Genomic DNA, 55,860 nt, shown 5'->3' with positions numbered 1-55,860 from the left:
GCCAAGGCGCACGACGACGTGATGCGCATCGGGTGAACGCAAATGCGCCTGATGGCTGGGCCGCAGGCGCTGACGCAACGCCAGCCGATCGGGATGATCGGTGGCAAATACCGCAAAAAACTGGCCCATGACTCACTCTGCCTCCATGACGAATTCGTAGCACGCCCGCTTGAATGGCACCTGCATGCCCAGGTCGGCGGACAAATCATCGTGGCTGACCCGGTCCTCATAGATGACCTGCAACGAATGTTTGACGCCGAACACCGCATCGGAATCCAGATACGGATCATCGTGATTGAACAGGTGAGTTACCAGCTTGCGATAACCCGGCGCGTCGATCATGAAATGCAGGTGCGCGGGCCGCCATGGGTGCCGGTTAGCGGCATCGAGCATGCGCCCGACCGGGCCATCGGTGGGGATCGGGTAGCACACCGGGACAATGGTGCGGATCGCGAAATAACCGTTGGCGTCGGTACGATAGCGCCCTCGCAGATTGCCGAACGGCTGCTCGGTGTCCTGCCCGGAATACATGCCGTTTTCGGCGGTTTGCCAGACGTCCAGCACCGCATCGGCCAGAGGCTTGCCCTGAGTATCGACGACGCGCCCACGAACCAGCGCGGCTTCGCCGGGGGTGAACGCCATGTTTTCACCGAACTCGCGCTCGGGCATGCCTTCGATGTAGAACGGCCCGAACACCGTAGTGTCGGTGGCGCTGGCACTGTGTCGATGGTTGATCGCATCGACCAGCATCGACACCCCGAGGGTGTCCGACAACAAAATGAATTCCTGACGCACCAGGCCATCGCATTTGTGCCCGGTCTCGGTCAGGAAACGAATGCCCTCAAACCACTCCTGCTCGGTCAGCTCGACTTCACTGACGAATGCGTGCAGATGGCGCACCAGGCTTTGCATGATCTGTTTGTAACGCGCGTTGGGCGCGTCGTTGAAGCTGTCCACCGCCTTCTCGGAGATCCGCGATTCGATGGCTTTGTCTTGATCGGTCATTGTTGTTATTCCGATAGGTAAGTACATCGCGTCGCAGCGCCAGCGCCAGCGACGCTCATTTGAGCCGATCAGGCCGGTGGCAACCCTTTCCAGGCGCGGGTCAGCAAGGCCTCGATCGGCGCTTGTTCGAACGGACGCGGGTTGTAGTAAGGGCTGGCACAGGCGATCTGCGCGGCTTCGGCCGGGCCGCTTTCGGGCATGCCGATGTCCGCCAGCGCCAGGGGGATGCCCAGCTTCTGGTTCAGTGCGTACAACAATGCACCCACCTCGCTGGCCTCGCTACCGCCCAAGGCACGGGCGGCACGTTGCAGGGGTCCCGCCGCCGCTTCACGGTTGTAGTGCGCGGCATGCGGCAGAACGATGGCGTGGGCCTGGGCGTGGGGCAGATTGAAGGTCCCGCCCAGCGTGTGGCACAGCTTGTGGTGCAAGGCCATGCCTACCGATCCCAGGCAAATGCCCGCCAGCCAGGCGCCATACAGCGCCTGGCCGCGCGCCTCGGGGTCATCCGGATTGTTCACCACGCCCGGTAGCGATTGCGCCAGGGAACGAATCGATTCTTCGGCCATGAAACCGATGATCGGGTTGGCGTCCTGGGCGTACAGCGCTTCGACCGCGTGGGCCATGGCGTTCATGCCCGAGCAGGCCGAGATCTGCGACGGCAGGGTCAGAGTCAGTTGCGGGTCGTAGATCACAGTCTTGGGCAGGACTTTCGGATCACGGCCGGTTTTCTTCAGGCGGTTTTCGGTCAAGCCATAGATCGGGGTCATTTCCGAGCCGGCGTAAGTGGTCGGCACCGCCACGATCGGCAGCCCCGAATCCATGGCAATCGCCTTGCCCAGGCCGATGGTCGAACCACCGCCGATGGCCACGCAGCAATCGGCATCCAGGCGAGCGGCTTCGACCCGCGCCGCCTGTGCCACTTCCAGCGGCACATGCATCACCGCGTGCGGGTAAACGCCCGCCGCGCGATCGCCGAGCAGCGCCGCGACCTGTTCGCCCAGATCCTGCTGTTCCGGTGTGGTCAGGATCAGCGCCCGCCGCGCGCCCAGGCGTTCGATCTCTTCAGCCAGCGCCGAGAGCTTGCCCCAGCCGAACACCACACGGGTCGGCAGGCTTTGGTAAATGAAAGGATTCATGGCAGGCCTCAGCGCTTGAAGTGGGGAGCGATCTTGGCGTCGACGTTGACCCAGACCGAGCGGGCCTCGGTGTAGTCGTGAATCGCTTCGAAGCCCATCTCACGGCCATAACCGGACTGCCCGACACCACCAAACGGACTGCCGGGGCTGACGCGTTTGTAGCAGTTGATCCAGCACATGCCGGCGTGGATGGCATTGGCCATTTTATGCGCCCGCGCCAGGTTCTGCGTCCACAGGCCGCTGCCCAGGCCGTATTCGGTATTGTTGGCGATGGCCAGCGCTTCCTCGTCGGAGCTGAAACGCACCACGGTGACGAACGGGCCGAACACTTCTTCCTGGCAGACCCGGTCTTGCGGCTTGGCTTCGACCACCGTCGGTTCGACATAAAAACCGTTGGCCAATGCTTTGTCGTCCGGCGCCTTGCCGCCAGCCAGCACCTTGCCGCCCTGCTCGATGGCGATATCGATGTAGCTCAGTACACGGTCGCGGTGCAGTGCCGACGTCAGCGGGCCCATTTCGGTTTCCGGGTCCATCGGGTCGCCCAGGCGAATCGACTTGGCCAGAGCGATGAAACGCTCCAGGAACTGATCGGCGATGTCTTTGTGCAGGATCAGTCGCGAGCCGGCGATGCAGGCCTGCCCCTGATTGTGGAAGATCGCCCACGCCGCGCCATTGACCGCCGCTTCGATATTGGCATCTTCGAACACGATGTTCGCGCCCTTGCCGCCCAGCTCCAGCTGGATGCGCTTGAGGTTGCTCTTCGATGCTTCGACGATCCGGCGCCCGGTGGCGGTGGAGCCGGTGAAGGCAATCTTGCCCACATCGAGGTGTTCGGCCAGCGCCTGTCCTGCGGTATGGCCGTAACCCGGCACCACGTTGACCACGCCTTTGGGGAAACCGACTTCGGTCATCAGCTCGACGATGCGCAAGGTCGACAGCGGGGTGATTTCCGAAGGCTTGATGACAATGGTGTTGCCCGCTGCCAGCGCCGGGCCCATTTTCCAGCTGGTGAACATCAGCGGAAAGTTCCAGGGCACGATCTGCGCTACCACGCCGATCGGCTTGCGTTGCACGTAGTTGAGGAACCCGGCGTCCACCGGAATCACCGAACCTTCGATCTTGTCGGCCATGCCGCCGAAATAGCGGAAGCAGGCGGCGGTGCGTGGCACGTCGAGGCCACGGGAATCGCGGATCGGGTGACCGGTGTTGAGGGATTCGAGCTGCGCCAGTTCTTCGCTGCACTCTTCGATCCGGTCCGCCAGCTTGAGCAACAGACGCCCGCGCTCGGCGGCACCCAGCGCCGACCAGGCCGGAAATGCGCGTTTGGCGGCGGCCACGGCGAGGTCGACGTCGGCCGCTTCGGCGGCGGCAATGCGGGTGATCAACGAACCGTCATGGGGCGAGACGACGTCGATGGTGCCACCGGCGACGGCGTCAACGAAACGGCCATCGATATAGAGCTGATTTTGCATGATATTTTCCTCGCACCGCGCCCGGGGGCGCAGTGTCTGACGTCTTCATTCTTGATCACATGGCCCGGTCTGCGCCGGGCCAGACACCCATTACTAGAACTCGATCGGGTAAGGCTTGAGTTCACCGCTTTCGTACAGGTGCGGCAGGTTCGGCGTGGCGTTTTCCCAGACCATCAGCATCGAGCGTTTGGTGGAGTAGCCCTGGTGACGGATATCCGCAGGCATGGCGCAGACGTCGCCGGCGCGCATGGTGATGCGGGCGCGCGGGTTGCCGTCGTCCTTGTCACCCACGTCCCAGACGATTTCGTCGGACATCTGGATGAACCACTCGACCCGGTCATTGCCGTGGAACACCGGCAGGATGAATTCTTCGGTGGTCGGGCAGAACAGGCTGGCCTTGCACACCGAGGTCACCGACGGGTTCCAGGTGACGTCGGAGCGCGACAGGTACTTGAACAGGCTGAAGGCGTGCAGTTCGCCTTCGAAGCCTTCGGCGGCATGAACTTCCGGCTCGTCCTGGGACACGTCGGCAAACTGGCGATTGACCGGCAGATCGTTACGCAGCGGCGAGTCGTCTTGCAGGCCAGGCATGCGCTTGGTGGCGATGCGGAAGCGCTCGATGCATTCGAGGTTTTCGCCATTTTTGCGACCGAACGCCGAGCCGGTTTCTTCCGGTGCCGCGAACGGGTCGAAGGTGGCGTTGGTCCAGTCGCGCAGGATGGCCTTGAAGGTGGCCATGATCAGCGGTGTTTCGAAGTTTTCGGTGTAGTTGACACCGGCCGCCTTGAGCGTGCCGTTAAAGGTGCCGGCGTACAGGTCGACCTTGCCGTAGTAGTTGCGGGTACCGATGACGTGGTCGAAGTTGACCCAGCCGTAGAAAAAGCCCCAGGCCACGTCGCGCATCAAGGCTCGCAGGAAAATGTCGGCGGGAATCAGGTGCGAGCGGGTTTCGCCCTTGGCAGGCCAGGTGATGCGGGCAAAGTACTCGTCGCGCGACAGTTCGAAGGCGCCGAGCTGGAAGGAGCGATAGCCGGTGACGGCATGGGGTGGACTGGCTTTCACATCATCGTCAGCGAAAGCGGCAGAGTCGACAGCGGATTCAAGCATGGCCATGGCGGAGTTCCTTTTGTTCTTGTGAAAGCGGCTGTGAGGGACGGGGGCGGATTACTTGAGACAAATCTCTGCCCACTTCTCGACGGACAGCGGACCCTTGATGGTCTGTTGCAGGATCACGCCCGGACGGCTGGCTTCGAAGCGATACGCGCTGCCTGCGGGCAACAGGCACTGGTGGCCGCGCTTGAGCAGTACGTAGCCCATCGGTTTGCCGACCGGCAGCTCGCCGGCCAGATGCGTGCCCTCGCCGTGTTTGGAGGGCGCGTCGAGCTTGAGGAACTCCACACGGACCTCACCGTCCATGACGATGGCGAACTCATCGTGCGCAGCGGTAAACCATGGCGACTGGCCTTCGGCGCGCAGAGTCTCGACGACGTAGCCGAGGTTCAGGCCGACCACGACTTTTTCGTAGGGTTTGGAGTTCTGAGCGACTTCAAAGATGTTCGAAAATGCATAGTGACGGGCCTCGCCACTGATGATCTCCACCGTGCCTTTGCGGAAGTTATCCAGCGAGGCGAAGACCGTATTGACTGCAGCGTTACTCATGATTTCACCTTTTTTGTTGTAATGCGGTGAGATCACGGTACGTCGCGTTGATGAGGGGAACAATTAGGCGCCGGCCGACAATTGTGTTTGCGAAACGCGAACGATCAACAGCACAGACACCTGTGGGAGCAAAGCTTGCTCCCACAGGTTGCTCCCACAGGTTTGATCATTGTTTGACGGGGTTTTGCGCTTTGCCGAGTTTATCGACCAATCCGAATGCCGCATCGATCTCCTCTCGGAATGCCTGTATCAACGGTTCTCTCGACCGGCCGTTTTTGACGATCAAGGAAAACTCGGCCGTGGAGCCGATGTAATTGCCAGACAGGATCAATATGAGTTCGGCTTCCATGCTGTCGATGGTCGCCGAGTAGCGCGTGAAACCATGACGCATGCCCTCGGAGTTCGACCAGTAACCGCGCTTGATCAATGCGTACTCCGTGACATCCTCGATCGAGCAGTCCTTGAGTGCAAAAAGCGGGTGGCGATCACTGCAATACAGCCAGTGCTGTTCGATATGGAGCGGGATGGCGACTCCGTGCTGCTCGACGTGGCGGCGCTGGGAAGAGTGCTACCCCGGCTCCACCGGGCCCGATAACGCCCACCTGACGTTCGACACTCTGGAGTCGGCCATCGTCGCCGCGAAATGCGCCCAGGGCATCGCACTGGTCGACGCCGTGCTCACCCGCTCCTGGACTGGCTGGAACAGGGAGTGACCGAACACAACTCCCTGGAGGGGTGAACTCGCTCGCGAATGCGTTCACTGATGATCAACTGTGGGAGCGAGCCTGCTCGCGAAGGCGGCGTGTCAGGCGATAGTGTTGTTGCGTGTGCCGCCCCCTTCGCGAGCAGGCTCGCTCCCACAGGGGGAATTGCGGCCGATTGAACAACTGCTGAATATTGAATGTCACTGATAAATGGTGACTCTCACAGGCGATGTTCAATACCGGAGGATGTTCCATGATCAGATCGCAGGCGGTGGATGCCCCCGTGCAAAGGCTATCGTTCGAGCGCAATGGCTGGGTGCCTAACAACCCTCGCTTACCGGTGCTCGTTTACATCAAGGCGATTGCCGCTGATCGGATCGACCCGGCGGCGACATTCGAAAAAACCTTCAGCGCCAATGGCTGGCCGCCGCAATGGCGATACGGCGTCTACGACTATCACCACTACCACACCCAGGGCCATGAAGTGCTGGGCGTCGCCAGCGGTTACGCACGCCTGATGCTGGGCGGTCCACGGGGTCGGGTCCTGGAAGTCAGCGCCGGCGACGTCTTGCTGCTGCCCGCCGGCACCGGTCACTGCAATGTCGAGTCCAGCGAAGACTTTCTGGTCGTCGGTGCCTACCCGCCCGGCCAGCATGCCGATATCTGTCGCGAGGCGCCGACACCACAACAATTGGAAAGCATTCATAACTTGCCGTTTCCCCAACAGGACCCGGTGCAGGGTTTACAGGGTGCGCTACAGCGTTATTGGGTTTGAATACGGCATCAGTCCGTCAGTGTGCGTAACTCATCCCGAACCCGTCTGACCCGATCGTAGCGGGCACTGCTGGTGCCAGATGGGCGATACGCAGGCCCACCGTGACCTGGTCGGGAAAGGTGACCGAGGAAAAAAGGTGCAACTGGACTCGACGATCAAACCGATGACCGGACTGCTGTCGATCTCCAGCGTGCCCGTCAGGTCAGTCAACGATAAGGTCCGCGCCAGGACTTCAATCCACTGTGGGAGCGAGCCTGCTCGCGAAGAGCTTGCGAACAACGCGTTCATCCAGACAGCACGCGCGCTCATGTGCAACAACGACTAATCTGAGTAAACGCAGCTTGCCGCAGGGGAACCGGGATGACCCGTACCACCGCACGCCAATGCTGGTCATGGGGCCTGCTGTCCCTGCTCGCCATCGGCCTTTCGCTGACAGCGGCCTGCGCAGGCAAATCGGCTTCGGCTCGCTATACAGCCTCGAACATCGGCTCCAACTGCTACGCAAAAGCGCTGCCCACCGTCGGCGAGGGGGGCCTCGCCTGGGGCGACACGTTGAGCATGGCGCGTAAAAAGTCCCTGAATGGGGTTGTACGCCGGAATCCCAGAAATTTCCGTCAGCCCAGCTCCAGTCCCGCCACGAGCGCATCCAGGTCGATGAACTTGCCGTCAGTCTGGAAGGTGTAATGCCCGTTCAGCAGGATGTGCCGCCAGGCCGCTGGCGACATCTGCGTGATCAACGCCAGCGCCTTGGCATTGCCAGCTGCCTCGTACTTCGTCAGCAGCAGGGACAGGATCGCCGAGTTGTAGAAGATGATCGCGTTGCCGATCAGCCTGGCGCACTGGTTGCTGATCTCGATTTCGATGTCGGTGCGGCCGGTCAATTCCTTCTTCCCACCGACTTGGGCGATGGTCGAGCGTAGCTGGTGATAGGACTCAATGCGGTTCTGCGAGCGGTGAACATTACGCTCCAGTTGCGGGTCGCGCAGGTAGCGCAGTGTGTAGATACTGCGGATGAGCTTGTCGAACTCGAAGATTGCGCGCCGCGTCGGGTTCGGCGCCGTATAGGTGCACAGCTTGCGGATCAGCGTGCCCTGCGTCATTTCCTTCAGGCCCAGTGTGGCGACGATTCGGTCGATGTTCGCCTTCTCACCGACGATGAGTTGCCGGTCGATCTGGCCAGCCGGCCGGATCAGGCATTTCTCGTACAATGCCAGATCATCGGCGCAATACAGCTCCTGCAACTGGTCGTCGAGGTCGGTGAAGCGCGGCTCGAAACGAAGTCCGAACCAGTGCAGGATGGCGAAGTTGGCCTTGTTGATGCTGTGCATGTCGCCGGTGATCGCGCTCGGCACGATGTCCGACGTGTTGCGGTACCAGATGTCGAACACGTGGTGAGCCTCGTACTCGTGTGCGCCTATCAGGTAGCCGTTCAACGGCACGTGATTGCACAGCAGCGTGTAGGCGACGACGCCCTTGCCGCGGCCGAAATATTTGCGCGAGTAGCGCGCCTTCACAGTTGGTCGCTCGACGCCGAATTTCTGCCCATCAACGGCACCGTACAACGAATCGAGGTCGAACGAGTAATGCGGGAAGATCGGCAGTGCGGCGATGGCGTTGCTGATGCAATCGTTGGCCACATGTAGCGTCGCCTGGCGCAGGTACTGCTGGTAGGTACTCTCCAGGACGTGGTACGGGATGTCGCTGGTACGTGCCATAACCTGGTTGCCGTGGTTCATGGCTTGGGCAATGATCACCGCCATCAGACTGTCGGCGTCGGCTACCTTCTTCGCATAGCGTGGCTGCAATGGTGTCAGCGCCGACAGGAACTGGCACTGGCCGTTGACGAAGCGAAACACGTCGGCGACATCGCAGTATGGCAGTTGCTCGTAGAGAGCTTGCTCGCGCGCCTTCTGGTTCTCCCCCTTGGGCTTGCGCCAGGTCAGTCTCTGCGTGTCCTTGTCGTATTCCAGGTGCGTCAGCTTGCCCTGTTTCAGCTCGCGATTGAACGCCACCCATTGCGCACGCAACTCGGCCGCCAGTGCATCGAGCTGGGCACTGACCGGCTGCCGCAGGAAGGGGATGTCCATCTGCGCGAGCACGGCGGCTTTCTCGTCCATCGAAACCAACTCGTCGGACAAATGCCGGTGCTGCAAGCTGTCGTCAATGTAGAGCTCGCCCGCCTGGAAGCGTTTCCTGACCTGACGGTAAAGCCAGAATTCGTAACGATCGGCATGCAGGCCTGTCGGCGTGCCTTCGGCATCGAACATCAGCAGGTACGGACGCAAGCGTTTCGGCAGCGTTGCCGCCGGACATTCGTCGAGTGGCCGTTGTGATAGGCGCTGCTGCTTGGCGAACACGCTCTTGGCCCAAGTCAGCGCCGCGAGCCATGGGTTATCGGGGGCCGTGCCGGCGAAGTCGAGCGCGACGTACAGCGGCCGTAGATGGCGTCGAATGCGTTCGGCCAGGCCGTCCACCGCCTGCCAGTGCAGCGCCAGTTTGTTCAGTGGCTTGACGCTCATGCGCTGCGCCGTGTTTTGCAGCAATTCCCTGGACATGATTTTGTAGGCGCGTTGGCGCACCTCGCCGAACGGCGTCGGATCGGCCACGCTGTCGTCCACGTACAGCGACAGCAGGCGGCCAACCTGCGGCGTTTCCTGATGGCGTCGCAGCTGTTCGGCGACAAAGGACTGTTTCGCACCCGTGCGGCTCTCGTCCTCAAGTTTTTTCATGTGGAAGGCCATCGCGTCGACCAGGTTGTCGGTGAGCTGCCGGTAACGTACCCAGGCATAGCACAGCAGGTAGAGCCGGGTCTGCTCCGCCTTCAGGTGGCGCAGGTCATGGACGGTATAGAAGTTCGCCAGGCTCGCGTAGTACAGCAGGTTCTGCTGCGAGATGCCGAGCTTGGGCAGCAGCGCCTTGGCGATCCCGTGCAAGGACTTCAGCGTGGCGCGCTTCTCGCGCTCCCCTGCCATCTGACGCCAGCCGAAATCTTTAGCGTCCTGCTTGAGCGCTGCCAGTTGAGACAGGGTGTCGTCACGCACCAGGAGCTGGCCCAGCGCAGCTTTGGCCGATTCGTCCAACACTTCTGCCAGCAAGCCGCCCAAGCGCCTGCGTTCGGTGGACAGCAAGCGGCGGCCAAACGCATGGGCATCCCGCAACCGAAGGTGTCGGGCATGATGCGCGGCGACTTCACCAATCTATCCGAACGCAAGCTGATGGATTGTCTGAATCGCCTCGGCTACGACATCGAAATCAAGGTACGGCCAGCAGCCGAGCCGATCGGGCATCTAACGCTCGCAACCGCTTAATCGGAGCTCTCCTGATGGCAGCCCGCATCACCGACGACGAATGGGACGAACTGACTCCCGAGAATTTCGATACCACGGCACTGCTGCGTGCAGTCGATGCCGTGGACGTGCTGCGCGGCGATTTGAATGACAGCGCAGACGGCGCACCTCCGCAACTGCGCACCGACCTGTTGAAGCTGCATCAACTGGCAATGGCCGCGTTCAACGAGGGATCACGCAGCCGAGTGGCTGAGCTATTTGATCTCGCCGTGGATCTTCAGGATCAGGTTGATCATCTGATGACCTCGCTGGAACAAGTGCAAGAAACCCTGTCCCGGTTGACGGCGCTCTACCCAGAAAGCCTGTCCTGAATGTTCTTGGAGACAACCACATCATGAGCCGCAGCCGCCGCAAAACGCCCATCGTTGGGCACACGACCTGCCGTAGCGAGCGCGAGGACAAGAAACTCTGGCATCAGCGCTGGCGAACCCACGAGCGCACCGCGCTGGCCAGCGCGTCGCCGGAAGCTCTATGCGCCCATCTGCCTCTACTGGAAAACCAGGTCAGCAACGTCTGGTCGATGGGTAAGGATGGCCGCTCCTACTGGCCCATCAAGCGCCAGGCCGCCACGGCGGATCGCATTGCCAACCACAAGGGACGCAATCCGCAAGAGCGCGCCTCCCTGAAAAAGCGTCTGCTGCGCAAGTGGATGAGCAAATGAACCTGTCCACCATCGAGGCGCTGGCTATCGCTTGGGCGCGAATCGCTGAAGAAGCAGAACTCCCAGCCGGCTACGAGGGCACGGCGACGCCAGAGGCGCATCGGGCCTGCGAGGTGATCCAGGAGCGGATTCGAGAGCACGTCGTCGCCACCAATGACATGCGGCTGTTCGGCCTGCTGCACCTGCTTGGGCAGGCGTCGCTGCGCATGGAGCAAGCGCTGTGGCCGGAAGAATATGCGCGGATGACCCGCGAGGTCGAGGAAGCTCTCCGAGAGGCCGACGACCCCAACGCCAAGTCGTACACCCACGAAGAAGTCATGCGGGCGATGCAGGAACTCATCGACCAAGCGCGAGACAAGCCATGTTGATCGGCTGACGGAAATTTCTGGGTTTCCGGCTTACAACCCCAACAAGGCACGCTCTACAAGTGGGTGGCGGTCCTCACCGGCTCAAAGAACGCGTTGAAAGGGGTTGGCTTCTTTCTCGGCGGTGCGTTGCTGGCATTGATGGGCTTCACTGGTGCAGTGCTGGCGATGGCCGCCGTACTGGCCCTGATCTGGATAGCCAGCCTGTTCCTGCTGAAGAAAGACCTGGGCAAGGCCAAAGCCAAGCCCAAGTTTCGCGACATCCTCTCCAAGAGCCGGGCGATCAACATCCTCTCCGCGGCCAGGTTGTTCCTTTTCGGTGCCCGTGATGTGTGGTTCGTGGTGGCCTTGCCGGTCTACCTGAGCACCGTTTTTGGCTGGGACTTCTGGCTGGTGGGCGGCTTCTTGGCATCCTGGGTGATCGGCTACGGCATCGTGCAGTCGTTCGCCCCGAACATCACCGGGAAAAAACGTGGTCATGTCCCCGATGGGCGAGCTGCTTTTGTTTGGGCGTCACTGCTGGCTGGCTTACCTGCGGCTATTGCCCTTGGTCTTTCGGCGGGGTTGTCGCCTCAGGTTGTGCTGCTGGGTGGGCTGATGCTGTTCGGCGTTCTGTTCGCTGTGAACTCGTCGCTGCACAGCTACTTGATCGTCAGCTACGCCAAGGAGGATGGCGTGTCGCTGGATGTGGGCTTCTACTACATGTCCAACGCGCTGGGGCGACTGATCGGTACGTTACTCTCGGGCTGGGTATTCCAGGCTTATGGTCTGGAGGCCTGCCTGTGGGTTTCCAGTGCGTTTGTGCTGGCCGCTGCGCTGATTTCCATCGCCTTGCCCAGGCACCTCGATGCGGCTCCGCAGGCCTGATCAAGCGGCTCAGAGCGGAGGCCCTCAGGCCTCCGCCGTTGCCAAAAACTGTTCGATCTCGGTTGCGGTGCTACGTGCCGTACGGGTCACCCCGATCAGGGTTGCTGAAGCCGATCCCGTCCATTCGCCATAGCCCACCAGCCAGAGCCTGGGTTCGTGGACGGCGCGAGTCCCCTCAACCTCGACTCGCCCCTCATCGTTGATCAGCCCCAGGTTGGTCAGGTGGCCCAGCGCGGGTTTGAAGCCGGTGCACCAGATCACTGCATCGACCATGGTCTCCGTGCCATCGGGCCAAACCACACCATTACGGGTGAAGCGTGTGAAGGGGCGAACTGCGTGCAAGACGCCACGTTCACGCGCTTCGACCACGGGCGGTACCATCACCACATCGCCCAGCCCGCCCACTGGTTGTTCGATGACGCGACCTTCCTGCAGGGCTTTCCAGCGGTCGGTCGCTCGCTCGAACAACACACGACCATCGACATCATCGGGCAGAAACAGCGGCTCGGTGGGCGTCACCCAGGTGGCGTCGGCCACTTTGGAGACCTCTGCCAGGATCTGTGCCCCGGAGTTTCCACCGCCTACCACCAGCACCCGTTTGCCTGCGAACGGCTGGGCCTCGACATAGTGGGCCGAATGCAACTGCTGGCCGCGGAACAACTCGGTACCCGTATAGTTGGGGATATGGGGATTGCTCCAGGTACCAGTAGCACTGACCACTGCCTTGGCATCCCAATGCCCTTGCTCGGCATGGACGCGCAGCGCGCCATTGATGCGTTCGACCGAGGTGACTCGCACTGGTCGCTCGACCGGGAACTGGTAACGCGCCTCATAGCGTGTCAGGTAGTCGATGACGTGATCACGCTTCGGGTAACCCTCTTGAACTGGCGGCATCATCCAGCCGGCAATCGAACTCCAAGTCGCCGGCGAGAACAGTCGCAAGGAGTCCCAGCCATGACGCCAAGCCCCGCCAGGGCCATCCTCGGCATCGAGCATCACAAACGACAACCCCGTACGCCGCAGAAAGTACGCGGTGGCCAACGCGGCTTGGCCGCCGCCGATGATGACTACATCCCACTTATTTTCAGGGCGAGCTTCCACTGAGGGACTCCAAACAGACCGATTGCGCAGTGTAATAGTCCGAGTCAGCCAGAACGCTGATCTATCTCAGGTAATTACCTGCTCAATTGCCTTCGCGATCTGGCAACTCATTGACTCTATGTTCTGGAACCAGATCGACCAACGGAGCGATCATCATCTGAGCAGTGCGAATCCAGGAACTCAACGTCTCGAGATCTAATAGCACTGATTCGGCTACCTCCCAGACGGAGGACTCCTCGGTCGTAACTGGCGGTAGAGTGCCTTCGATCAACGCCTGGGCCATCGTATGCAGCTTCAGCAAGTCGTCGCGTAGAGCAATCATCCCACCCATCTCAGTCAGGCTAGTGTCCAGTCGATCAACCAGTCCGAGTAGCTGTGATGTGTCGAAGCTGTTGCGCAACTTGTCCAATGCGGCGGCGTCCACCTCTCCGCACGGCGTAACGCGAAAGGATGCGGGAGGAATGTTGATCATGTGGCTCTCTCGGTATCGGCCTGGCGGGTCGTGCCAACCCGCAACGAACCGGCGGCTTGTTGAAACACCGAATCCTTGATCCAGGGCTCCGGTGGCCGATTGAGCTTGAGGTTGAACTCGCCGAAGCGTTTGACGTTGCTGGTCAGGTAGGGACTGAGGAACGATACGTCCTCATCGGTGAACTGCCAGCCCTCGCGCGCCAGTTTCTGCAGGATACGCATCATGTCCACAGTGTTCTGCAGGATCACCGACGAGGCCACCATGTCGTTGTAGCGCAGTCGCTTCTGTTGCTCGTCCGGATCGTTCTCAGCAATCACATCGCCGCCGAAGGACAACCACTTGGAGAATCCGTTGTAGGACTCGATCTTGTTGGTGTTTGCCGTGACTTCCTGGCGCAGCTCGCGGCTACCGATCCAGTTGAGCAGGAATATCGTGCGGATCACGCTGCCGAGCGCCTGTGCCGCGTGGTAGAGCTTGTTGCGCCTGCTGTAGGAACCGAGTTTTCGCAGCAGCATAGGCGAGGAAATTTTGCCGGCCTGGATTGATAGCGCGACCTGCATCAGATCCTGCCAGTGAGTTTCGATCAGGTGCCAGTCGGCAGTGTCGGTGAACAGGCGGTTGATGTGCTTGTATGATACGCCGCGATCCGGCCGGCACATCACCAGGTCGCGCCAGTTGCGGATACGCGGCATCAGGTTGATGCCCAGCAGATGGGTGAAGGCAAACACCGTGGCCGATTGCCCTTGGGTGTCCGAGTACACCGTATCGGGTTCGACGCTGAGGTCTATTTTGAGTAGCCCCTCGATCACATAGATCGCCTCCCAGATACCCGGCGGGATGAAGTGCTGGAACACGGCGATGTAGTTGTTGGCCACATGCCGGTAGGCCACAGCCCCCATTTTGCGGTAGCGGAAGTGGTAGCCGGCCAGCAGATTGTCGTCATAGAAGTCGAACTGCGTACCGTCCGCGGCCACCGCCTTGCCATCGCCCCAGAGCTTGGGCAGGTCAAGCTGTAGGTAGAGTTCCACCAACTCGCGGTTGGCCTTGTCCAGCTTCTCCAGCGAGAGGTGACGGCGATTCGTGTAGGACAGCATGTGTGGCGTTACATTACCGGCCAGATGCCGCGCGGCCTGGTTAGGGCCTAGGTTGCAGCCCATGGCGAAGATCGTCATCAGGTAGCGCTCGGCAGGCTCTTTGAGCTTCGGCTCGTTACCGGACATCGGCCCGAAATGCCGAGTGAACTGAATCCAATGCTCGATGTTGGCCATGATGTCGAGCACATGCCTGGCCGGCATGCGTTGCATGAGCGCAGTCTGTAGCGAGATAGCTGAAGGCGGGATATCGCGAGCAGTCACTCGGCGGAGCACCGGCTCGCCGGCTTCGTTGATCGATACGTCCCCTCTGCATGATGGGAATTTCTCGTCTAGTTGCTCCGCTGTTTCCTCCAGCTGGGCCTTGAGAGAGGCAACAAACTCCTTCGCTGTACCAGGTAGCCCCATTTTTTCGCAGTAGGCCGGTAGTCGCTGGAGACATTCTTCCCAGGGCAGTAACTGCTTGCGATAGTCGGCGAAGGATTCCGACCCTTGTACGCACATGTCGCCGGATCGCAGCTCACTGGCCAGGTAGGAGAAGACGCAAACCTCTAGGTAGCGCCGGTTGGTCGGTGGCCCCTCACTGGCAGGACGACGAACGACCTTGACCCAGCGCTCCGACGCAAACGACAAATCGACGAACTCGTCGATCCATTCGCGGTGTAGATTCTCGTTGTCCTGGATCAGTTGAAGTGCCTGAGTCAGCGATCGATCCTGAGTCGTGGGCTCTAGTTGGAGGAGATGGCTGAGACGGAACAACAGCGAGCGATGAGATCTGAAGTGCTTCCAGATCAGTGGCAGGTAGTTATTACCGCCGGTAGCTTGGACTTCGGCGCAAGTCTCACGCAACCGATCTAGGTTGCCATCGGGGGAGAGGTACTCCCGGATCAGGCTGCCAGCTTCCTGGTCATCCGGTTCTTGAACCAGAATCTGCACCACGCCGTCCAGGGTCGCCGCCAACTGCTCCAGCTTCTGGCGTTGCCTAGCCTGGATTTGCTCCAACTCCTCCTTGGCGCGTTTATGAATCGTCGAAATCCGTCGGATGAACATCTCGGCCAGGTGATCTCGTGTCCGCACACGCATGCGGTAAATCAAAGCCAGCATCAGCGTGTAGCGTTTCGGTAACGAGCAGTCCTTCAGCTCGGAGACGTCCGATGCTGCTGCCTGGGCAGCGAAGTGGCGGATCTTAGTATCGACGATGCCCTCAAATATAGCGTCGAGATTCCCGAAGCTTTCCAGCCAGGCCAAGTGATCAATCAGTACTTCCAAGTGCTTGCGGGAGGGCTTCTTGGGCGCCTGTTTCAGCGTATTGAAATCGCTTTGGCGCCGACCGAAGTCGGTTTCGAGCAGCTCCCTCAGCTTGTAGATCACCTCGATTGGGGCGCGAGTTACGACTAGGTTGAAGGTAACTTCCTGGGCACTCGCCAAGGCGGTTTCTGCGAGGTTGTTGAGCGTCGAATAAGCCGGAAGCTCATAGCCACGCTGAATTAGCTCATCAAGCATGGCATTGATGAGATCAACTCGCTGCTCAAGAACTACAGCGCAGTCACGTGCGATCTGCTCAGTGACCGCTAGCCCGTCGCTGCTGTAGAAAGGGGTTACCTGCAGGTACTGCCGTACCGCTGCTTGGTGCCGGTAAAGGGTGCGGGGATTGCTATAGCGCGGAGCTATTCGTGTGCCGTAACGGAGGCATTGCCGGACATGACTGATGAGTTCCTGAGGAAGCTCCTCGAACGGAACGAAATAATGCAGCTGCTGAAACACCTTTAACTGGATTGCCAGCCCAATCGAGAGCGCTGGACTCTTAGCGGTGTTGTTGACCCATTCGATCTCTGAATCAGACAGGGAATAGCTTCGATGAAGCTCCTTGGCTGGTAGCTGACTGGGCAAGACCGGATAGGCTGTTCTTTCCACCGATGCCATTGAGCACACCCCACAAGCAAGGCAAAAGCATCAGCATAGACGTCTAGCCAGACGGTGGTTGGTCAGTAAGTCATAAGATCCAGAATGACCTTTTAAATCATTGGCTTACAGAGCGAATGTCCTAATTTTTGCCTTATCTCGGCATAACCCCAAGGGAAGCCTCGATCTGAGAGGTTTTCTTGGAATCGATCCTGGGATCAATCCAGGGTACGACCAGGTCGAGTATGAGGTCGAAATGGAGTCGTCGGCGGATTCGGCGGCGCTGAAAGCATTGCACGCGCAGGTGCAGCGAACATCGCCGAATTACCACAACTTCGCGAGAGCCATTGATCTCAAGGCCAAGCTGACCATTCTCCAATGATCGAGTCAGTGTTTCCCGTGGTTGGCTGACGGGAGGCCAAACCAGATGCGCTATGACGGAAGGTTCAACCTTCCGTCATCACGTTCTCTGGAATACGCAGTGTCAATTTGAGGTATAGCTCAATATGACACATGGCTGCAAATCGCTAATTTTCCAACTATAAAGAGCTATGCTCTCAAGAAGCGGTTGCGCTAACCGATACAGTATAAATTGGGCCCCAAGTATTATTTTATTTGCACAAAGGTAATGATTATGTTTTTCAATAAAAACAAACAACTGCTGGACACAGAAAATAAGCTCTCAGAACTACAGCGGCAGCTTGATTCAATAAGTCGAAATGTCGCGGAAATCAGATTCAGGCCAGACGGGAGCGTAATCTATGCGAGCAATATCTTTCTAGAGATGCTTGGTTACAAACTCGAAGAAATAGCAGGGCAGCACCACAGAATTTTCTGCGAAAAGAATTATGCTAACACAGCTGATTATTCGCGCTTCTGGCAGAAATTGGCTGACGGCCATCCTCAATCAGGTTTATTTAGGCGGCTGCGCAAAGACGGTAACTTAGTATTGATTGAGGCTACTTATATTCCAGTTCAAAATCAAGATGGAAAAGTTATTGAAATCATTAAGATTGGCTCAGATGTCACTCAGAGAGAAAACGAGTTACTCTCACTAAGAGCCGTCCATGCAGCCATCTCCCGCTCGATGGCGGAGATCGAGTTCACACCTAACGGTGACATCCTGCATGCAAATGAGAATTTCCTCCGTGCTATGGGTTATCGCCTCAGCGATATCAAGGGTCGACACCACCGAATGTTCTGTTTCGATAATTTTTATCAAGAAAATCCAAATTTTTGGCAGAGTTTAAAGGGAGGAACTTTTTTAAGCGGGCAATTTGAGCGCAAGACCGCATCGGGAGAGACCATCTATCTTGAGGCCACCTACAACCCCGTCGTTGATGAAGCCGGCCAGGTTGTGAAAGTGTTAAAATTTGCCACCGACGTCAGCTCGCAGAAGCATAAGGCTGATGAAATCCGTCAGGCCGCAGAGCTTTCCTTCACCACCGCCGAGGAGACATCTCAAATTTCCGTGCGGGGCATGGAGTCCCTTGCTAGTTCAATTGAACTATCTCAGGGTACACTTAATTTAATAAACGGTGCGGTTATTTCGATTACACAGCTAAATGCTCAGGCTAAAGATATCGAGAAAATTGTTACCACCATCCAAGGCGTGGCAGAACAAACTAACTTACTAGCACTTAACGCCGCAATTGAAGCTGCCCGAGCGGGTGAAATGGGCCGAGGCTTTGCTGTAGTAGCCGACGAGGTTCGTCAGTTGGCAGCTCGAACTAGCAGTGCCACCGTGGAAATCCAGAATGTGGTAACTGCTAACGGAAAGCTTACTCAGCAACTGAATATAGATATGAACAGCATCGCTAGAAGCGCCGAAGAAAACAACGATCAGATCGCAACTGTAACAACTATTATGCGTGAAATCAGTCACGGTGCAGACCATGTTGCCCGTACCGTATCGACGTTGTTCAAAGACAATAGCTAGTGTCCAGTTTTAGGCAAAATCAGGATCGGAACTTCGAGCCGCAGCGCTACAGAGCCAGAAGCCCAAACTTGGTGACGGCCATCGTGCTATGGAACACGATGTATCTGGAGTGCATCACTTGGGGCTGGTCGAGGCTGGCAAGTCGGTGGGCGGCGAGCTGCTGCAATACCTATTGCCGCTGGGCTGGGAGCACATCAACCTGACTGGCGATTACGTCTGGCGGCAGAGCCGCAGGCTGGAGATCGGGAAGTTCAGGCCGCTACGATTGCCCGGAAAACCTTAGCGTACGATTTTTTCCGAATTCTGCGGGCACCCCTCATCGAATTACGCCTTGTATGGCCAAATAAGTGAAAGGGTGATGACCCTGATCGAATCCATGGTGCCGGCGTCGGAGGTCTACAGCATCGACGAGGCGTTCGTGGACCTCACCGGCGTACCGGGCGACCTCGATGCGCTGGGCCGCGCGATCCGCCACAAGGTCTATCGCTGCACGGGCATTCCCATTGGCGTAGGCATCGCCCGAACCAAGACCCTGGCCAAGCTGGCCAACCACACGGCAAAGCGTCTCCAGACCCATACCGGCGGCGTGGTGGACCTGTGCGACCCGTTCAAACGCGATTGGGTACTGCGCAATACGGCCGTCAAGGAGGTGTGGGGAGTCGGCCGGCGACTCAACACGCACCTGGAAGCCATGGGCATCAAGACGGCCATGGACCTGGCCAAAGCCGATGCACGCACCCTGCGCATGAAATTCAGCGTGCTGCTGGAGAAGACCGCGCGCGAGCTGGCCGGCACCCCGTGCCTGGAGCTGGAAGACCCTGCACCGCCCAAGCAGGAGATTTGCTGTAGTCGCATGTTCGGCAAGCGGTTGACCGAGATACAGCCGATCAAGGAGGCGGTGGCCACCTACGTCCAGCGCGCGGCCGAGAAGCTGCGCGCGCAGCACTCGTTGTGCAAGAAAGTGCGCGTCAGTGTGCGTACCGGGATGTTCAACCCGGACGAGGCTAAGTATGCCAACGGCATCATGGTCGAGCTGCCCTACCCTACCAATGACGTGCGCATGCTCACCAAGGCCGTCATGCAGGCGGTTGACCATATCTATCGGCCGGGCTTCAAGTACAGCAAGGCCGAGGTGCTGCTGATGGATTTGCGGCAGCCCGGTGAATACACCGACGACCTGTTTGCCGAGGTGCAGCCGACGGTCAGCAACAAGCTGATGGGCGTCCTGGACGAAATCAATGGCCGATGGGGCAGGGGCACCCTGCGCACGGCCAGCGTTCCGGTAAACCCTGAATGGGGCATGCGTCGCGAGCTGATAAGCCAGAGTTATACGACCCGCCTGGACCAGCTTTGGACTGTGAAATCTAACTAGTGCCTAGGCTCTGTACGTAAAGTATTGTCGCAAGCACCGCATAGCGCAGGCCAATGAGACCATCGCCGCAAAACTTGTTGCGAGCTTGTCGAAGCGCGTCACGATGCGACGGTTCTCCTTCAGCCAGCCAAACATGCGTTCGATGATGTTGCGCTGCCGATATTTGGGGCGATCAAAAAGTCGAGGCAATCCTGGCTTGGTTTTGCGCTTCATGCTTCGCAACGGAATGACTGGCTGCATGCGATAACGATCACAATACTGGCGCAGCGCTTCAGCGTCGTAACCCTTGTCAGCCAGCAACCAGCGGCAACGCTTGCGTGGGCGACCGCGCAGGCTGGGTATGCAAGCCTGATCGAGTAGCGGTTGGGCATAGGCTATATCGCTGGCTTGTCCGCCTGACAACAGGAAACGCAGAGGCACACCATTGGCGTCGCACAGCATGTGAATCTTGGTCGTCAGGCCACCCCGGCTGCGCCCGAGCGCGTGGTCTTGCGGTTCTTCAAATCCCCTTTTTTCCCGGCACCTGATGAGGCCCGGGTTGCTCGTACGGCAGTGGAGTCGATCATCCATGTTTCCAAGTCAATCAAACCCTGCTCATTCAATCGGATATGAAGACGCTTGAGCATCTGATCAAAAGCTCCGCAATCACGCCATCCCCGGAACCGTTGATAGATCGTTGACCAAGGGCCGAATCGTTCGGGCATGTCTCGCCAGGCTGCGCCAGAGCAAAGCACCCAGAGAATACCGTTTAGCATCAGGCGATCATCGGCCCGAGGGCGCCCGGTGCGCTGATTTTTGGTGAAGATATCTGCAACCAGATCCCAGGCTGCGTCGGGAAGTTCATACCGCTTTGCCATCTTGGCCTCCTGGCTTTAATGGCGGTGTATTTTACAGAAAATCGTATTTCTTGGGTTTACGTACAGAGCCTAGCACAGTGGTTTCGCCGGAAGAAAGCCACAAGGTATTGAAGATCATATCAGCGTCGGCTAGTAAGATCGAAGCATACTCAAGCTTTGGAACCAGTTTCTCGCTCAATCGAGTGAATTCACGTTTGGAGTACTCGGTTCCGATTGGCGTGGAGAACTCCGTCAATTGGAAGAAAACGCATGGGGGAACAATCCCACAATTGCTGAGCTACAGCTACAGTTGCGCCATAGTGCCAGAGTTGGGTGCCCAGTGATCATGGAAATTCCCGAATGAGCAAATATCAGACGTAGACGCTGGTCATCATTGGGTTGGCCATCGGTGTTTGGCTTGGCCTTCACTACCCGCCGTTATGAGTAGGTTCGCGCACACGAAACTGAGCGGTTCTTTATCAATACCTCACCTTGTAGGTAGGCGAATCCTCAGGCCGATTCTGCCGGCGATCATAGATCCGTGTGGTACTGATGTTGGCATGGCCCAGCCAGGCCTGGACCTTGGCGATGTCCGCCTCATGCTCCAGAGCATTGGTGGCCGCTGTTGCGCGCAGCCCATGCACGCCCAGGCCGTCCACCTTGATGCCGGCTTTTTTCGCATGCGCTTCAACCAGCTTATAGATGCCGTCCGCCGTGATGCCGCCTCGATCAATGGGGCCGCGCAGCGGTAGAAACAGTGGCCCTTTCGGCGCGACCAGGTCGTGCCCGGAGCACTCCAGGTAGGCATGGATGCGGTCCGCCGCTACGGGGTGTAAAGGTAGATACCGCACTTTGCCCCCTTTGCCGTGGATCAGCAAATGCTTGATACCGCGGCGTTCCAGGATATCGCTCACCGTCAGCTGCGCCGCTTCCTCCCGGCGCAGCCCGTGGTACAGCAATACCGCGAGCAGTGCGCGGTCACGTAGCCCTTTCAAGGTGCCCATGTCCGGCGCATCGAGCAGCGCCTTGGCCTGGTGATCGCCCAGCGCTGGGGTCTTGCCTTCGTTGGTTTCGATCCGGGGCCGCTTGACCCCATGCACCGGGTTGCCGCCGGCGACGGCGTTGCATTCCAGCAGGTGGTCGAAGAGGCTGGCCAGCGCGGCGAGTTTGCGACGGATCGTGGCCCCGGCCAGGCCACACTGTTCCAGCTGGGCACGCCAGGCCAGCACATGCGCACGGTTCACCACGCGAAACTCCTCTGCAGTGGTGAGCCCTATAAAGGAAGAGAAATCCGCCAGGTCGTTCTGGTACGCACGGCGCGTGCGCGGGTTATCAATGTTGGCAAACCATTCGACCGCAGCGGGTACCGTGGCCAGGTGTTGAAACTCCGCCGCCGTCAACCGGCGTTCAACCGCCTCTTGGTGCGTTACTAGCTCGCTCATCTCCCCTACCCTCTCCAAACGACCTTAACGTCATGCTAGCCGAAAACTCTTGATAACGTATTTTATCAATAGTTTTGGTCCACGCTCATCCTTGCTATGGTTTACATCAAAATCCGCTACATTTAATTACGATTAATCACTACGATTAAGGTTTACTCACTATCAGGAGGAACGCATTATGACCGCTACTGCGAAAACCCGTTCAGTCACCGCCCACGTCCCAATCGAGCTCGCGGAGCGGATCGATGAAATCGCCGAACGTCTGGAGCGCTCGAAAAACTGGATCGTGAAACAAGCGTTGTTCGCGTGGCTAGACCAAGAAGAAGAACGCAGCCGACTCACCCGTGAAGCGCTGCTTGATGTCGATGCGGGTCGCGTCATTGATCACCAGGCGGTGCAGGCCTGGGCCGCGAGCCTGGATACTGAAACGCCGTTACCGGTACCGCGTTGATGCAGTTGCAGTGGACCAGCAAAGCGGTATCGGACCTCGCTCGGCTATACGACTTTCTTGCCCTAGTGAATCGCCCAGTGGCCGCGCGCACCGTGCAGCAGCTTACCGCTGCGCCGCTCACGCTTCTGACAAACCCACGGATTGGTGAGCGCCTGGATGAGTTCGAGCCGCGCGACGTGCGCCGGCTGTTGGTAGCTCATTATGAGATTCGGTATGAGATAGCAGGTGACACTATTTTCCTTTTACGGCTGTGGCACAGTCGTGAAGATCGCTAATGATAATGATCATTTACCTGAATTTTTCGGGGAGAGATTATGCAAGGTGGTATTAGGTCTTCATGACACCCTGCTGATGCCCATACGGCTACACAGACGTTTATATAGGCTACCACCATAGCAAGGCTCGAGGTTCTGCTGCTGGATCTGCGCCACTTGGGGAGTACACCGGTGACCTGTTTGCACAGACGCAAACGGAGAAGTGCGGGTCGCGGGCGTGCGATGGAGTCGACCATCCAGGTGTCGGGTCAATAAGCTCATGATTCAATCGAACGTGCAATCAATCAGTACTCGGTCAGACGTCTACCTTCGGCTGGCACACCCGGCCATCCCGAACTACCATAGAATCAGTTGAAGGATCCGCGCACTGCGCACTGGTTGTCATGGTTTATAGCCCGGTCCAGCGTTGGGCTTTTTTTCGCTTACTTTCCGCCTCCGTAGCATGTCTACCGTGCGTCCATTATGCCCCGGGCTCGCTTGGCACCCCTGCCCTCCAGGTCTAAACTGAACTTGGCTGAGGGATCAGCACCAGTGTGGAGCAATACGATTAGCCCGGCAATGTGTCGGGCTTTTTGTTTCTGGTCTGTCCTCCTAACGCCTAGCTTTGGGCGATTCCAGAAAGCGCTTCGAACGTAGATTCGGAAACATGCAGCCCGCAACTTAGTGGGCTTTTTGTGCGGCAAATAGTCTCCTTGGTCTGTGCCAAGCGGTGCCTGCGGTATTACTTTTCATACAGTACCTAGCATTGGCGCTTAACAGTACTACTGGCAAAGCGGGAACTCTCTTACCGCCAGCTGAATGCTGCTAGCCAGAGAGGCCCTGTCCCCTCCAGGCTGACGCCAAGCGCGCCAAGGCTTTCCCTATGTCAGGCTGCATAAGAACCCGTCATAAGTTAATACTCCCATGTGAGGTCTCACTAGTCTGTCGGATCTTGTTCGTCAGCCGCATAACCGTGCCGTCTTTGACCTGCACCACCTCATCAGCGATCTCAATCAGGTGAGGCCGGTGAGAAACAGCAATGATGGTGATGTCAGGCGTGAGGGCTTTCAAGGATGCGCAGATGTCCCTTTCCGCTTCAGAGTCGAGAGCACTGGTAGCTTCATCAAGGATGAGCAGTTGAGGACAATGGGCCAATGCGCGAGCGATCACGATGCGCTGGCGCTGACCGCCAGAGAGCAAGCCGCCGCGCTCGCCTACAACCGAGAGCATGCCACCCTGGAGTTTTTCAACGAACTCCCAGGCCCCGGCTTGGCGCAAGGCTCGCTCGGCGTCGGCCGCCGTTAAAGCGGGCTCACCCAAGGTAACATTGGCCAGAATACTGTCATGCAGCAATAGGGTTTCTTGCGTCACGTAACCGATCATTCGCCGCCAGCGGCGCCGGTCGAGGTTGGCCAACGGCACACCATCCACGCTTATTTGCCCTCCCTGGGGGCTGAGCAGTGCGCAAAGCAGATCGAGAATGGTGGTCTTGCCAGCACCGGAAGGACCAATCAACGTAGTCATGGTGCCAACTTCGAAAGCAAAAGAAACGCCATCGAGCACTGTGCGTCCGTCGTACGAAAATGACACTTTGTTAAAGCCGATACGCTGAATCAAGGTCGGCTGCACACTGCCGCCCCTGGGCTCAGCCTCAGCGCTGGCCTTCTCGACGGCTTCGTGCAGCGCCCAGAATGCGCTTTCTTGAGCTGCCATTCGGTGGTAACGCTGCTGGGCCTTATGCATCAAGCCGAGCACCCGTACTACCATGAAGATCAGTACCATCACCGAAGACAACGGCAGCGCCCAGACTACCAGCCCTGCGTACAGACCCGCTGCTGCGAGGATAGCCAATAGCGGTTCCTGCAGCGCTCGCAGCGTTTCACGACTGGTCACTTCCTTTTCCATCGCAGCGTTAAGTTCCGTGGCCTGATGACGCAGCAAGGAATCGGCAATATCCTCTCGGGCCATCGCCTTCAACGGTTTGACCGACCCAAGGGTATCGCTCAGGCTGACCAGCAAATCTCGCATAAGGCTAGTCTGACTTTTGCCCGCTCGGCGAGAGGTCTTCACCAGACCACGCAGGGCAAGGAGTATCGCCAGGCCTACCAAGAGGCCTACCAGCGCCGCTTGCCAGGACACGATCAGCGCAATTATTCCATAGGCGGCCGCCTGAATAGATAGCGCGACCATGTTGGCCGCGTGTTCGTAGGCTGTTGAAGCGCGGTAGGCCTCGGTGGCCACTGCATTGGCCAAAGCGCCACCGGGCTGGCGCAGGTAGTATTCCCAGCGACTGCCGAGGGTGGCGTTGATCAAATCAACGCGCAAATCAGTGGCCACATGCGCTACGGTATAGCCCACCTGACGGTTAGCAGCGAGAATCAATAGGCTGCTTAGCACCATGCCGACCACGATGATCATCAGCAGTACAAGGATGGTCGGCTGCAGGCCAAACAGCTGCAAGGCGTTGACGATATGCATGCCGAAGGTCGACTGGACATTGTCCCCGACCATCACCGAAACCAGCGGCAGCATGGTGGTCAGGCTAACGCCCTCTACTAGCCCTGACACTATCAGGCTCAATAGCATCAGGACGGTACGGATAGGGTAGGAGCGACCAAAAGCAAAGATAATTCGCATCACACTCACTTCGAAATCAACTGTGTGCCACTCTAAAGCTCAACACATGGCGTTTGCTGCGCCTATGACCAAGCGCCGGTCACAGGCGTCCGGTATTGCGTGTTCTGTCAATCAGTCAGACCTGCCAAGGGGCGCAGCACTGAAAATGCCTGAATAATCTGCCCGATCTGCTCAGGTGTATGCGCCGCGCTTACGCTGCAGCGCACCAGTGTAACGCCGGCCGGTGTGGCGGGTGGCAGTACCAGATTGACGTAAACCCCCTGGCCGATAAGCGCTCGCCAGAAGTGCAGGCCTTGCTCCTTCGTGCCCACCATCACTGGGACCACTGGACTGGCATGTGGCCCGAGGGAATAACCTAGTCTCGCCAGGCCGTCGTAGAGACGATTGGCATTGTTCCATAGGCGCTCGCGCAATTCCGGCCGCGTGGCTATTGCCTGCAATGCCGAACGCACCGACGCCACGACTGAGGGTGATGGCGACGCGGTGAAGATGTAGGGGCGGCTCGCATAGCGCAAGACTTCCATGTCGCTACTTCGGCCAGCGGCAAAACCGCCGATCGCGGCCAGGCTTTTGCTGAAGGTTCCCAGGATGATGTCGACATCGGCCTCTACTCCGAGGGCTTCGGACAGCCCTCTACCGTTAGGCCCCATCACGCCGAATGAATGGGCCTCGTCCACCAACAAGTAGCCGCCCAAGCGACGTTTGATCTCGACGATTTCCTTGAGGGGTGCCGTATCCCCCAGCATGCTGTAAATGCCTTCGACGATGATCAGTGCATCCTTGGCACGCTCTCCCAGGCGCAACATGCGGCGTTCGAGGTCCATAGCATCGTTGTGGTGAAAACGGATAATCTGTGCCCCCCCCAGGGCGCACGCGTCATAGATGCTTGCATGGCAATCGGCGTCTAGCAGGACGACTTCACGCGGGCCCGCCAGCGACCCTATGATGCCCAGGTTCGCCACGTAGCCCGTAGAAAACACCATCACCGAAGGGCGATCCAGGAATGCGGCGATTTCGGACTCGAGTGCCGTGTGGCCGCCGTAGCTCCCGTTAGCCATCCGCGACCCGGTGGTACCGGTGCCCTCGGCAGCCAACGCTTGTTGCGCCGCTTCGATTGCCTGCGCGTCGAAGGTTAGACCCAGATAGTTATTGGTGCCCGCGAGGATGACGTCCTTATCGCCTATACGCCCCTCTGTCGGCGAGTAGATAGCATCCATACGGGTGCCGAACGGGCTGGGACCGGAATCTTGAAAATTGTTGCGCTCAGCGGCCAGCCGGCTGAATTTGTCATATAGCCCCATGGCTTTTCTCCACGTACGCCACCAGAGAACTGGCGAGCTGGCGGGGGGTTCTGACATCCATCAAGATGTTAATCGGAATTGAAATATCGTATTCATCTTCCAATTTCATCAACAGGTCCATCATTTTCACTGACTCCAGGCCAAGGTCATTGACCATGTCGCTGTCTGCAGAGATGTGCTCCTGTAAGGGGACCATCTCTAACAGACAGGCCAGAATATTCTCTACGATAGTATCTTGGATAAGCATGGTTGACCTCTTCGACATTCGAATTGCCGCACGCTCAGAACAGGCCATCCTGCAGGGCGCGGTGTAACTTTATCTGGGGCGCCCAGCCAATGGAGGCGGTGATTTCCGTGTTGCTGCAGGTCCAGTCGTGGTGGGTCAGTTCGTTGACCTTGCTAGTCGTCAGCATCGGTGCGCGTGGCAGTAGGTACGACAGCGCCAGATTGGCCTTGGCAATGGCTTTCAGCAGCCTGACTGATACCTGAATCTGCCGGACTGGCTTCTGGCGGAGATCTACACCGATACTCGCCAGGCTCTCCCAGCTGTACCCACCTGGAGTGCCGTCACTGATTTCATAGGTAGCCGACTTAGCTACGGGCGAAGTGATCCACTGTATGACGGCAGCTGTCAGGTCGAACACATGCACGAAACTCAGGTGCGCTTCTCCTGACCCCAGCCGTACCAAAAGACCCCGCATCAGCCAAGCGAACAGCGGTTGCAGTTCACGATCTCCTGGTCCGTACACTGCCGTAGGTCTGAAAATGCCGACGCTGACGGTGCCGGCAGCGTCCATGACTTGCTGCTCTGCGTCGAACTTCGATCTGGAGTACCAAGACAAGTTGGGATAACGAGCCGCGAGGGAAGACATGTGCAAAAACCGCTCACAGGTTCCGGACTGCCGGGCGGCTTCCATTACGCGGCGACTACCGTCTACGTTGATGGCATGAAAACCTGTCGCATCGCGCCCTCTGACAGCCCCCGCGCAATGAATCACGGCCTGCGCTCCGGCGACCAATTCGGCGAGCGATCCTGCGTCCTCTAAGGAACCCCGCACCCATATAACTCCGCGATGCAGACCTGATTGGGTCCTGCTCAACGCACGAACACTTATGCCCTGAGCGACTAACATTCGCGCGATTTGACCGCCGATAAAACCGCTTCCTCCGGTTAGCGCAACGACCAGAGCCATCAAGCAGAACCTGCCGTCGTCAGCGTATGCGGCGCCATTGATAGCTGGCTCAGGAAGCGCTTACGCGCTTCGGCCCTGGCCGGCTTGCCTGAGGACGTACGCGGGATGCTATGGGGAGGTACCAAGTCGATCGTTGGGGATACACCGAATTCACTATGGATCTTCGAAAACAGCGTGTGCACCAGCCGCTCACGTTTGTCCAAGGACAAGATACGACATTGCACTTGCATCACCACCGCCGGTTCGCCGTCCTTGTCCACGATGAATACGATCACGTCTCCAGGCCTGACGTCGGCCTCGGTTTCGGCCACCAGCTCGATGTCCTGGGGCCAAATGTTACGCCCGCGTATGATGATGAGGTCTTTCTTGCGGCCAGTCACATACAGATTGCCGTTCAACAGATAGCCGAGGTCACCGGTGTCCAGCTGCTGGGTTTCGGCAAGCTGGCGTTTTGACTCAGGGTCGTGGAAATAGCCCTGCATCAGACTCGGACCGGAAATCACAATCCGTCCGACGCTGCGCTCCGGCAGCGGATTGCCGGCCTCATCGAGTACCTGAACCTGATGGCCCGGCAACGGGCCGCCACAATTGACGAAGGTGCTGATGGCCGTTGAGCGCTCGGTGGCCGGAATGGCTCTACTCTCGAGCTCAAGGATGTCACGATCCACGCGATCGGTCTGGCCGCCTAGATCAGGGGCAGCGAAGCTTACGGCCAAGGTATTTTCGGCAAGGCCGTAGCACGGCATGAATGCACTGGCTTTAAAACCTGCGGGCGCGAAGTGCTCTGCGAAACGATCAAGGGTGGTCATTGCAATAGGCTCCGCCCCTACCCCAGCCACGCGCCAATGGGAGAGGTCAAGGTTCTGCACCTCGGTCGAACTGCAGCGACGTACGCACAGGTCATAACCAAACGGCGGTGCTACGGACACCGTGCCCCAATTACGGCTCATCAGGTTAAGCCACTGCTTGGGGCGCATGGCAAAATCTTGGGTCTGTAGATAATCTACTGACAACTGTGTGGCAACCGGCGTCAGGACGAAGCCGACCAATCCCATGTCGTGGTAGAAGGGCAGCCAGGAGATGCAACGGTCTCCGGGCCGCAACCGAATGCCAGCAAGGCTTATACCGTGCAGATTCGCCATCACCGAGCGCTGAGTGACGACTACCCCGCGAGGAAATCGCGTGCTGCCAGAGGTATATTGCAGATAGGCAATGTCATCCGGTTGAGGACGCGCCAACTCGACATCTGCCACCGGCAGCACTTCAAGCTGCTCGGCGGTACCGATGAAAGCCTGGGTCGCCGGATCAATGGCTTCGCGCACGAAAGATAGCCATTCTTCACTGCCCAGCACCGCTGAAGGCGAGCAGCTTGCCAGCAAGCCGCGGAGCTTTTCAACGTAGGACTGATGGTGACCTACGCCCATGGGGATCGGCAGGGGAACCGGTACCAACCCTGCGTACTGGCAGGCAAAGAAAATTTCCACAAACTTGGGCGTCGTATCAGCGATCAGCGCCACCCGGTCGCCCTTTGCCAAGCCAAGGCCCAGCAGCCGTTTCGCTGCGCTGATAGCGCGCATTCTCAATGCGGAATATTCCATGACCGCAGTCAGGTGACAGCGCCGGTCATAAAAATTCATGCCTGTTTGCCCGAGCGCGGCATAATCCAATGCGTCCGCGAGAGAGGAAAAGTCTGCAAGGCGCTGCTTAAGTGAATGCTCAGCGCTTGTCTCTGACAGGTAAAGAACAGCCATTGATTTGAGCTCATTCAGGGAGGTGGAAAACAGTCACGCTGGACGTCGTGCGAGAGCTGCTGAGCGAAATCCTCAAACACACGCCGAAGGCGATTTATCTCAAAGCCATTAGGTGGATTCCTGAAAGATGGCAAATGTTAGTACGATGAGAGACAATGCAACAAAGTATTTCATACAGGCTGGGAACATTATTCGCAACCTCCCAGAGGATCGCAGGGCTCTAGAGCCAGATGCCTTGCACCCGACACGCGATGAGGGAAACGCTATTACATGAACAAAATGCTTTCTCCGATCGTCACGGAAATGGTGAAGTCTCGCAGCGGCCTGGACAGCTTCATTTCGCTACCAGGTAAGCTTTTTCAGAATGACCCCCATTGGGTCGAGCCGTTGCATATGGAGCGTCGTGAACACCTGTCCGGTAAGAACCCCACCTCTCCGCACGTCACGTGGCAAGCATGGGTGGCGAAGCGCGGCAACATTCCGGTAGGCCGAATCCTGGCCCAGATCGATACGCTTCACCGTGAGCTCCACGGTGCAGACACAGGGCATTTCGGGATGCTCGACGCCATCGATGATGCCGAGGTTTTTCAGAGCCTGATAACGACGGCCGAGGCGTGGCTGCGTGAACATGGTGCGCGGAGGATCACTGGCCCGTTCAGCCTGAACATCAATCAGGAAAGCGGATTGCTCGTCGAAGGATTCGACACGCCACCCTCCGCGTTCATGAACCACAATCATCCCTATTACCCAGCACAGCTGACGGCGCTGGGTTACCAGCCGGCGATGGATCTGCTTGCCTACTGGATGCGCACCGATGAGCTGAACTTCCCTGCCCCGCTGCAGCGGATGATGGACCGCGAACGTGGGCGGGTCTGCATCCGCGCGCTCGACCGAAGCCGGTTCGAAGCCGAAATGCAGACGCTTCGAGACATATTCAACGATGCGTGGGCGAAAAACTGGGGGTTTGTACCCTTCACCGAAAAAGAATTCAGTGAGCTGGGCGCGCAGATGAAAATGCTGGTGCCCGAGGACCTCATCTACATTGCTGAGATCGACCAGCACCCGTGTGCCTTTATCGTCGCGATGCCGAACATCCATGAAGCCATAGCCCCCTTGAAAGGTCGACTGCTGCCGTTTGGCTGGCTGCGCTTGCTGTGGAAACTGAAGGTCACAGGCACGCGCACTGCTCGCGTGCCACTAGGCTCTGTACGTAAAGTATTGTCGCAAGCACCGCATAGCGCAGGCCAATGAGACCATCGCCGCAAAACTTGTTGCGAGCTTGTCGAAGCGCGTCACGATGCGACGGTTCTCCTTCAGCCAGCCAAACATGCGTTCGATGATGTTGCGCTGCCGATATTTGGGGCGATCAAAAAGTCGAGGCAATCCTGGCTTGGTTTTGCGCTTCATGCTTCGCAACGGAATGACTGGCTGCATGCGATAACGATCACAATACTGGCGCAGCGCTTCAGCGTCGTAACCCTTGTCAGCCAGCAACCAGCGGCAACGCTTGCGTGGGCGACCGCGCAGGCTGGGTATGCAAGCCTGATCGAGTAGCGGTTGGGCATAGGCTATATCGCTGGCTTGTCCGCCTGACAACAGGAAACGCAGAGGCACACCATTGGCGTCGCACAGCATGTGAATCTTGGTCGTCAGGCCACCCCGGCTGCGCCCGAGCGCGTGGTCTTGCGGTTCTTCAAATCCCCTTTTTTCCCGGCACCTGATGAGGCCCGGGTTGCTCGTACGGCAGTGGAGTCGATCATCCATGTTTCCAAGTCAATCAAACCCTGCTCATTCAATCGGATATGAAGACGCTTGAGCATCTGATCAAAAGCTCCGCAATCACGCCATCCCCGGAACCGTTGATAGATCGTTGACCAAGGGCCGAATCGTTCGGGCATGTCTCGCCAGGCTGCGCCAGAGCAAAGCACCCAGAGAATACCGTTTAGCATCAGGCGATCATCGGCCCGAGGGCGCCCGGTGCGCTGATTTTTGGTGAAGATATCTGCAACCAGATCCCAGGCTGCGTCGGGAAGTTCATACCGCTTTGCCATCTTGGCCTCCTGGCTTTAATGGCGGTGTATTTTACAGAAAATCGTATTTCTTGGGTTTACGTACAGAGCCTAATGGGGGTGCGGCAACACTATCAATTCAGCCGGCAAGGCCCCGTGCTGGCGCTGTTGCTGATCGAGGCGCTGAAGCAACCTTTTGTCCAGCGCAAGATTGATGCCTTGGAAATGTCCTGGATTCTTGAAACGAACACAGGCATGCGCACTATTCTGGAGCGCATCGGCGCGGCGGTCTACAAACGTTATCGCCTGTATGAAAAACGCATCTGACGTGACGCGCTTTTCAGCGCTGGTGCTAGCCGGAGATCGTCGACCTGGCGACCCGGTTGCAGCGCTTGGCGCGGCCGGGTGCAAAGCCTTGGCACCGGTCAACGGCATTCCTATGCTGCACCGGGTGTTGGCCACGCTGCAGGCCAGCGGGCAGATTGGCCAGATCACCCTGGTAGGGCCCCATCGACCCTTGCTCGAGGGCGATCCGTTCATGCACGCCTTGTTGAATTCCGGCGCAGTGACGGCGCTGGAACCGGCGGCATCTCCCAGTGCCAGCGCACTGATGGGGCTGCAACATATCACCGTGCGCCCAGTATTGGTCACCACGGCCGACCATGCGCTGCTGCGACCTGAGATGGTCGACTACTTCCTTGAGCACTCGCGTTCGAGCGGCTATGACGTCACCGTTGCGGTAACGCCACTCAAGACCGTCTTAGCAATGTTTCCGGAGAATCGACGCACGGCCATCAAACTGCACGGCGGGCCTTACTGTGGCAGTAACCTGTTCACCTTCATGACCCCTGAAAGCGAAAGACTGGCGGCGTTCTGGAGAAATATCGAACAGCAGCGCAAGGACCCGAGAAAGGTCATTGCCAAGGCCTTGGGGCTTGCTGCCACACTTAGGTACCTGTTAGGCACATTGTCCCTGGATGGGGCGATGCAGCGTATTTCCGCAGCTGTCGGGATGCGCGTAGGGGCGGTGGTCATGCCCTTCGCCGAAGCCGCTGTCGATGTCGACTCGCTCAGCGATCACCGACTCGTTGAAAAGATCCTGCGGCAGAGGACCGAGAGCTGACACGCTTGAGCCTGGCCTGCAATTGCCATTTACTGATGGATCAACACAGCGCACCCGGGGTGCGCTGTGTTCCTGTGCGCCCAATCCTGAGTCCAAGGTGTGCCGAATGCTGCTGATCGAGCGCTACATCATCGCCGAAATTCGGCGCCCCGTTTCAGTGATGGTCGGTATTCTGACCTTCGTCTTCGCCAGCTATTCGGCTGAACGCTACCTCACGCAAGCCGTCAACGGCACCTTGGCATTGCAGTCGGTGCTGGACATGGTCGTATACAAGGTGGTCATTGCGCTCGAAATGTTAGTACCGGTGGCGCTGTATGCCTCAGTAGCGATCGCCCTTGGCAGGCTTTACCACGACTCGGAAATCACCGCCATCCTGGCGTCTGGCGTCAGCCCGCTGCGGCTGTATCGGGCAGTAGCCTTGATTACCTTACCAATAGCCATTGGCGTCGGCGTGCTTTCGGTCTACGGCCGCCCTTGGGCGTATACGCAGACGTATCTCCTGGAGCAAGCATCACGCGCCGACCTGGATGTCAGTCATCTCTTGCCACAACGATTCAACCTTAACCAGGACAACGGCCGGATGATTCTTGCCGAACGTATCGACCAGGCGACCGGTAACCTTGAAAACGCGCTTATCTACGACCCTGGAGAGGGCAAGAGCCGGGTCTTCCGCTCCAATGTGGCCCAGGTGGTCGATCCCAACCCGGCCGACCCGATCGTGGCACTGACCCGAGGCACGTCATATTCCCTGGAGCACACCGGCACTCAGGATGTGGTCAGCGTGTTTGAAAACCTGTTATTGCACCTCAAGCCGATCGAACCCGAGCCGGACAATAAACGGAAATCCACCGCTACTGGTTTGCTCAGCGTGTCCCCGCTGCCCCAGGACCAGGCGGAGTTACAATGGCGCGAGACGCGTGGTGTAAGCGCGCTCTTGCTCGCGCTGCTGGCGGTCCCGTTAAGCAGGACCGCGCCGCGCAAGGGCCGCTTCTCGACCCTGCTGCCAATTGCGATGCTCTTCGCGGTAATCTTCTACGCGGGCAATATCTGCCGGACACTGGTTGCCAATATGGCCCTGCCACTCACCCCCGGTGTGTGGCTGGTGCCCTTGTCAATGGGGGCGGTGGTACTGATATTCATCGCCCGGGACATGGCTGTCCTGCGGTTGCGTTCCACATGAGAATCACCAGCCTCTACCTGATTCGTAACGTGCTGATTGGTTTCGCCGCGGCGGCCGCCCTGCTGCTGCCTCTGTTCACCACCTTTGACCTGATCAGCGAACTCGACGATGTGACCACCGGTGGCTATCGCTGGACCCAGGCATTGGAAGTGGTGCTGATGACACTGCCACGCCGCGCCGTGGACCTCGGGCCCTTTATCGCGCTGTTGGGTGGCATCGTCGGGCTGGGGCAACTGGCCTCCACCCAGGAATTGACCGCCATGCGCACAGCGGGCATTTCCATTGTGCGCATCGCCATTACCACTGTAATGGCAGGCCTGATCCTGGTAGTGCTGTTAGGGACAATTGATGAATGGGTAGCGTCCCCCTTGCAGCAACGAGGCGTGCAGCTGCGCAACGCTGCCTTGGCCATCTCCGGAGAAGCGGCCAGCCCGTCCGGGAGCATCTGGGCCAGGCGCGGTGACGAAATAGCTCGGATCGGCGCGTTGTCGCGCGATAACACCCCAGTCAATGTCGAGATATTCCAGTACACCTCTGACATGTTCCTGAAGTCGTACGTGTTTGCCGAGAGCGCGGAAATCGGCGCGGGTGGCACCTGGGTGCTGAAGAACGCCCACATCAAGGAGTGGAACCATATCGATGAAAGTATTCGCCAGCAGGACAGCCTGGTTTGGCAGTCGGTGTTCTCCGACCGACGCTTGAAGGAGCTGACGCTGCCAACCGACAGTTTCTCGATTAGACAACTGCGTCGCTACATCCAGTTTCTCGATGCCTCTCATCAGCCGTCTGCCGAGTATGAGATGGCGATGTGGCAGAAGCTCGGCCGCCCCTTGCTGACGCTGGCGATGATCCTCTTCGCGGTGCCCTTCACCTTCGCGCAGCCACGCTCGCCGGGGCTGGGCGGTCGGCTGGCCGTTGGCGCGGTGATAGGCCTGCTGATCTACGTGGGCAACCAGATCATCGCCAACCTTGGCCTGCTGCTGGCCGGCAACGTCATGCTGACTACCTTGCTGCCATCGGGTGTGTTACTGGGGATCGCCTTGTGGCTTATCTACCGTTTTGACCGAGTCCGATAAATGAGCGGCAGCCAACATGACTAAGTTGACACCCCGCCCCGAGCGGATTGGTATTCTCCTCAACCCCGCCAGTGGATACGTGCGGCGCCATTTGCCAAGCCTGCGCCGACGCGTGGCTGGGATAGCGAACGCCAGGGTGGTCGAGGCCTCCTCGGCTGAGCAGATCAAGGGCGCGGTCGAGTCGTTACAGTTAGGGCCCTCGGACCTGCTGGTGGTCATAGGCGGCGACGGTACCCTGCAAGCGGCGCTCACGGCGACCCTAATTCAGGGGCCATCGGCCACTCCGTACGTGCTTGCCTTACCCGCGGGCACGACCAACATGAGCGCTAGAGATCTGGGCATACGCGTGAATCCCACCGTCGCCTTGCAGGAGCTGGATAACTGGCTTAGCGGCAAGACCTCGGCACCTGCCGTCCGTGCCCGGGCTGTGCTGCGGGTCTCTGACGCGAGCCTGGCGCCGCCACAGTTCGGCATGTTTTTCGGGGCCGGCGCGATCATCAGCGGGGTCCGGTATTTCCACAGCAGCGTGCGGCCCAAAGGCGTGCGCGGTGCCCTGGGTCCGTCATTGGCTTTTGTGCGCATGTTGCTGTCGCTGCTTCGCCGCCGTGAGCACAGCCTGTTACCGGCTACCTCGGCGCGGCTGCACCTGGCCGCCGAGCCCCTCCTGGTCCCATGGTTACTTATTCTGGCGACCACGCTGGATACCTTGTTGCTCGGCAGCACCCCCTACTGGGGGGGCGAAAAAGCCCCCATGCATTTTACCGCCATCGCCCACCGGGCGCCGTGCCTGTTGCGCTCACTGGTATTCCTATTGCGGGGCAAATCCACTGCGACCATGAGCAACAACCCAGCATATGTGAGCCATAACCTGAGCCACACAGCGATCGATGACCTGACTGAATACCTGCTCGATGGCGAGATCTTTTCAAGCCACGGGCAACTCCAGCTAACGGCGACCCCCGCCATTCGTTTTATCGTGCTCTAGTGAAAGGCCAACCCATGCTCTGCTCCGCGCCCCCCCGTTTGCTGGCCACCGTGGCCCAGGCCTGTGCATTGCCGGTGGCTGATGAACTACAAGCGCTGGTACAGGTACTGCGCGCACGCTTGGGCGACGCCTTGAGCGGATTGCTGTTTTATGGTTCGTGCCTGCGCAGTGGCGATCCGACTCAAGGGCTGGTGGACCTCTACGTACTGGTCGATGACTATGCGAGCGTGCGCACCAGCCTGCTGCCCAGACTCGCAGACCAATGGCTGCCACCCACCGTGTTCCTGCTCAAGACCAAGATGCCAGACGGCCGGATGCTGCGCGCCAAGTGCGCCCTGATTTCCCTGAAGGATTTCGAGGAAGGCACGACCCGCTGGTTTCAGAGCTATCTCTGGGCGCGCTTTTCTCAACCGTCGCGCCTGGTGTATTACCGCAACACAGCCATCCGTGATCGTGTACACGCCTCAATCGCCAGTGCAGTGATCCGCATGATGTCGGAAACCCTCGCGGCACAGGACCAAACATTCTCCAGTATGGCCTTCTGGGAACGCGCGTTTTCCCTGACCTATAGCACCGAGCTGCGCCCGGAAAAAGCCAGCCGCCCCGCGGAAATCGTCGGCAATGACGCGGCTTATTACGCCCGGGTTACAGGCGAGGCGGCAGGCTCCGTGAAAGGCTTGAACCTCTCAGAGCATCAGAGTGGTGTATTTTCTCACCACTGCACCGCAGCCCAGCAAAGGAAGAGCCGCCGACGCTGGAAAGTCAGAAGAGTCCAAGGGCGCATGCTGAATGTGCTGCGCCTGATCAAATCGCTCTTCACCTTCGAAGATGGGGTCGACTATGTGATCTGGAAACTTGAGCGGCACCTCGGTGGGCCAGTGGAAGTCAGCCCGCACCTGCACCGCTATCCACTGATCTTTTGTTGGCCATTGCTATGGCGACTGCTCAAGAACCGTCGCCTGCGCTGAGCAATACGTTCTGTTTAAGCCACTGCTGGGTCGTCGAGCCAGCAACGGCCACGGGCGCGCTGTTCAATCGGTTTTTTTAGGGCTCGATGCGTTGCATTCAGGCTTGATTGTGTTGGTACGAGTCACATCTACTGCCCCCAGGTGTTGCAACGTGTTCCGCCCGAGTACGACCGTGTAATCCTTCTTGGCGCGACTCTTAAGCATTAGCTCCTCTTGGTAAGCCTGGTTACCGATGCACAGGGTCATTTTTATCACCTGCCGATGCCCGCCCCCACCGATCAGCCCCTTACCCTTTTCCGTGCGCACAATCTTGCGTTCAAATGGAATACCTACCGACGCACCGGTCAAACTCTTAGGCCCCTCCACCGAAAATCGCACCCACTTTTCACCGTCCTTGTCGAAAGGCTCGATGTTGGTTGCCGCCAAATAAGAATTTTCAGCCGAGGTATCCAACTCTATCTTGATCGACGTGTGTTCTGGCAATAACACCGCTTCCTCTTCCCAACCGAATACCTGAGCTGGCGATGCGGCGCACGCCAATTGTGGCAACATCAGGGCGAATGTGGTGCCGAGGATAAGTTTGCTGAGGGCCTGCATGAGGTTCTCCGGGGGCAAAGTTAGAGTCGCGGCGCCAGTTATCCGCATGGCCGGGCGCCTCTTCAGCCAGAGTTATAGCTTGACGATGTGGGGTCAGCCGGCCGGCCGCTCAAGTCGAAATGTGAGGCAAGCCGGAACTCATCCATTTGCGCTTGGTAATCCCAGCGTTCTACGCGCACCTGCTTTTGCGGATCGTTGGTGATGATAATTCGATTGAACGAATTAGGTGCATCGCCGCGCAGGCGACTGGACAGTGCTGTGCCAGCCTGCACGGTCCAGACCTCGCGCTTCAAGTGATACTGCTGGCTTAGCTGTAGCACGTAGGGCAGGTGAATGTGACCGCCCATGACGATATCCAGCCCAGCCTCCGCCCAACGCACAAGGGCTTCCTTGGCGCCGTGCTGCAGGTTGCGCTCATCCGAAGCGACCATTGCTCCAAAGGGCTGATGGGCCACTACCACCCGCACCTTGCTCGGGTCGCATCGCCGCAGCCGTTCGACGACCGCCGCCACTTGCGCCGGGGTGACTGCCCCATCCTTGCGGCGTCGGGGGTGGGTGGTGTTCAAGCCAATCATTAGCACCTGGTCATTTTCGAAGAGAGGCTCTAGTTCGTGGCCGAAGGCGCGGCTGTAATTGCGGTAAGGGCATAGAAAGCGTGTTGCCAGGTTGTACAGTGGCAGGTCGTGGTTGCCAGGGATTACCAGCCGGCCCGGGACGCCGAGCGCCTGCACGCTCTCTACGAAACGTTTCGCCGCCACGAACTGACTGGGCTTTGCCCGCTGGGTGATGTCGCCCGACAACACTAGCAGGTCCGCCGACTGTTCGCGCACATGGCGCAGCAGCGCTTCGACAACGGCGCTCTGCTCAGTACCGAAATGGGTGTCGGAAATATGCAGGATATGGGTCATGGGAACTGAGGGCGGTCCGGTAACAAGCCCTCGACCGGTAGAGGGCGATGGTGCAAGATTCGGGGCAAGGGCAGTCAGAACTGCGGACTATATACGTCGCAGCTGATCCGGCCAAGCGGGGCATGCTCGGACTACGAGGGGACACATGACGTTCGATTCAAACTCTGTGGATCGACCGGGAGATCCGGTCGCAGCGAGAAATTCATGTGCTATTGCCGGTGCTTTAGGAGAAGCCCTCTCCTGCGGCAAGGATGGCGCCGACCAAGGTGTGCCGTTCATCGTGCCCGTGGTGTTCGAGGCAGCAGTGGGCGCGCCGGTCAGGCCGCCGGTGCGCCTGTTCCTCGGAACGGAGCCTGCTCAGCACCGTGCCGAACGGGTCTTCTTCTACTCATTGGAGCGGGTGCGCGACCCGCTGCGACGTTACGAGATCTACCGAATGACCGGCCTGCCCGGTTTCAGGCAGGAAGGATGGCGTACCGGCTTCACTAACTATCGATTCGCCATCCCTGATCTGGCCGGCCGTCATGGTCGGGCCATCTACAACGATGTCGACCAAGTGTACACGGCCGACCCTGCGTTGTTGTTCGACCAGCCCATGAACGGCAGTGCCTACTTGGCTCTGTCTCCCCAGGACACCGCGGTCATGTTGATCGATTGTGAACGAATGGCGCATTGCTGGACCTTCAGCAAAGCCTGCCGGGAAAGCAAGAAGACGCTGCACAGGCAGGCTGCCGCCGAGCCGGGACTGTGGGGTGCCCTCGATTCTCTGTGGCATGCGCGTGATCTTGAATACCGCAATGGCCAGTCGCGGTTGCTGCACTACACGACGTTGCACCTGCAGCCGTGGCGCCCGACGCCGGAGCAGTACTCCTACCATATTCACCCCTACGCCGAATATTTCCTGGGGCTCGAGCAAGCGGCCGACGCGGCGGGTTATGAAATCTATACGGCGGCTCGTCCCAGCCCAGCTTTCGCCACGGCCTGCCAGCAACCGTGGGCACCGGTCCCGCTCACGGGTCTGCCTAGCAGGCTCGACGCTGATCTGCAGGCAAGCAGCGCAAACCATCTGGCGCTTGTAGGTTCGTGGGGCGACGGCCGGACTGAAGTCACGACGCTGCGCTGGTCGTTCGATCAACTGCGCCGGGACGACCTGCCGGCCTGCGAGGCGGTTGTCACTAGCGGCCTCGAGCGCCTACCGGTTGAGGACCTCCCTTGGGTACTGGCCCGACTGTTCGAACGCGCCAAAAAGTGGGTCTATATCAAGGTGGCGCTCGGGCCGCAGAGCAACAGCATGGCGGAGTGGCGCCGACTGCTACGGCGCGTCGCACTGCGCTATCCGGGACGTTGCTGGCAGCTCGACTGTATTGATAGTGAAGGCCACTTTCATCGGTTCCGTGCTGACTTCACGCAGCGCTGCGCAGAGCGCGGCGCACTCCCATCTGTCTGGGTGCTGCTAGGCAAGCATGCTGGTGACAACGCTCAGATGACGGACATTGCCAAGGCGCTCGGCTGGCCATACGCACTTAAGCAAGCAACGACAGACGAAGGTTCGCAGGCGCTTGTAGCGCCACCGTGGCCAGACCTGGTGATCAGTGCGGGACGGCGGACCGCGCCCCTGGCACGCAGTATTTGCGAACGCTCTGGCGGCTCGACCCGTTCAGTGGTGGTGGGCCGCCCGCGGGCGCCGTTAAGCAGCTTTGACCTGGTACTCACTACCCCGCAGTACGGCCTGCCACTGCGCGACAACGTGGTGGATATGCCGGCGCCCTTTATTGCCGAGCGATTGTTGGACGATGCAACGCTCGAGGCTTGGCGGCAGCGCTTTGCCAAACTGCCACGGCCTTGGGTCGCGCTCCTGGTTGGCGGCAACAGCATGCCTTATCGACTCGATGCCGCTATTGCAGCCGAGCTAGGGCGTCAAGCCAGTTCGGCCGTGGCTGCCCAGTGTGGGTCGCTACTGGTTTCGACCAGCCCGCGAACACCGACCGACGCCAGCCAGGCATTGCTGAAGGCGATCGATACGCCAGTGCTCAGCTACAACTTCGGCAGTGGTGAGGAGAATCCCTATGGGGCTCTGCTAGCCTTGGCCGATGCCTTCATCGTCACCGGTGAAAGCGTTTCCATGCTCACAGAGGCTTGCATGACCGGGCGTCCGGTGGCGGTCTTCCCACTGCCGGTCCGACGCCACATGAAGGCCCGACTACACCATGCGATTGAGCGCCGCCTGGGCATCATTGACCGGGCCGCGGGCAGTCGCGGCACGCCGCGGCAACAGAACAAGGTCGGGCGAGTGTACGACGAACTGGTCGCGGCTGGGCGGGTCAAGCGTGAGCGGCGCACCGAGGAGGTCCATCTGGCCCTTGGTGTATCGCCGCTGCCAGAGGGGCTGATACAGCTGCCGGGGCTGTCTCCCCCACAGCTGGCCGATGCACGGACACGGGCACTGGCGGCGATCCGGGCGCTCGTCGAAGGCGAGCGGCCCCTTTGACAGGCAGCGCTATCGTGGGGCTCTGCTAGCGGTTCAGCCCGCGCTCCCAGGCCCGATGGTTGCGCCGGGCATCCTGGATGAACGGTGACCAGCGGATCAATTGCAGGACGACCCGATTGAGCCAGGCGCCGGGCCACACCAGCGGCCGCTGTACATCAAGAAACAGCACCACCCGTGTGCCGTCTGTGTCGTTCCATACCTGATGACGGAAGGTGTCGTCGAAGATGACGAACTTCCCCTTTTCCCAATGGCGCGTTTGGTCCTCGACCTGGATGCGGCACTGCTCCTTGGGCTCGGGCACCATCAATCCCAGATGGGCGCGTAGCAAGCCGTTGTACGGACCGCGGTGTGGCGGAATGTGCTTGCCCGGCGCCAGGATCGAAAAGAATGCTGTGAACATGCCGGGGATGGACTCGACCAGCCGAGTCGTCTCCGGGCATCGCTCACAGTTGTTTTCCATCTTATAGCCGTACCCATACAGGAAAAACGTCTTCCACCGATCGTCCTGCGTGATGTTCAACTGGTCCTTGGAAATGTCCTGGAAGTTGGGGATATCGTCCTGGCGGGTGAGCACTTGTTCCAGTTCACCGCGTATCACCTGCCACTGGGCTTCCAGCGCGCCGGTCCAGGAGAACTGCGCCGGATCGAAGAAGGGCGTCACACCAACTTTTGAATAGCGGCGGATCGCGTTTTCCAGGCGTTTGATGACCCACAAGCCAATGGCCACGCTGGGCCGATGCTTGCGCTTGCGTTTGGGTCGGCCTGCATCGATCTTGTTGTTGCCTTGGCTCATGTTTCCTCCAAAAGACGTGTCGGATAGGGCACTCGGATCAGCCCAGGCGCCGGTGCCATCAAGCACCACCCTGCTCCCGAGCAACTGGACCTCCACGAGTCGTACGCCTGCAGGCCGGGCATCAGGCGTCGTGTAGCCCGGAGCGCGGCGCAAACAGGCGTACCACCGGCCTGTGCCTTTCAGCTTTCAGATCGACCTGAGTGAGCCAAGGCTGCAGCTCAGCGCCGCGCTTGCGCAGGCTGATCGCCCAGATGACCCGCACCGCCAGTACCAGCGTCGAGATCAGGGTCCAGAGCGCCACGAGTTGCAGGCCGATGTCATTGGCCTGTGCTATCCAGGCCAGGCTGAGCAACAGCAGGTTGGGATTACGCCGCGCGGTCACCAACCGGTTGACGGAATCGAACGGCCGCCAGAGAAACAACGAAAAAGGCGCCGCCAATTTGAACGCTCCTTCGCACAGGCGCCCGCCCAGGTAACCGAGGAAAATCACCCAGTACAGGGCGTCGAGCGGCATGGCATGGTTCCAGCTTGCTGCGAGCCCGACGCCCCAGGCGATGTACCACAGGGGCGGATGCACCAAGTCCAGGGCGTGGTCAAAGATATTGCCGAAACGCGTCGAGGTGACGGTCACCCGGGCCAGCTTGCCGTCAACGGTGTCGAGGAATGTCATCACCCAGCCCGCCAGCAGGCCGGAACCATAGTTGCCGTTCCAGAACCACCATCCAGCGAGAATCGCCAGTACGTAGCTCGCCGCCGTGACATGATTGGGGCTCAGCCCCAGGCGCACGCATACGCCGGTCACCCAACGCGCCGGCAGTGGCCATACCTTCAGGGTGATGAGGTCGGTGACGCCTTTGTAGGCACCGCTGAACAGCGCTTTTTCCAGTTGTGCCCGGTTGGAATCCGTTATGAAGGCGACCCAGGGCCGATCCAGTTTGCGCAATTGAGTCTGCAGTCCGGACGCTACAGTGTCGGGCCGAACCTTCTGCAAGCCGGCAATGACTGGGCCTTCGAGGCGGACGGCTCGCTCATCGAGTTGATCGGCACCAAGGCAGGCCGCCGCCACCGTGCCGTTACGCGGGTCCTGCAGGGCAACGCCTTCACTGGCCAGGAGGCCGCGTATGACGCGCTCGTCATACAAATAATCCTCGCGCAGTAACAACACAACGCCATCCTTGGGTAGCGGCTGGCCGGCCCCTAGCAAATGAACCTTGGGTAGCCTGCGCAACATTCGGTGCAGCCTTTCCCTGGAGCTTAACCCCCACAACGTCACCGTACATTGGCCTACTAGATAAACTTTCGTTGTCATAAATGCCATGCCTTTTTTTGCGAAAATCGTAGGCCGACCTAGCTCAGTTAGTGCGGCGGCGTAAATCATACGCTAGCATGGCGCGACGCGTGCATCGGCACGACTTATTGACTGGGCGGCTCTGTCCCAGTTTCAGTACCCTGCTTGGAGACGGCATGACGCAGAGCAACGGGCTTCATCGTGTAATCATTCTCAGTGCAGGCCAGGGCCGTCGCCTTCTTCCCTATACCGAGAGCAGCCCAAAATGTCTGATCGAACTCGGCGGCAAGACGGTCATCGAATGGCAGATAGACGCGCTTCGGGCAAGGGGCTTCGATGACATCAATGTCGTCGCCGGCTATGGAATTGACCAGGTTGAACACTTGCTTGAACAGCGTTATGGCCAAGGCAGCATTTCCATTCACTACAACCCGTTCTTCGAGGTGGCCGACAACCTTGCCAGTTGCTGGATGGCACGGCATTTAATGGATGGTGAATTTCTTTTGCTCAACGGCGACACCGTGTTTGATCTTCCGGTGCTTGACCGCCTGCTCAAGGCACCGGCTAGGCCGATTACGCTTGCCATAGACCACAAGCCCGGTTACGACAGCGATGACATGAAAGTCTGCTTGGACGGCGACCGGCTTGCCCGGGTGGGCAAGAACTTGCCGCTGGACAGCGTGGACGGCGAGTCGATCGGCATGATGCGCTTTCAACCCGAAGGCGCCCTGTTGTTCCGCTGTGCGCTGGAAGCCAGCATGCGCACCCCGGAAGCATTACAGCGGTGGTACTTGAGCATCATTGACCACTTGGCGCAAACCACAGGCCAAGTGTTCGTCCACTCCATTGCCGGCTTGAGTTGGGGAGAGTTAGACTTCCCACACGATCTCGAGGCAGCCACCCTTAAGGTTCGCTCATGGAGCCGGCCGGCGACCGGAGTGTATGACAAGCCGTTTCAGCCATGATCCTCTCTAGAAGCTTAGTTGGAAGTGGATCGCCACCGATGGTGCTTCGGCAGACGGACCGTCTACCGCATTTATCTTGCTTTAGCCACCCGTATAGATGTCTAGCGTCTCTACAGGGGTGAGGTGACTACACGGTGGCGGGGCACGCTATGGCCATACGCTTAGGCTCCTTCATTACGTCTACTACCCGATCAAAAAGTGCAACCATGACTTCATTCGGCCTGCCCTTCGAATTCGAAAGGCTCTAGTGGCCTTTAGATGATCCGTAATGGGGAGCCCGCAGAATACGGAGTTTTTTGTACGCTAAGCCCCGCGTGATGGCTGTAAGCCGCAACGGGCATGGACTGCGTCCAGTTGAAGTACACCCTAACTGGATGTCAGGCAGAACCGCGCAGCTCCGTCAGAATAGAGTCTTCTTTCGCATTCTTTGACACATGCCCGCAAAGGTCATAGATTTCAGCCTGACAAAAGCAGGGCTTGAGGCGCAACGGAACAGAAAGTGCACTTAGCCCCCTTGCTCACCTTCAACGCGGAGTTGTTCTGATGACCTTTCTATGGGTTGGATTAGGGTTGGTAGTCGCCGGGCTGTGGTGGGGAACGGTTGTCTGGCGGCGGGAGCAGGCAGACCCTTGGATAAATCCACCAACTCCCGAGGCGCGGCGTTTGCTTCGAGCCGCGAGCCTGCATTTGCATTGCCACATTCTCGGCAGGCCTGCGGTAGACCAGGACGCGCCGTCGTTCGTTGGGGTAGATGCCCTCCAGGCACTTTATCTACGTGACGGGGTGATCTTTTTCGAGAAGGGGATCGCCACCTTGCCGGATGGAACCCAAGTCGAGCTGGGGGCACTCACTCATGAAGTGCTCGAAGTGCTTCGAGAAACCTACAGCGCCTTGGATGCCGCTTCAGCAGTGATCACTGACTATGCCACCACCTTCAATACTCCCGAAGAGTTAGAGAAGAGCGAGAATGAAATCCTGCGAAAGATCGCTGGCTACGGGAACATGTACCCGATGCAGAGCGCGATCGCTCGACTGGCATTGTTACTCAATCTCGATCCCGACAAGAACGATGTTGGGATTGGCGGCAAAGTGTTGTGGGAGCGCATCCGCCGTTGGCGTTGGCCCGAGCGCCATTTCTCGGCGGAGCAGTAGGCGTGCAGGGACATCGCATTGGCTACGTCCGGGTCAGCAGCTTCGACCAGAACCCGGAACGCCAGCTGGAGGAGACCGAGGTGAGCAAGGTGTTCACCGACAAGGCCTCGGGCAAGGACACTCAGCGCCCCCAGCTCGAAGCGCTGCTGAGCTTCGTCCGCGAAGGTGACACCGTTGTCATTTTCAGGAGACAACTGCACCAATCAACGCAGTTTGATACCTGCTGTGCATCCGGCTCCTGACAGCCCAATATCAGGACTCCCCCGCACGAAACTCGTCTATGTTCACTACTCGTATGCACCAAAGCGAGGTGAGCATGGCGACCGACACCCCTCGGATTGCCGAGCACGGCGTGGCCACCCTTTCAGAACAGGCATGGGAGCGTGCGTGCCGTCGTGCGGAGATCATCAGGCCGTTGGCAGAGTCGGAGACGGTCGGGCATGAAGCGGCCGACGCGGCAGCTCAGGCACTGGGCCTGTCCCGGCGGCAGGTGTACATCCTGATCCGCCGCGCCCGGCAAGGCGTGGGGCTAGTCACTGACTTGGCACCTGGACAGTCGCGTGGTGGTAAAGGCAAGGGCCGCTTGCCTGAATCGGTCGAGCGCATCATCCGTGAGCTGATACAAAAGCGTTTCCTGACCAAGCAGAAGCGCAGCATTGCGGCCTTCCATCGTGAAGTCGCTCAAGCCTGCAAGGCACAGAAACTGCGGGTGCCGGCACGAAATACCGTGGCCTTGCTGTCGTTTTCAGAAGACGGCTGCACTGAACGTCAGAAGCCGACTGCACTATAGCAGCGGAGGGGTTGGATCCATCAGGCAACGACGGGCTGCTGCCGGCCATCAGCGGACGCAGGGAGGACTTTCCGCAACCGGCCGTTCGATGCGGCACCGATGGCCTTCGCGCAGGGGTAGTGAATCCGCCAGGATTGACTTGCGCTGCCCTACCTCTCACTAGTGAGGGGCGGCAGCGCATCAAGCGGTGAGCGCACTCCGGCACCGCCAACTTTCAGCACATGCGTGTAAATCATCGTCGTAGAGACGTCGGAATGGCCGAGCAGATCCTGCACGGTTCGAATGTCGTAACCGCTGCGGAGCAAGGCCGTCGCGAACGAGTGGCGGAGGGTGTGCGGTGTGGCGGGCTTCGTGATGCCTGCTTGTTCTACGGCACGTTTGAAGGCGCGCTGAAAGGTCTGGTCATACATGTGATGGCGACGCACGACACCGCTCCGTGGATCGGTCGAATGCGTGTGCTGCGCAAAAACCCAGAACCACGGCCAGGAATGCCCGGCGCGCGGATACTTCCGCTCAAGGGCGTCGGGAAGCGCAACGCCGCTGCGGCCCTCGGCCTGGTCCTTCAGCCACCATGCCCGTGCACGCGACAGCTGCTCGCGCAGGCTGGGTGCCAAGCTCTCGGGTAACATCAAGGCCCGATCCTTGGAGCCCTTGCCCTCCCGCACGATGATCGTGCCGTGATCGAAATCCAGATCCTTGACCCGCAGTTGCAAACCCTCACTGATCCGCATGCCCGTTCCATACAGAAGCTGGGCGAACAAACGATGCTCGCCTTCCAGAAAACCGAGGATGCGAACCACTTCATCCGGGGTCAGCACCACCGGCAAGCGCCGCGACGGCCGAGGTCTTCCGATCTCCTGAAGCCAGGGCAGATCCGTGCACAGCACCTTGCCGTAGAAGAACAGCAAGGCCGCCAATGCCTGACGATGCGTGGAGACCGAAACCTTGCGCTCGTTCGCCAGCCAGGACAGAAATGCCTCGACTTCGCTGCTGCCCAAGGTTGCCGGGTGACGCACACCGTGGAAACGGATGAAGGCACGAACCCAGTGGACATAAGCCTGTTCGGTTCGTAAGCTGTAATGCAAGTAGCGTATGCGCTCACGCAACTGGTCCAGAACCTTGACCGAACGCAGCGGTGGTAACGGCGCAGTGGCGGTTTTCATGGCTTGTTATGACTGTTTTTTTGTACAGTCTATGCCTCGGGCATCCAAGCAGCAAGCGCGTTACGCCGTGGGTCGATGTTTGATGTTATGGAGCAGCAACGATGTTACGCAGCAGGGTGACGGTGTTCGGCATTCTGAATCTCACCGAGGACTCCTTCTTCGATGAGAGCCGGCGGCTAGACCCCGCCGGCGCTGTCACCGCGGCGATCGAAATGCTGCGAGTCGGATCAGACGTCGTGGATGTCGGACCGGCCGCCAGCCATCCGGACGCGAGGCCTGTATCGCCGGCCGATGAGATCAGACGTATTGCGCCGCTCTTAGACGCCCTGTCCGATCAGATGCACCGTGTTTCAATCGACAGCTTCCAACCGGAAACCCAGCGCTATGCGCTCAAGCGCGGCGTGGGCTACCTGAACGATATCCAAGGATTTCCTGACCCTGCGCTCTATCCCGATATTGCTGAGGCGGACTGCAGGCTGGTGGTTATGCACTCAGCGCAGCGGGATGGCATCGCCACCCGCACCGGTCACCTTCGACCCGAAGACGCGCTCGACGAGATTGTGCGGTTCTTCGAGGCGCGGGTTTCCGCCTTGCGACGGAGCGGGGTCGCTGCCGACCGGCTCATCCTCGATCCGGGGATGGGATTTTTCTTGAGCCCCGCACCGGAAACATCGCTGCACGTGCTGTCGAACCTTCAAAAGCTGAAGTCGGCGTTGGGGCTTCCGCTATTGGTCTCGGTGTCGCGGAAATCCTTCTTGGGCGCCACCGTTGGCCTTCCTGTAAAGGATCTGGGTCCAGCGAGCCTTGCGGCGGAACTTCACGCGATCGGCAATGGCGCTGACTACGTCCGCACCCACGCGCCTGGAGATCTGCGAAGCGCAATCACCTTCTCGGAAACCCTCGCGAAATTTCGCAGTCGCGACGCCAGAGACCGAGGGTTAGATCATGCCTAGCATTCACCTTCCGGCCGCCCGCTAGCGGACCCTGGTCAGGTTCCGCGAAGGTGGGCGCAGACATGCTGGGCTCGTCAGGATCAAACTGCACTATGAGGCGGCGGTTCATACCGCGCCAGGGGAGCGAATGGACAGCGAGGAGCCTCCGAACGTTCGGGTCGCCTGCTCGGGTGATATCGACGAGGTTGTGCGGCTGATGCACGACGCTGCGGCGTGGATGTCCGCCAAGGGAACGCCCGCCTGGGACGTCGCGCGGATCGACCGGACATTCGCGGAGACCTTCGTCCTGAGATCCGAGCTCCTAGTCGCGAGTTGCAGCGACGGCATCGTCGGCTGTTGCACCTTGTCGGCCGAGGATCCCGAGTTCTGGCCCGACGCCCTCAAGGGGGAGGCCGCATATCTGCACAAGCTCGCGGTGCGACGGACACATGCGGGCCGGGGTGTCAGCTCCGCGCTGATCGAGGCTTGCCGCCATGCCGCGCGAACGCAGGGGTGCGCCAAGCTGCGGCTCGACTGCCACCCGAACCTGCGTGGCCTATACGAGCGGCTCGGATTCACCCACGTCGACACTTTCAATCCCGGCTGGGATCCAACCTTCATCGCAGAACGCCTAGAACTCGAAATCTAACGTCCGTTCGGGCATCGAGGTCCATGTCGGGGTGGGACGGGCCCGTGGCTTCAAGATCACTTGCAGTCCGACCGCGATGTCTTGGTTGCGCGAGAGGTTGTCGATATCCTCCACTTCCATCATCAACCCTGGATAATGCCGCCGCCGTCATCGCCGCCGACGCCCGTGCCGGGCTTTTCGGGCCTGTCAGGCTTGCTCGGCCTTCAGCCTGCCTGGGCGAGATCTCCGGCGGACGGATTAACGGCGGAGCTTCGCCGCCTTTCGTGCGTGTGAAGGCCGAAGATAGTTCTCTCAAAAACATCCGTTTATGAGAGATACCAAATGTGGCTCTGTTGCAAAAATCGTGAAGCTTGAGCATGCTTGGCGGAGATTGGACGGACGGAACGATGACGGATTTCAAGTGGCGCCATTTCCAGGGTGATGTGATCCTGTGGGCGGTGCGCTGGTATTGTCGCTATCCGATCAGCTATCGCGACCTTGAGGAAATGCTGGCGGAACGCGGCATTTCGGTCGACCATACGACGATCTATCGCTGGGTCCAGTGCTACGCCCCGGAGATGGAGAAGCGGCTGCGCTGGTTCTGGCGGCGTGGCTTTGATCCGAGCTGGCGCCTGGATGAAACCTACGTCAAGGTGCGGGGCAAGTGGACCTACCTGTACCGGGCAGTCGACAAGCGGGGCGACACGATCGATTTCTACCTGTCGCCGACCCGCAGCGCCAAGGCAGCGAAGCGGTTCCTGGGCAAGGCCCTGCGAGGCCTGAAGCACTGGGAAAAGCCTGCCACGCTCAATACCGACAAAGCGCCGAGCTATGGTGCAGCGATCACCGAATTGAAGCGCGAAGGAAAGCTGGACCGGGAGACGGCCCACCGGCAGGTGAAGTATCTCAATAACGTGATCGAGGCCGATCACGGAAAGCTCAAGATACTGATCAAGCCGGTGCGCGGTTTCAAATCGATCCCCACGGCCTATGCCACGATCAAGGGATTCGAAGTCATGCGAGCCCTGCGCAAAGGACAGGCTCGCCCCTGGTGCCTGCAGCCCGGCATCAGGGGCGAGGTGCGCCTTGTGGAGAGAGCTTTTGGCATTGGGCCCTCGGCGCTGACGGAGGCCATGGGCATGCTCAACCACCATTTCGCAGCAGCCGCCTGATCGGCGCAGAGCGACAGCCTACCTCTGACTGCCGCCAATCTTTGCAACAGAGCCCTCTGATGTAATCGATGCATGAGCCGCACCGACCTCCATCGCCAACTCGACGGGCTCTGGCGCATCGAGTCGGCCAAGGTCGTGGCCAAGGTGGCCCACATGACGCGCGACGTGGGGGTGGCCGAAGAGATCGCGCAAGACGCGCTGCTCGCCGCGCTGGAAACCTGGCCGGGGCAGGGCCTGCCCGACAACCCAGGCGCCTGGCTCATGACCACCGCCAAGCACCGCGCCATCGACTGGCTGCGCCGCCAGCAGCTGCATGCCGCGAACGAGACCGACCTGAGCCGCACGCTCGACGACCAGATGGCCGCCGGCATGCCCGACGTGGAGGCGTGGATGGACGACGCCATCGGTGACGACCTGCTGCGCCTGGTCTTCACGGCCTGCCACCCGGTGTTGTCGCCGGAGGCGCGGGTGGCGCTCACGCTGCGCCTGCTGGGCGGCCTGACCACCGACGAGATCGCGCGCGCGTTCCTGGTGCCCGAGGCCACGCTGGCCCAGCGCATCGTTCGCGCCAAGCGCACGCTGGGCGAGGCCCGGGTGCCGTTCGAGGCGCCGCGCGCCGACGAACTCGCCGAGCGCCTCGACGCGGTGCTGGAGGTGGTCTACCTGATCTTCAACGAGGGCTACGCCGCCACGGCGGGCGACGACTGGATGCGCCCCGCGCTGTGCAACGAAGCCCTGCGCCTGGGGCGCATGGTGGCCGAGCTGATGCCGGCCGAGCCCGAGGTGCACGGCCTGGTCGCGTTGATGGAAATCCAGGCCTCGCGGCTGCACGCCCGCACCGGTCCCGGCGGCGAGCCCGTGCTGTTGATGGATCAGGACCGCACCCGCTGGGACCGCCTGCTGATCCGCCGGGGGCTGGCGGCCCTGGCGCGGGCCGAGGGGCTGCTGGCCGTGCAGGACCGCGGGCATGGCCCCTATGCGCTGCAGGCCGCGATCGCTGCCTGCCATGCGCGCGCCGTCACGCCCGGCGCGACCGACTGGTCGCGCATCGTGGCCCTGTACGACGGGCTGCTGCAGGTCATGCCTTCACCGGTGGTGGCGCTGAACCGCGCGGTGGCCGTGGGGCAGGCCCGTGGTCCGGCCGAGGCGCTGGCCCTGGTGGACGGGCTCGCGCTGGAGCCCCGGTTCCAGCAGTACCACCTGCTGCCCAGCGTGCGGGCCGACCTGCTGCAGCGCCTGGGTCGCCGCGCCGAGGCGCGTGCGGCCTACCTCGTTGCCGCCGACCTTGCGCGCAACCGCCGCGAGGAGGCGCTGCTGCGCGAGCGCGCGGCCGCCTGCCACCCCTAACGGTGCGGGCAAGGCGGCCACTGCCCAGTCACTTGGGGTTGACGACCGAGTAGTTCACCGGCACGAAACGGTAGCCCTTGCCTTCGGCGCGGATGTGGCCGATGCCGGGGAACGACAGGTGGGACGCCGCGATCAGGTAGCCGCCCTTGGCGGCATCCGCGAAGGCCTTCTTGCGCTCCACCGCGACGGACTTGCTGTCGCTGTCGAGCTGGGTCGTGACGCTGGGGTCGTCGAACTGCACCGCGGCGACGAGTATCAGGTCGCCGAGCAGGGCGAGCTTTTGCCCCTGGCTTTCGACCACGTAGGTGGTGTGGCCCGGGGTGTGGCCGTGGCTGGCCAGCGCTTTGATGCCGGGCACCAGGTCGGTGTTCCCCGAGAAAGGCTTGAACTTGCCGGCCTTCACATAGGGGTTCAGCGAGGCCATGGCGCCTTTGAAGAAGCCTTTGCTCTCGTCGTCCGGGGCCTTGTCGAGGTTGGTCTGGCTGAGCCAGAAATCGGCTTCTTTCTGGTCCGCACGCACCACCGCGTTCGGGAACGCCAGTTGCTCACCCACCATCAAGCCGCCCACGTGGTCGGGGTGCATGTGGGTGATGTAGATCTCGTCGACCTGCTCGGGCTGATAGCCTGCGGCCTTGAGGTTGGCCGCCAGCCGGCCCAGGGTGGGGCCGAACAGGCCGGCCGCGCCGGTGTCCACCAGCACCAGCTTGGAGCCGGTGTTGACGAGGTAACCGGTGACCGAGGTTTCGAGCGGCGCTTTCTGGAAGGACTTGGCCAGCGCGCTCTGCGTCTTCGGGGCCGGCTGGTTCAGCCGCTTGTCGACCGGCAGCGCCACCGTGCCGTCCGACAGCGCGGTGATTTCGAAGTCGCCCAGCAGCATCCGGTAGTAGCCGGGGGCCGAGGTGCGCACCTGCGGTGCGGCGGCGTGGGCGGTGGACACCAGCGTCAACGGTGCAACGGCGGCCGTGGCGGCCACCACGGCCGCAACACAGGACAGGCGGGCCAGCAAGCGGTTCTTCAGGGGCATGGTGATTTCCTTGTCCTTGTGGGTGGGCATGGACTCGCGCCGGAGTATACCGAGATTGCAACGGCTTTGCAACATCGGGGTTGCCCGGTGCACCGGCGCGGGCCGGCGCCCTGTATGCTTCCGGTTTTCGCCGCCACCCTGCCCAGCCGACGACGCCATGTCCTACATCCTTGACGCCCTCAAACGCGCGGAGTCCGACCGCGGGCGCGGCTCGGTGCCGGGGCTGCACACCCAGCAGGTGATGCCCGGCAGCGACGTGGCGGGGGCTCTGTTGCAAAAATCGTGAAGCTTGAGGATGCTTGGCGGAGATTGGACGGACGGAACGATGACGGATTTCAAGTGGCGCCATTTCCAGGGTGATGTGATCCTGTGGGCGGTGCGCTGGTATTGTCGCTATCCGATCAGCTATCGCGACCTTGAGGAAATGCTGGCGGAACGCGGCATTTCGGTCGACCATACGACGATCTATCGCTGGGTCCAGTGCTACGCCCCGGAGATGGAGAAGCGGCTGCGCTGGTTCTGGCGGCGTGGCTTTGATCCGAGCTGGCGCCTGGATGAAACCTACGTCAAGGTGCGGGGCAAGTGGACCTACCTGTACCGGGCAGTCGACAAGCGGGGCGACACGATCGATTTCTACCTGTCGCCGACCCGCAGCGCCAAGGCAGCGAAGCGGTTCCTGGGCAAGGCCCTGCGAGGCCTGAAGCACTGGGAAAAGCCTGCCACGCTCAATACCGACAAAGCGCCGAGCTATGGTGCAGCGATCACCGAATTGAAGCGCGAAGGAAAGCTGGACCGGGAGACGGCCCACCGGCAGGTGAAGTATCTCAATAACGTGATCGAGGCCGATCACGGAAAGCTCAAGATACTGATCAAGCCGGTGCGCGGTTTCAAATCGATCCCCACGGCCTATGCCACGATCAAGGGATTCGAAGTCATGCGAGCCCTGCGCAAAGGACAGGCTCGCCCCTGGTGCCTGCAGCCCGGCATCAGGGGCGAGGTGCGCCTTGTGGAGAGAGCTTTTGGCATTGGGCCCTCGGCGCTGACGGAGGCCATGGGCATGCTCAACCACCATTTCGCAGCAGCCGCCTGATCGGCGCAGAGCGACAGCCTACCTCTGACTGCCGCCAATCTTTGCAACAGAGCCTCCGTCGCCATGCTCACCTCGCTTTGGTGCACACGAGTATTGAGCATAGTCGAGATTGGTGCAGATCACTTCTGATATTGAACTGTCAGGAGCTGGCTGCACAACAGCCATTACGCCCAATCAACTGGTGCAGTCGTCTTCTGAAAATGACACTTGCGGATCGCCAGCCTTGATCAGATCAAGGCCGTTCGCCGCCGGGAAGGTCAGGATGCCTCCCGCGAACTGCAAGGTGCTGGCGGCGTCCCGCCGACAGTCTCTGAGCCACTGGAGCAAGTGCAGATCGACCACACGGTCATCGACCTGATCGTGGTGGACGCGCGCGACCGGCAGCCGATTGGCCGTCCCTACCTCACGCTGGCCATCGACGCATTCACCCGCTGCGTGCTCGGCATGGTGGTCACGCTCGAAGCACCGTCCGCCGTCTCGGTCGGCCTGTGCCTGGCACACGTCGCCTGCGACAAGCGTCCCTGGCTGGAGGGGCTGGATGTAGAGGTGAACTGGCCGATGGGTGGCAAGCCCAGGCTGCTCTACCTGGACAACGCGGCCGAGTTTAAGAGCGAGGCGCTGCGCCGGGGCTGCGAGCAGCATGGCATCCGCCTGGACTACCGGCCACCCGGCCAGCCGCACTACGGAGGCATCGTGGAGCGCATCATCGGCACGGCGATGCAGATGATCCATGACAACCTACCGGGCACGACCTTCTCCAATCCCGGCCAGCGCGGTGAGTACGACGCCGAAAAGATGGCCGCCCTGACCCTGCGCGAGCTGGAGTGCTGGCTCACTCTGGCCGTGGGCACCTATCACGGCTCGGTGCATAACGGCCTGTTCCAGCCGCCGGCCGCGCGCTGGGCCGAGGCCGTGGCGCGAATCGGCGTGCCTCCTGTGGTCACGCGGCCCACCGCGTTTCTGGTTGATTTCCTGCCGGTCATCCGTCGCACGCTGACCCGCACCGGCTTCGTCATCGACCACATCCACTACTACGCTGACGCGCTCAAGCCGTGGATTGCCCGGCGCGATCGCCTGTCCGCGTTCCTGATCCGGCGCGATCCCCGCGACATCAGTCGTATCTGGGTGCTGGAGCCGGAGGGACAACACTACCTGGAAATCCCGTACCGCACTCTGTCCCATCCGGCCGTCACGCTCTGGGAGCAGCGCCAGGCGCTGGCACGGCTACGGCAGCTCGGGCGCGAGCAGGTAGATGAGTCGGCGCTGTTCCGCATGATCGACCAGATGCGCGAGATCGTGACTACCGCGCAGAAGGCCACACGCAAGGCCCGGCGTGATGCGGATCGACGCCAGCACCTCAAGCCGTCGGCTCCGCCCGTCAAGCCCACACTGCCCGACGCGGACAGCGCCGACTCGCAGGTCGGCAACCTGCCGCCAGCCAAACCGTTCGAGCAGATCGAGGAGTGGTAGCCGTGGACGAGTATCCCAGCATCGACCTATCTCACCTGATGCCGGCGGCGCAGGGATTGGCAAGGCTGCCGGCCAGCGAGCGAATTCAGCGCCTTCGCGCCGACCGCTGGATTGGCTATCCACGCGCGGTCGAAGCGTTGAACCGGTTGGAGGCCTTGTATGCCTGGCCGAACAAGCAACGCATGCCGAACCTGCTGCTGATCGGCCCGACCAACAACGGCAAGTCGATGATCGTCGAGAAATTCCGGCGGACACACCCGGCCAGCACCGACACGGACCAGGAGCACATACCCGTGCTGGTGGTGCAGATGCCATCCGAGCCCTCGGCGATCCGCTTCTATGTCTCGCTGCTGGCCGCGATGGGTGCACCGCTTCGCCCATGCCCACGGTTGCCGGAAATGGAGCAACTGGCACTGGCCCTACTACGCAAGGTTGGCGTGCGCATGTTGGTGATCGACGAACTGCACAACGTCCTGGCAGGCAACAGCGTCAACCGGCGGGAGTTCCTCAACCTGCTGCGCTTTCTCGGCAACGAGCTGCGTATCCCGCTGGTCGGTGTTGGCACGCGCGAGGCGTATCTCGCCATCCGCTCGGACGATCAACTGGAAAACCGCTTCGAGCCAATGCTGCTTCCACCGTGGGAGGTCAATGAAGATTGCTGCTCGCTGCTGGCCAGCTTCGCTGCGTCGCTCCCGCTGCGGCGGCCCTCGCCGATTGCCACGCTGGACATGGCCCGCTACCTGCTCACCCGCAGCGAAGGCACCATTGGTGAGTTGGCGCACCTGCTGATGGCCGCGGCCGTGGCCGCCGTGGAGAGCGGCGAGGAGGCGATCAACCATCGCACGCTGAGCATGGCCGACTACGCTGGCCCCAGTGAGCGGCGCCGACAGTTCGAGCGGGAACTGATGTGACACCTGCGCCGCGCTGGCCGCTGCATCCGGCCCCGAAAGAAGGCGAGGCGCTGTCCTCGTGGCTCAAC

Annotated in this window: 49 protein-coding genes and 12 pseudogenes (2 of these 61 cut by a window edge); 35 read left to right on the top strand and 26 right to left on the bottom strand. The window is 60.0% G+C overall.

Translation table 11 applies throughout. The annotated features are described in order from the left end of the window. The 7 genes and pseudogenes from KDB76_RS29525 to KDB76_RS29495 all read right to left on the bottom strand — a co-directional run. Positions 1–129: the start of a YciI family protein gene (locus KDB76_RS29525; RefSeq protein ID WP_038409886.1), read on the bottom strand. 189 nt of this gene lie to the left of the window's left edge; the window shows 129 of its 318 coding nt (coding positions 1–129); the start codon lies at positions 127–129; the stop codon falls past the left edge of the window. Between the two features lie 3 nt (positions 130–132). Next, positions 133–1,005, bottom strand: coding sequence for a dioxygenase (locus KDB76_RS29520; RefSeq protein ID WP_038409888.1), 873 nt, complete (start codon positions 1,003–1,005; stop codon positions 133–135). Between the two features lie 68 nt (positions 1,006–1,073). After that, a complete protein-coding gene (locus KDB76_RS29515) occupies positions 1,074–2,141 on the bottom strand; it encodes a maleylacetate reductase (RefSeq protein WP_038409889.1) in 1,068 nt (355 codons plus the stop codon). 8 nt (positions 2,142–2,149) lie between these two features. Next, the gene (locus tag KDB76_RS29510) at positions 2,150–3,613 is read right to left on the bottom strand and encodes an aldehyde dehydrogenase family protein (protein ID WP_038409891.1); all 1,464 of its coding nucleotides are present in this window, start codon (positions 3,611–3,613) and stop codon (positions 2,150–2,152) included. Positions 3,614–3,706: 93 nt separating this feature from the next. Next, positions 3,707–4,726, bottom strand: a complete 1,020-nt coding sequence (locus KDB76_RS29505) for a hydroxyquinol 1,2-dioxygenase (RefSeq protein WP_038409892.1) — start codon at positions 4,724–4,726, stop codon at positions 3,707–3,709. 51 nt (positions 4,727–4,777) lie between these two features. Further along, the gene (locus KDB76_RS29500) at positions 4,778–5,272 is read right to left on the bottom strand and encodes a hypothetical protein (RefSeq protein WP_038409893.1); all 495 of its coding nucleotides are present in this window, start codon (positions 5,270–5,272) and stop codon (positions 4,778–4,780) included. Positions 5,273–5,438: 166 nt separating this feature from the next. Further along, positions 5,439–5,795 (bottom strand): annotated as a pseudogene (locus KDB76_RS29495) (hypothetical protein); the annotation flags it as partial. 434 nt (positions 5,796–6,229) lie between these two features. On the opposite strand from KDB76_RS29495, the gene KDB76_RS29490 reads away from it, so the two are divergent. From KDB76_RS29490 to KDB76_RS30035, 3 genes are all read left to right on the top strand, one after another. Beyond that, positions 6,230–6,751, top strand: a complete 522-nt coding sequence (locus KDB76_RS29490) for a cupin domain-containing protein (protein ID WP_049870827.1) — start codon at positions 6,230–6,232, stop codon at positions 6,749–6,751. A 79-nt stretch (positions 6,752–6,830) separates the two neighbouring features. Continuing rightward, entirely contained in the window at positions 6,831–7,076 is a 246-nt protein-coding gene (locus KDB76_RS29485) for a hypothetical protein (protein WP_038409896.1), read from the top strand. A gap of 35 nt (positions 7,077–7,111) precedes the next feature. Beyond that, a complete protein-coding gene (locus KDB76_RS30035; protein WP_080708174.1) occupies positions 7,112–7,435 on the top strand; it encodes a hypothetical protein in 324 nt (107 codons plus the stop codon). Here KDB76_RS30035 and KDB76_RS29480 read toward each other — a convergent pair. Beyond that, positions 7,366–9,876 (bottom strand): annotated as a pseudogene (locus tag KDB76_RS29480) (Tn3 family transposase); the annotation flags it as partial. The gene KDB76_RS30035 and the pseudogene KDB76_RS29480 sit on opposite strands and share 70 nt — an antisense overlap. On the opposite strand from KDB76_RS29480, the gene KDB76_RS30030 reads away from it, so the two are divergent. The 5 genes and pseudogenes from KDB76_RS30030 to KDB76_RS29455 form a co-directional block, all read left to right on the top strand. Next, complete coding sequence (locus KDB76_RS30030; RefSeq protein ID WP_249206257.1) at positions 9,769–10,059, top strand: helix-turn-helix transcriptional regulator; 291 nt, start codon at positions 9,769–9,771, stop codon at positions 10,057–10,059. The pseudogene KDB76_RS29480 and the gene KDB76_RS30030 overlap by 108 nt on opposite strands. Positions 10,060–10,073: 14 nt before the next feature. Then, positions 10,074–10,409: a hypothetical protein gene (locus tag KDB76_RS29470; RefSeq protein ID WP_000741275.1), complete on the top strand. Its 336-nt coding sequence runs from the start codon at positions 10,074–10,076 to the stop codon at positions 10,407–10,409. A gap of 23 nt (positions 10,410–10,432) precedes the next feature. After that, positions 10,433–10,759, top strand: coding sequence for a hypothetical protein (locus KDB76_RS29465; protein ID WP_000091614.1), 327 nt, complete (start codon positions 10,433–10,435; stop codon positions 10,757–10,759). Continuing rightward, positions 10,756–11,127, top strand: coding sequence for a hypothetical protein (locus KDB76_RS29460; protein WP_023294894.1), 372 nt, complete (start codon positions 10,756–10,758; stop codon positions 11,125–11,127). Before KDB76_RS29465 ends, KDB76_RS29460 begins: the two co-directional genes overlap by 4 nt. A 39-nt stretch (positions 11,128–11,166) precedes the next feature. Further along, positions 11,167–11,991 (top strand): annotated as a pseudogene (locus KDB76_RS29455) (MFS transporter); the annotation flags it as partial. A gap of 24 nt (positions 11,992–12,015) precedes the next feature. On the opposite strand, the gene KDB76_RS29450 reads toward KDB76_RS29455, so the two are convergent. From KDB76_RS29450 to KDB76_RS29440, 3 genes are all read right to left on the bottom strand, one after another. Then, positions 12,016–13,092 (bottom strand): ArsO family NAD(P)H-dependent flavin-containing monooxygenase, encoded by a 1,077-nt coding sequence (locus tag KDB76_RS29450; RefSeq protein ID WP_038409898.1) that lies wholly within the window; start codon positions 13,090–13,092, stop codon positions 12,016–12,018. An 82-nt stretch (positions 13,093–13,174) separates the two neighbouring features. Beyond that, positions 13,175–13,564 (bottom strand): Tn3 family transposase post-transcriptional regulator TnpC, encoded by a 390-nt coding sequence (gene tnpC, locus KDB76_RS29445; RefSeq protein WP_038409899.1) that lies wholly within the window; start codon positions 13,562–13,564, stop codon positions 13,175–13,177. Beyond that, the gene (locus KDB76_RS29440) at positions 13,561–16,578 is read right to left on the bottom strand and encodes a Tn3 family transposase (RefSeq protein ID WP_038409900.1); all 3,018 of its coding nucleotides are present in this window, start codon (positions 16,576–16,578) and stop codon (positions 13,561–13,563) included. Before KDB76_RS29440 ends, tnpC begins: the two co-directional genes overlap by 4 nt. Positions 16,579–16,813: 235 nt before the next feature. On the opposite strand from KDB76_RS29440, the gene KDB76_RS30120 reads away from it, so the two are divergent. The 4 genes and pseudogenes from KDB76_RS30120 to KDB76_RS29420 all read left to right on the top strand — a co-directional run. Continuing rightward, positions 16,814–16,939: a hypothetical protein gene (locus tag KDB76_RS30120; protein WP_024100024.1), complete on the top strand. Its 126-nt coding sequence runs from the start codon at positions 16,814–16,816 to the stop codon at positions 16,937–16,939. Positions 16,940–17,191: 252 nt separating this feature from the next. Then, positions 17,192–18,496 carry a PAS domain-containing methyl-accepting chemotaxis protein gene (locus tag KDB76_RS30115; RefSeq protein ID WP_038409901.1) on the top strand — a complete coding sequence of 435 codons (1,305 nt, stop codon included), beginning with the start codon at positions 17,192–17,194 and terminating at the stop codon, positions 18,494–18,496. 20 nt (positions 18,497–18,516) lie between these two features. Beyond that, positions 18,517–18,779: pseudogene (locus tag KDB76_RS29425) on the top strand (Tn3 family transposase); the annotation flags it as partial. Between the two features lie 33 nt (positions 18,780–18,812). Next, positions 18,813–19,868, top strand: a pseudogene (locus KDB76_RS29420) (DUF4113 domain-containing protein); the annotation flags it as partial. Positions 19,869–19,871: 3 nt separating this feature from the next. Here the strand turns inward: KDB76_RS29420 and KDB76_RS29415 are convergent. Both KDB76_RS29415 and KDB76_RS29410 read right to left on the bottom strand, forming a co-directional pair. After that, a protein-coding gene (locus tag KDB76_RS29415; RefSeq protein ID WP_086005488.1) for an IS5 family transposase occupies positions 19,872–20,725 on the bottom strand; the annotation gives its coding sequence in 2 pieces (ribosomal slippage) (positions 19,872–20,381 and positions 20,384–20,725; 852 coding nt in all). A gap of 458 nt (positions 20,726–21,183) precedes the next feature. Continuing rightward, positions 21,184–22,146 (bottom strand): tyrosine-type recombinase/integrase, encoded by a 963-nt coding sequence (locus KDB76_RS29410; protein ID WP_102886376.1) that lies wholly within the window; start codon positions 22,144–22,146, stop codon positions 21,184–21,186. Positions 22,147–22,324: 178 nt separating this feature from the next. Between KDB76_RS29410 and KDB76_RS29405 the strand changes: the two genes are divergently transcribed. Both KDB76_RS29405 and KDB76_RS29400 read left to right on the top strand, forming a co-directional pair. After that, positions 22,325–22,597: a ribbon-helix-helix domain-containing protein gene (locus KDB76_RS29405; RefSeq protein ID WP_062378647.1), complete on the top strand. Its 273-nt coding sequence runs from the start codon at positions 22,325–22,327 to the stop codon at positions 22,595–22,597. Then, positions 22,597–22,872: a type II toxin-antitoxin system RelE/ParE family toxin gene (locus KDB76_RS29400; protein WP_062378649.1), complete on the top strand. Its 276-nt coding sequence runs from the start codon at positions 22,597–22,599 to the stop codon at positions 22,870–22,872. Before KDB76_RS29405 ends, KDB76_RS29400 begins: the two co-directional genes overlap by 1 nt. 885 nt (positions 22,873–23,757) lie before the next feature. Here the strand turns inward: KDB76_RS29400 and KDB76_RS29395 are convergent. The 5 genes from KDB76_RS29395 to KDB76_RS29375 form a co-directional block, all read right to left on the bottom strand. Beyond that, positions 23,758–25,488, bottom strand: coding sequence for an ABC transporter ATP-binding protein (locus KDB76_RS29395; RefSeq protein WP_062378651.1), 1,731 nt, complete (start codon positions 25,486–25,488; stop codon positions 23,758–23,760). Positions 25,489–25,595: 107 nt separating this feature from the next. Continuing rightward, complete coding sequence (locus KDB76_RS29390) at positions 25,596–26,789, bottom strand: aminotransferase class I/II-fold pyridoxal phosphate-dependent enzyme (RefSeq protein WP_062378653.1); 1,194 nt, start codon at positions 26,787–26,789, stop codon at positions 25,596–25,598. Beyond that, a complete protein-coding gene (locus KDB76_RS29385) occupies positions 26,776–27,036 on the bottom strand; it encodes a phosphopantetheine-binding protein (protein WP_062378968.1) in 261 nt (86 codons plus the stop codon). The genes KDB76_RS29390 and KDB76_RS29385 overlap by 14 nt, the downstream gene beginning before the upstream one ends. A gap of 34 nt (positions 27,037–27,070) precedes the next feature. Beyond that, positions 27,071–27,982, bottom strand: coding sequence for an NAD-dependent epimerase/dehydratase family protein (locus tag KDB76_RS29380; RefSeq protein WP_062378655.1), 912 nt, complete (start codon positions 27,980–27,982; stop codon positions 27,071–27,073). Then, positions 27,982–29,733: a fatty acyl-AMP ligase gene (locus KDB76_RS29375; RefSeq protein ID WP_102886377.1), complete on the bottom strand. Its 1,752-nt coding sequence runs from the start codon at positions 29,731–29,733 to the stop codon at positions 27,982–27,984. Before KDB76_RS29375 ends, KDB76_RS29380 begins: the two co-directional genes overlap by 1 nt. Positions 29,734–30,003: 270 nt before the next feature. Between KDB76_RS29375 and KDB76_RS29370 the strand changes: the two are divergent. Beyond that, positions 30,004–30,945: pseudogene (locus KDB76_RS29370) on the top strand (N-acetyltransferase); the annotation flags it as partial. Here the strand turns inward: KDB76_RS29370 and KDB76_RS29365 are convergent. Next, a protein-coding gene (locus tag KDB76_RS29365) for an IS5 family transposase (protein WP_086005488.1) occupies positions 30,931–31,784 on the bottom strand; the annotation gives its coding sequence in 2 pieces (ribosomal slippage) (positions 30,931–31,440 and positions 31,443–31,784; 852 coding nt in all). The pseudogene KDB76_RS29370 and the gene KDB76_RS29365 overlap by 15 nt on opposite strands. 69 nt (positions 31,785–31,853) lie before the next feature. On the opposite strand from KDB76_RS29365, the pseudogene KDB76_RS29360 reads away from it, so the two are divergent. The 6 genes and pseudogenes from KDB76_RS29360 to KDB76_RS29335 all read left to right on the top strand — a co-directional run. Then, positions 31,854–32,069, top strand: a pseudogene (locus KDB76_RS29360) (N-acetyltransferase); the annotation flags it as partial. Next, on the top strand, positions 32,053–32,865 hold the full coding sequence (locus KDB76_RS29355; RefSeq protein ID WP_038409905.1) for a nucleotidyltransferase family protein: 813 nt from the start codon (positions 32,053–32,055) through the stop codon (positions 32,863–32,865). The pseudogene KDB76_RS29360 and the gene KDB76_RS29355, both read left to right, overlap by 17 nt. A 106-nt stretch (positions 32,866–32,971) precedes the next feature. Continuing rightward, complete coding sequence (lptF, locus tag KDB76_RS29350; protein WP_038409906.1) at positions 32,972–34,045, top strand: LPS export ABC transporter permease LptF; 1,074 nt, start codon at positions 32,972–32,974, stop codon at positions 34,043–34,045. Further along, positions 34,042–35,121 (top strand): LPS export ABC transporter permease LptG, encoded by a 1,080-nt coding sequence (lptG, locus tag KDB76_RS29345; protein WP_038409908.1) that lies wholly within the window; start codon positions 34,042–34,044, stop codon positions 35,119–35,121. The genes lptF and lptG overlap by 4 nt, the downstream gene beginning before the upstream one ends. Positions 35,122–35,137: 16 nt before the next feature. Continuing rightward, positions 35,138–36,106 carry an acylglycerol kinase family protein gene (locus KDB76_RS29340; protein ID WP_038409909.1) on the top strand — a complete coding sequence of 323 codons (969 nt, stop codon included), beginning with the start codon at positions 35,138–35,140 and terminating at the stop codon, positions 36,104–36,106. 14 nt (positions 36,107–36,120) lie between these two features. Further along, positions 36,121–37,074 (top strand): hypothetical protein, encoded by a 954-nt coding sequence (locus KDB76_RS29335; RefSeq protein WP_038409910.1) that lies wholly within the window; start codon positions 36,121–36,123, stop codon positions 37,072–37,074. Positions 37,075–37,137: 63 nt separating this feature from the next. Here KDB76_RS29335 and KDB76_RS29330 read toward each other — a convergent pair whose 3' ends face one another. Next, positions 37,138–37,671 (bottom strand): ATP-dependent zinc protease, encoded by a 534-nt coding sequence (locus KDB76_RS29330; protein ID WP_038410461.1) that lies wholly within the window; start codon positions 37,669–37,671, stop codon positions 37,138–37,140. A gap of 62 nt (positions 37,672–37,733) precedes the next feature. After that, positions 37,734–38,579 (bottom strand): metallophosphoesterase, encoded by an 846-nt coding sequence (locus KDB76_RS29325; RefSeq protein ID WP_038409911.1) that lies wholly within the window; start codon positions 38,577–38,579, stop codon positions 37,734–37,736. A 145-nt stretch (positions 38,580–38,724) separates the two neighbouring features. Between KDB76_RS29325 and KDB76_RS29320 the strand changes: the two genes are divergently transcribed. Further along, positions 38,725–41,067 (top strand): ELM1/GtrOC1 family putative glycosyltransferase, encoded by a 2,343-nt coding sequence (locus KDB76_RS29320; protein ID WP_080708176.1) that lies wholly within the window; start codon positions 38,725–38,727, stop codon positions 41,065–41,067. 25 nt (positions 41,068–41,092) lie between these two features. On the opposite strand, the gene KDB76_RS29315 is transcribed toward KDB76_RS29320, so the two are convergent. Beyond that, entirely contained in the window at positions 41,093–41,860 is a 768-nt protein-coding gene (locus KDB76_RS29315; RefSeq protein WP_038409912.1) for an aspartyl/asparaginyl beta-hydroxylase domain-containing protein, read from the bottom strand. Between the two features lie 121 nt (positions 41,861–41,981). Beyond that, positions 41,982–43,091 carry a CDP-alcohol phosphatidyltransferase family protein gene (locus tag KDB76_RS29310; RefSeq protein WP_225776318.1) on the bottom strand — a complete coding sequence of 370 codons (1,110 nt, stop codon included), beginning with the start codon at positions 43,089–43,091 and terminating at the stop codon, positions 41,982–41,984. Positions 43,092–43,324: 233 nt separating this feature from the next. Between KDB76_RS29310 and KDB76_RS29305 the strand changes: the two genes are divergently transcribed. The 4 genes and pseudogenes from KDB76_RS29305 to KDB76_RS29290 form a co-directional block, all read left to right on the top strand. Then, complete coding sequence (locus tag KDB76_RS29305; RefSeq protein ID WP_235208009.1) at positions 43,325–44,113, top strand: phosphocholine cytidylyltransferase family protein; 789 nt, start codon at positions 43,325–43,327, stop codon at positions 44,111–44,113. A 543-nt stretch (positions 44,114–44,656) separates the two neighbouring features. Continuing rightward, positions 44,657–45,265 (top strand): hypothetical protein, encoded by a 609-nt coding sequence (locus KDB76_RS29300; protein ID WP_014003956.1) that lies wholly within the window; start codon positions 44,657–44,659, stop codon positions 45,263–45,265. Between the two features lie 2 nt (positions 45,266–45,267). Then, positions 45,268–45,447: pseudogene (locus KDB76_RS29295) on the top strand (recombinase family protein); the annotation flags it as partial. A gap of 134 nt (positions 45,448–45,581) precedes the next feature. Further along, positions 45,582–46,001: pseudogene (locus KDB76_RS29290) on the top strand (transposase); the annotation flags it as partial. 203 nt (positions 46,002–46,204) lie between these two features. On the opposite strand, the gene intI1 reads toward KDB76_RS29290, so the two are convergent. Beyond that, the gene (gene intI1 / locus KDB76_RS29285) at positions 46,205–47,218 is read right to left on the bottom strand and encodes a class 1 integron integrase IntI1 (protein WP_000845048.1); all 1,014 of its coding nucleotides are present in this window, start codon (positions 47,216–47,218) and stop codon (positions 46,205–46,207) included. Between the two features lie 101 nt (positions 47,219–47,319). Here intI1 and sul1 point away from each other — a divergent pair, with 101 nt between their 5' ends. The 4 genes from sul1 (at position 47,320) to KDB76_RS29265 (ending at position 51,297) form a co-directional block, all read left to right on the top strand. After that, on the top strand, positions 47,320–48,171 hold the full coding sequence (gene sul1 / locus KDB76_RS29280) for a sulfonamide-resistant dihydropteroate synthase Sul1 (protein WP_000946487.1): 852 nt from the start codon (positions 47,320–47,322) through the stop codon (positions 48,169–48,171). 127 nt (positions 48,172–48,298) lie between these two features. Beyond that, positions 48,299–48,799 carry a GNAT family N-acetyltransferase gene (locus tag KDB76_RS29275; protein WP_000376623.1) on the top strand — a complete coding sequence of 167 codons (501 nt, stop codon included), beginning with the start codon at positions 48,299–48,301 and terminating at the stop codon, positions 48,797–48,799. 386 nt (positions 48,800–49,185) lie between these two features. Continuing rightward, positions 49,186–49,950 carry an IS6-like element IS6100 family transposase gene (locus KDB76_RS29270; RefSeq protein ID WP_001389365.1) on the top strand — a complete coding sequence of 255 codons (765 nt, stop codon included), beginning with the start codon at positions 49,186–49,188 and terminating at the stop codon, positions 49,948–49,950. Between the two features lie 72 nt (positions 49,951–50,022). Next, a complete protein-coding gene (locus KDB76_RS29265; RefSeq protein WP_032491441.1) occupies positions 50,023–51,297 on the top strand; it encodes an RNA polymerase sigma factor in 1,275 nt (424 codons plus the stop codon). Between the two features lie 28 nt (positions 51,298–51,325). Here KDB76_RS29265 and KDB76_RS29260 read toward each other — a convergent pair whose 3' ends face one another. After that, positions 51,326–52,351 (bottom strand): MBL fold metallo-hydrolase, encoded by a 1,026-nt coding sequence (locus KDB76_RS29260; RefSeq protein WP_080708177.1) that lies wholly within the window; start codon positions 52,349–52,351, stop codon positions 51,326–51,328. Between KDB76_RS29260 and KDB76_RS30015 the strand changes: the two are divergent. Continuing rightward, positions 52,350–52,553, top strand: a pseudogene (locus KDB76_RS30015) (hypothetical protein); the annotation flags it as partial. The gene KDB76_RS29260 and the pseudogene KDB76_RS30015 sit on opposite strands and share 2 nt — an antisense overlap. Before the next feature lie 93 nt (positions 52,554–52,646). Further along, positions 52,647–53,411: an IS6-like element IS6100 family transposase gene (locus tag KDB76_RS29255; RefSeq protein WP_001389365.1), complete on the top strand. Its 765-nt coding sequence runs from the start codon at positions 52,647–52,649 to the stop codon at positions 53,409–53,411. Between the two features lie 139 nt (positions 53,412–53,550). Here KDB76_RS29255 and KDB76_RS30010 read toward each other — a convergent pair. Beyond that, positions 53,551–53,616 (bottom strand): annotated as a pseudogene (locus KDB76_RS30010) (hypothetical protein); the annotation flags it as partial. Between the two features lie 2 nt (positions 53,617–53,618). Between KDB76_RS30010 and KDB76_RS29250 the strand changes: the two are divergent. The 3 genes and pseudogenes from KDB76_RS29250 to KDB76_RS29240 all read left to right on the top strand — a co-directional run. Beyond that, positions 53,619–54,881 (top strand): annotated as a pseudogene (locus tag KDB76_RS29250) (transposase family protein); the annotation flags it as partial. 2 nt (positions 54,882–54,883) lie between these two features. Then, the gene (locus KDB76_RS29245; protein WP_212632304.1) at positions 54,884–55,792 is read left to right on the top strand and encodes a TniB family NTP-binding protein; all 909 of its coding nucleotides are present in this window, start codon (positions 54,884–54,886) and stop codon (positions 55,790–55,792) included. After that, a protein-coding gene (locus KDB76_RS29240; protein ID WP_212632303.1) for a TniQ family protein crosses the window boundary here: on the top strand, positions 55,789–55,860 show its beginning. 1,092 nt of this gene lie beyond the right edge of the window; 72 of the gene's 1,164 nt are visible here — the first part of the coding sequence; its start codon is at positions 55,789–55,791; its stop codon lies off the right edge, out of view. Before KDB76_RS29245 ends, KDB76_RS29240 begins: the two co-directional genes overlap by 4 nt.

This window comes from Pseudomonas sp. JS425 (assembly GCF_018223845.1).
GTDB lineage: Bacteria > Pseudomonadota > Gammaproteobacteria > Pseudomonadales > Pseudomonadaceae > Aquipseudomonas > Aquipseudomonas asiatica.
This window is presented reverse-complemented; position numbering and strand designations above follow the sequence as displayed.

Coding starts and splice junctions, on each gene's coding strand:
- KDB76_RS29520 (WP_038409888.1), bottom strand. CDS start 1,005: ATGACCGATCAAGACAAAGCCATCGAATCGCGGATCTCCGAGAAGGCG.
- KDB76_RS29515 (WP_038409889.1), bottom strand. CDS start 2,141: ATGAATCCTTTCATTTACCAAAGCCTGCCGACCCGTGTGGTGTTCGGC.
- KDB76_RS29510 (WP_038409891.1), bottom strand. CDS start 3,613: ATGCAAAATCAGCTCTATATCGATGGCCGTTTCGTTGACGCCGTCGCC.
- KDB76_RS29505 (WP_038409892.1), bottom strand. CDS start 4,726: ATGGCCATGCTTGAATCCGCTGTCGACTCTGCCGCTTTCGCTGACGAT.
- KDB76_RS29500 (WP_038409893.1), bottom strand. CDS start 5,272: ATGAGTAACGCTGCAGTCAATACGGTCTTCGCCTCGCTGGATAACTTC.
- KDB76_RS29490 (WP_049870827.1), top strand. CDS start 6,230: ATGATCAGATCGCAGGCGGTGGATGCCCCCGTGCAAAGGCTATCGTTC.
- KDB76_RS29485 (WP_038409896.1), top strand. CDS start 6,831: ATGGGCGATACGCAGGCCCACCGTGACCTGGTCGGGAAAGGTGACCGA.
- KDB76_RS30035 (WP_080708174.1), top strand. CDS start 7,112: ATGACCCGTACCACCGCACGCCAATGCTGGTCATGGGGCCTGCTGTCC.
- KDB76_RS29470 (WP_000741275.1), top strand. CDS start 10,074: ATGGCAGCCCGCATCACCGACGACGAATGGGACGAACTGACTCCCGAG.
- KDB76_RS29465 (WP_000091614.1), top strand. CDS start 10,433: ATGAGCCGCAGCCGCCGCAAAACGCCCATCGTTGGGCACACGACCTGC.
- KDB76_RS29460 (WP_023294894.1), top strand. CDS start 10,756: ATGAACCTGTCCACCATCGAGGCGCTGGCTATCGCTTGGGCGCGAATC.
- tnpC (WP_038409899.1), bottom strand. CDS start 13,564: ATGATCAACATTCCTCCCGCATCCTTTCGCGTTACGCCGTGCGGAGAG.
- KDB76_RS29440 (WP_038409900.1), bottom strand. CDS start 16,578: ATGGCATCGGTGGAAAGAACAGCCTATCCGGTCTTGCCCAGTCAGCTA.
- KDB76_RS30120 (WP_024100024.1), top strand. CDS start 16,814: ATGGAGTCGTCGGCGGATTCGGCGGCGCTGAAAGCATTGCACGCGCAG.
- KDB76_RS30115 (WP_038409901.1), top strand. CDS start 17,192: ATGTTTTTCAATAAAAACAAACAACTGCTGGACACAGAAAATAAGCTC.
- KDB76_RS29410 (WP_102886376.1), bottom strand. CDS start 22,146: ATGAGCGAGCTAGTAACGCACCAAGAGGCGGTTGAACGCCGGTTGACG.
- KDB76_RS29405 (WP_062378647.1), top strand. CDS start 22,325: ATGACCGCTACTGCGAAAACCCGTTCAGTCACCGCCCACGTCCCAATC.
- KDB76_RS29400 (WP_062378649.1), top strand. CDS start 22,597: ATGCAGTTGCAGTGGACCAGCAAAGCGGTATCGGACCTCGCTCGGCTA.
- KDB76_RS29395 (WP_062378651.1), bottom strand. CDS start 25,488: ATGCGAATTATCTTTGCTTTTGGTCGCTCCTACCCTATCCGTACCGTC.
- KDB76_RS29390 (WP_062378653.1), bottom strand. CDS start 26,789: ATGGGGCTATATGACAAATTCAGCCGGCTGGCCGCTGAGCGCAACAAT.
- KDB76_RS29385 (WP_062378968.1), bottom strand. CDS start 27,036: ATGCTTATCCAAGATACTATCGTAGAGAATATTCTGGCCTGTCTGTTA.
- KDB76_RS29380 (WP_062378655.1), bottom strand. CDS start 27,982: ATGGCTCTGGTCGTTGCGCTAACCGGAGGAAGCGGTTTTATCGGCGGT.
- KDB76_RS29375 (WP_102886377.1), bottom strand. CDS start 29,733: ATGGCTGTTCTTTACCTGTCAGAGACAAGCGCTGAGCATTCACTTAAG.
- KDB76_RS29355 (WP_038409905.1), top strand. CDS start 32,053: ATGAAAAACGCATCTGACGTGACGCGCTTTTCAGCGCTGGTGCTAGCC.
- lptF (WP_038409906.1), top strand. CDS start 32,972: ATGCTGCTGATCGAGCGCTACATCATCGCCGAAATTCGGCGCCCCGTT.
- lptG (WP_038409908.1), top strand. CDS start 34,042: ATGAGAATCACCAGCCTCTACCTGATTCGTAACGTGCTGATTGGTTTC.
- KDB76_RS29340 (WP_038409909.1), top strand. CDS start 35,138: ATGACTAAGTTGACACCCCGCCCCGAGCGGATTGGTATTCTCCTCAAC.
- KDB76_RS29335 (WP_038409910.1), top strand. CDS start 36,121: ATGCTCTGCTCCGCGCCCCCCCGTTTGCTGGCCACCGTGGCCCAGGCC.
- KDB76_RS29330 (WP_038410461.1), bottom strand. CDS start 37,671: ATGCAGGCCCTCAGCAAACTTATCCTCGGCACCACATTCGCCCTGATG.
- KDB76_RS29325 (WP_038409911.1), bottom strand. CDS start 38,579: ATGACCCATATCCTGCATATTTCCGACACCCATTTCGGTACTGAGCAG.
- KDB76_RS29320 (WP_080708176.1), top strand. CDS start 38,725: ATGACGTTCGATTCAAACTCTGTGGATCGACCGGGAGATCCGGTCGCA.
- KDB76_RS29315 (WP_038409912.1), bottom strand. CDS start 41,860: ATGAGCCAAGGCAACAACAAGATCGATGCAGGCCGACCCAAACGCAAG.
- KDB76_RS29310 (WP_225776318.1), bottom strand. CDS start 43,091: ATGTTGCGCAGGCTACCCAAGGTTCATTTGCTAGGGGCCGGCCAGCCG.
- KDB76_RS29305 (WP_235208009.1), top strand. CDS start 43,325: ATGACGCAGAGCAACGGGCTTCATCGTGTAATCATTCTCAGTGCAGGC.
- KDB76_RS29300 (WP_014003956.1), top strand. CDS start 44,657: ATGACCTTTCTATGGGTTGGATTAGGGTTGGTAGTCGCCGGGCTGTGG.
- intI1 (WP_000845048.1), bottom strand. CDS start 47,218: ATGAAAACCGCCACTGCGCCGTTACCACCGCTGCGTTCGGTCAAGGTT.
- sul1 (WP_000946487.1), top strand. CDS start 47,320: ATGTTACGCAGCAGGGTGACGGTGTTCGGCATTCTGAATCTCACCGAG.
- KDB76_RS29275 (WP_000376623.1), top strand. CDS start 48,299: ATGGACAGCGAGGAGCCTCCGAACGTTCGGGTCGCCTGCTCGGGTGAT.
- KDB76_RS29270 (WP_001389365.1), top strand. CDS start 49,186: ATGACGGATTTCAAGTGGCGCCATTTCCAGGGTGATGTGATCCTGTGG.
- KDB76_RS29265 (WP_032491441.1), top strand. CDS start 50,023: ATGAGCCGCACCGACCTCCATCGCCAACTCGACGGGCTCTGGCGCATC.
- KDB76_RS29260 (WP_080708177.1), bottom strand. CDS start 52,351: ATGCCCACCCACAAGGACAAGGAAATCACCATGCCCCTGAAGAACCGC.
- KDB76_RS29255 (WP_001389365.1), top strand. CDS start 52,647: ATGACGGATTTCAAGTGGCGCCATTTCCAGGGTGATGTGATCCTGTGG.